We start from the raw sequence: 57,671 nt of genomic DNA, 5'->3' as shown, positions 1-57,671 counted from the left end.
CTCAGAAATGGCTTTGGCATCTATCAATTTGATATCGCTGCACTTATCAAAAAACGATTTATCTTGAAGCCAATCATAAAACTCATTTGCTGAGTGAAGAGTGGTATTGAGGTTGCTTGGACGTACCACATTGGTAGAAGTTGCAGTCAAAATCATCTTTCGCCAATTCACATCCCCTTTTTGCTTCAGGTATTCACGACTCATACGAGTATGCTGTATCAGGAACTCAACTATAGATTTAGAATGATCATTGAGCACTACTTCTTGCTGCGCATTGGTAGGCCCTTTGCGTGATTTGTAACTGACCGCAATGTGTTGATTACCAACTTGCTTATAACCCACCATATTGCCATTTACATCAAACAAGTCCCACTTTGCTAACCAATAAGGTGTTATCTGAGGATGTTCCATAACAAGAAGCGTAAAAAGAACGTTCAGTGTTGATTTAGTTGGTAAATTTAACTCTGTGTTAAGTTTGTTAGCATTACCGTAAAACCCTAAGAAATTCGGGTAGTATTTGCCTTTTGTTGTACCGATGCCGTGTGCGTAAAAGGTTGCTACTGTATTGTCTAACTTATCTGCGCCGACTAAATTATTAAATTGTGTATCGCCTGGCGCGCCGCTCAATGGCTTAACTAACCCTGTGCTCTGAAAAGCTTTATTTCTATCCTCTCTCTCTAAAAGCTCCTCAAATTTCAAGAGACACACATGCTTAATATGCGCCATATCTCTCTCTATACGTTGCTGAATAATTGAAACAGCCTCTTCATCTTTAATTTTAAGTGGGATGTTAGCAAACCATCTGAGGTTTTCTTGCTGCGTAACATTGCCACCAATTGAAAAGGTGGGCGCTGCATCTTTTGGGTCTTTCCAGTCTGGAACGATGAATGGTTTGTGGGGTTCAGAGAAAACACCAGTATTGATAAAGCACTTGGTATAATGGTTAATATTACTTCGCCATTGATTATGAAAAACCTTTGGGCAGTTCTGGGCTGCTTGAGAGCGCACAAATAGCACTTTAAACACCTTGTGGAAAAATAGCTGCACATTATTACGACTTAGAAGGGCTTCTATTGTTAGTCCGTCTCGGCCGTTATAAACAGTGGATATACCCAAAAAAAGCTTTTTAAGTCCTTGTAATATCTGATGCAGAGATGATGATTTTTGTGTAAAAGCATAGTTTTTTAGAGCGAGATGAACCTTGTTTGTAAACGCTTCGCCAAAATTAACATAAAGCGTATCAAGATGAGCCTCATGTTCTTTGCCTTCTTTTGATACCACCTGCCAACCATTAAGATAGTCAGCTTTTGTTCTATCTATATTAAGTTTACGGAACTGAGCTAGACAGTTCGAAGCGTCTTCTGTGATTTTTTTTGCCGAAAGCGTTACTTCATTAAGGGTTAAATGCTTATCTTGCGCAATGTAGCGGAAAAGGTTATTGAGGTAGAGACCATGCACATATCTTAGATTGATAGTGATATCATCATTGCTATAAACAAAACCAATGAGCGACTGGAAGTGTGCATTAAGTGAGATTGAATCATTCAAGATTTCCAATGCGCTGTAATTACCTTGTCCAACCAAGTAGCAGTAAGCCACATAAATATTCAATGTTGACTGTATTTTTTTGGGGGGAACTGAGGATTCAGCAGCAAGTGTTAGGTAGTTAGAGTATTCGACTGACAGTGCAGTTTTTAATAAAGAAAGCTCATTTAGTGTTTTTACATTCACAACCAAACTCCATAGATTGACAACTAATAATCACCTTAGTTGTCACAATGACAATCGTCAATCTGTATTAAAGGCAATTTCTGGGGTTATTAACATTAAAAATCAATTGCTTATATTACCTCTGACAACTTACAGTCATTGAGATTAAATAGATCTCATCGAGAAACAATAATCCGTTATGCGCCAAAGAGATCTCTCCGGGGCGAGGTACGGAACCACCTCCTACCAATGCCGCCATCGAACTGGAATGATGAGGAGATCGAAAAGGCCTTTGCTTCCAGTTGTATTGATTGATCTCTTGCTGCGTTAACGAGGCCACCGATGCAGTTTCCATCGCCTCGTCATCACTCATTTCAGGCAGTAAGTCACGCAATCGAGACGCCAACATAGTCTTACCGGTTCCGGGCGGACCAAGAAAAAGTAAGTTGTGATTGCCAGCTGCGGCGATCTCCAATGCTCGTTTACCTTGCTGTTGACCAATGATGTCCTGCAAATCACGATGTTCGATAACATCGACCTGATGTTGCTCTGTCCGGTATAACCCAAGCTGAGCCTGACCACACATATCCGCACAAACCTCCAACAACGTTTGCGCTGACTTATGCGCCCCCTTGCCAACTAGGGCTGCCTGATCGCCATTGTGATGCGGTACCACCAAGCATCGCTCAACACTATCCGCAGCTAATGTCGCTGGTAGAACTCCTTTGACTGAACGTAATTCTCCCGATAACGCCAACTCACCAATAAACTCATGTTGGGCTATTTTTGATGTGGGTAGTTGATCGGACGCCACCAAAATCCCCAGAGCAATTGGTAAGTCAAAACGCCCTCCTTCTTTGGGTAAATCGGCAGGAGCAAGGTTGACGGTGATTCTTTTTGATGGGAATTCAAAGCGAGAATTGATGATGGCACTCCTCACTCGGTCTTTCGATTCTTTAACCGTAGTCTCAGGTAAACCCACCAGCGTAAAACCGGGCATTCCGTTGCTTATATGCACTTCAACGGTCACTTCTGGCGCCTCTACACCCACACTAGCTCGGCTATGAATTATCGCGAGTCCCATAACTTTCCTTTGTCTTTGATTTAAAAGTATTCACTCTGGATATTCATTGCTCACCAAAGCGATAAGGTTGTTATATAGCGTGGTGGAATGGTGTTTTAATGTGAAAAAAGAATGACATTTTCCTTGTCATGCGGCAGATTTGTGTGATAACACTAGAGATGTAGACAATTACTTAAGACAATAAACGAGAAAACTCGAATTTTATGATGTTTAACGCTCGCATTTACGCACTGATTAACCTGATTATCGTAGTCATTATTGAGACTACGCGGGGGCGAGTGGGAAAAAAGTAACCACGAATTAGAAAAAACCCCCGCACTGAAAAGTCCGGGGGTTTTTTCTAATTTAACGATTCGATTTTTATATTTGAAACATTTTCGGCTTTGCCGATTTACAGGAAGAATGGGAGCACAAGATGTGCATAGACAATGGAAACAGTTACCAAAATATAGGTAATACGGGGAAATTCCGATGAAAGGCGCAGAACTAGTTGTATCCGCACTAAAACAGCAGGGTATTGAAACCGTATTTGGTTACCCAGGTGGTGCCATCATGCCAATCTACGACGCACTTTATGACGGCGGGGTTGAGCATATCCTGTGTCGCCATGAGCAAGGTGCTGCAATGGCAGCTATCGGTATGGCACGTGCAACACAAGACGTCGCTGTTTGTATGGCAACCTCAGGCCCAGGCGCGACTAACCTAGTCACAGGTCTTGCTGATGCCTTTATGGACTCCATCCCACTCGTCGCTATCACTGGTCAAGTTGCTAGCTCCCACATTGGTACCGATGCATTCCAAGAAATGGATGTGATTGGTATGTCTCTGTCATGTACTAAACACAGCTACCTCGTTACCGATATTGAAGATCTTGCTCCAACACTGGCTGAAGCATTTATCGTTGCAAAAGCAGGGCGTCCCGGTCCAGTTATTGTCGATATCGCTAAAGATGTTCAGCTAGCAGAGTCCCCTGTAAAAATTCTTCCTGAATTTACACTACCAGCCATTCCTGTTGTGACAACGGATGCTATTGAACAAGCTCAGTACTTCTTGTCTCAAGCGACTCGTCCTGTTTTATACGTAGGTGGTGGTGTTCAACTGGCGAAAGCAACCGATGCAGTTCGTGAGTTTTTACGCCTAAATCCAATGCCTGCAGTAAGCACACTAAAAGGCTTAGGCACCATTGAACGTGACGACCCACACTACTTGGGTATGCTAGGTATGCACGGCACCAAAGCCGCTAACCTAGTGGTTCAAGAAAGTGACCTGTTGATTGTTGTTGGCGCTCGTTTTGATGACCGAGTTACCGGTAAGCTCGATACCTTTGCACCGCACGCTAAAGTTATCCATATCGATATCGATGCGGCAGAGTTTAGTAAACTGCGTCTGGCCAATGCGCCTATTCGCGGTGACATCAACAAGATCATGCCTCAACTGGAACTAAGCCAAGACATATCTTCTTGGGTTCACCACTCTGAAGGGCTACGCAGCTCATTCAAGTGGCGCTACGACCACCCAGGCGACCTTATCTTCGCACCTTTGTTGTTGAAGCAACTGTCAGACATGATGCCTGCGAGTTCTATGGTTTCAACCGATGTCGGCCAACACCAGATGTGGGCAGCTCAGCATATTCAACCTCGCGATCCACAAAATTTCATCACGTCAGCGGGCTTAGGCACTATGGGCTTTGGCCTACCTGCAGCTATGGGTGCATCGGTTGGTCGTCCTGATGACCAATCTATACTTATCTCAGGTGACGGCTCATTCATGATGAACGTGCAAGAGCTTGGTACGCTGAAGCGTCGCCAAATCCCAGTGAAGATGGTGCTGCTTAACAACTCGCGTTTAGGCATGGTTCGCCAATGGCAATCTCTGTTCTTTGATGGTCGACACAGTGAAACTATCTTGGATGACAACCCAGATTTCGTCATGCTGGCAAAAGCGTTCGATATCCCGGGCAAAACCATCACGCGTAAAGAAGAAGTAGAACCAGCATTGAAAGAGATGCTTGAGAGCAAAACAGCTTACCTACTTCATGTCCTTATCGACGAAGAAGAAAACGTATGGCCACTAGTACCGCCAGGTGCTTCAAACAGCGAAATGTTGGAGAACACATAACATGAAAAGATACTTATTAGACATCAAAGCCGATGATAAACCAGTACTGTTAGAACGTGTTCTTCGTGTTATTCGCCACCGTGGCTTCATCGTTAAGCAAGTGGCTGGCACCCAAAACCACGAAAGTAAAGTCGCGAGCGTTGAGATCATTGTCGACAGTGACCGCCCGATTTCTTTCTTAGTTAATCAGATCGAAAAGCTGTGGGATGTACGTACCGTTGACGTTATTTCTATCAGTCGTAATGAATTGCCAAACAATAACTTACAACAAAAAATAAGTGCATAAGGAACCGCAAACATGACAGCTAAAACAGCAGACTATATTTGGTTTAACGGTGAAATGGTTCCTTGGGCAGAGGCGAACGTCCACGTCCTGACTCACGCAATGCACTACGGTACTTCTGTATTTGAAGGCGTTCGTTGCTACAACACGCCAAAGGGTCCGGTTATCTTCCGTCACCCAGAGCACGCAAGACGCCTAAAAGACTCAGCGAAAATCTACCGCTTCCCAATTCCTTTCACTGAGGAAGAAATTATGGAAGCGACTCGCGAAACGCTACGTCAAAATAAGCTAGAGTCAGCCTACATCCGCCCTCTCGGCTTTGTCGGTAACGTTGGTTTAGGTGTTTGCCCTCCTGAAAACACAGAAATGGATCTGATCATCGCCGCTTTCCCATGGGGTTCTTACCTTGGTGAAGAAGCGCTAGAAAATGGCGTAGATGCGATGATCTCAAGCTGGAACCGTGCAGCGCCAAATACTATCCCAACCTCAGCAAAGGCTGGTGGTAACTACCTATCATCACTGCTCGTTGGTGGTGAAGCTCGTCGTCATGGTTACGATGAAGGCATTGCCCTAAGTGTTGATGGTTACCTTTCAGAAGGTGCGGGCGAGAACATCTTTGTTATTCGTAACGGCATTCTCTCTACGCCACCAGCAACCAGCGCGATTCTGCCAGGTATCACTCGTGACTCAATCATGACGCTAGCAAAAGACATGGGTTATGAAATCCGTGAAGAGAACATTGCTCGTGAAGCGCTATACCTTGCTGACGAAGTCTTCATGACAGGCACAGCAGCAGAAATCGTTCCGGTTCGCAGCGTAGACAAAATTACAGTAGGTGAAGGCAAACGCGGTCCTATCACTGAAAAAGTTCAAGCAGCTTACTTTGGTTTATTCAACGGCACTACTGAAGATAAGTGGGGCTGGTTAGATTACGTTTATCCAGCAGACCACACGTCAGATAACCAAACACAAACAACTAAGTAAGCAACAGCCAAATATTTTATAAGGATTTAAGCAATGCCAATCTATCGTTCAGCAACGACTACCCACGGACGCAACATGGCTGGTGCGCGCGCTTTATGGCGTGCAACTGGCGTTAAAGATGATGACTTCGGTAAGCCAATCATCGCGGTTGTAAACTCTTTCACTCAATTCGTACCAGGCCACGTTCACCTTAAAGATATGGGTCAACTGGTTGCAGGTGAAATCGAAAAAGCGGGCGGTATCGCTAAAGAATTCAACACCATCGCAGTCGATGATGGTATCGCAATGGGCCACGGTGGCATGCTGTACTCACTGCCATCACGTGAGCTTATTGCGGATTCAGTAGAATACATGGTCAATGCTCACTGTGCGGATGCAATGGTGTGTATCTCTAACTGTGACAAAATCACTCCGGGAATGATGATGGCAGCAATGCGTCTTAACATCCCAGTGATCTTTGTCTCTGGTGGCCCAATGGAAGCGGGTAAAACCAAGCTTTCAGATCAAATCATCAAGCTAGACCTTGTTGACGCGATGATTCAAGGTGCCGATCCAACGATTTCTGATGAGCAAAGTGAGCAAGTAGAACGTTCTGCATGTCCGACATGTGGTTCATGTTCAGGTATGTTCACAGCTAACTCAATGAACTGTCTGACAGAAGCGCTTGGCCTATCTCAGCCAGGTAACGGTTCTATGTTAGCAACCCACGCAGACCGTGAAGAGTTATTCATCAATGCCGGTAAACGTATCGTTGACCTAACCAAGCGTTACTACGAGCAAGACGACGAGTCAGCACTGCCACGCAACATCGCAAATCGCGCAGCATTTGATAATGCGATGGCGCTTGATATCGCAATGGGTGGTTCTAGTAACACCGTTCTTCACCTTTTAGCAGCAGCTCAAGAAGGCGACATTGATTTCGATATGGATGATATCGATGCGATGTCTCGCCGTGTTCCACACCTATGTAAAGTGGCACCTTCAACTCCGAAATACCACATGGAAGACGTTCACCGTGCTGGTGGCGTAATGGCTATCCTTGGTGAACTTGACCGTGCAGGTCTATTGAACAACCAAACTCGCACCGTGCTTGGTCTAAGCATGCAAGAGCAACTTGCACAGTACGATATCATGCAGACAGAAGACGAAGCGGTGCTTAAGTTCTTCCGGGCTGGCCCTGCAGGCATCCGAACAACTAAAGCTTTCTCACAAGATTGCCGTTGGGATCGCCTTGATGACGATCGCAAAGAAGGTTGTATTCGTACCAAAGAGAACGCATTCAGCCAAGAAGGTGGCCTAGCGGTACTTTCAGGTAACATCGCGGTTGATGGTTGTATCGTTAAGACTGCGGGTGTTGATGAAGAAAACCTTAAATTCCAAGGTCCAGCAATCGTATTTGAAAGCCAAGATACAGCGGTAGAAGGTATCTTAGCGGGTAAAGTTAAAGCTGGCGAAGTCGTGGTTATTCGCTACGAAGGCCCTAAAGGTGGTCCAGGTATGCAAGAAATGCTGTACCCAACGACTTACTTAAAATCAATGGGCTTAGGCAAGTCATGTGCTCTACTGACTGATGGTCGCTTCTCTGGTGGTACATCGGGTCTGTCTATCGGCCACGCTTCTCCAGAAGCAGCAAGTGGCGGTGTGATTGGTCTGGTTAACACGGGCGATATCATCACTATCGACATCCCTAGCCGTTCAATCACGCTTGATGTACCAGAAGCTGAACTAACAGCACGTCGTGAAAAACAAGATGCATTAGGCTGGAAACCAGAAAACCGTCAGCGTGAAGTGTCATTCGCACTGAAAGCTTACGCGAGCATGGCAACCAGTGCCGACAAAGGCGCTGTACGTGATAAGTCTAAGCTTGAGGGCTAACTATGAGTGATGACACCTCCACTCCCAAAAAACAAAGTGGCGCAGATTATCTGCGCCAGATCCTGAGAGCGCCGGTTTACGAAGCAGCAATTGTGACACCTCTGCAAGATATGCCACGCCTAAGCGCTCGTATCGGTAATCAGGTTCAGCTCAAACGAGAAGACCGCCAGCCGGTACACTCGTTTAAGCTGCGCGGTGCTTACAACATGGTTTCAAGCCTTTCTGAACAACAGAAAGCAGCCGGTGTTATTACAGCATCCGCAGGAAATCACGCACAAGGTATGGCGTTATCTGGCTCTAAGTTGGGTATTCAAACCACAATCGTGATGCCAAAAACGACACCGGATATCAAGGTCGATGCAGTACGCGGATTTGGCGGTAAGGTCGTTTTACACGGCAGTAATTTTGATGAAGCGAAAGCGGAAGCGGAACGTCTGTCGGCTGAACATGGCTTCACCTTTGTTCCTCCTTTCGATCACCCACTGGTGATTGCTGGGCAAGGCACTATGGGCATGGAGATGCTGCAGCAAAACGGTCACATGGATTATATCTTTGTGCCGGTTGGTGGTGGTGGCTTAGCCGCTGGTGTTGCAGTGCTTATCAAACAACTGATGCCAGAGATTAAAGTGATAGCGGTAGAGCCTGAAGACTCGGCTTGCTTGAAAGCAGCACTGGATGCGGGTGAACCCGTGGTACTGGATCAGGTCAGCATGTTTGCTGATGGTGTTGCGGTTAAACGCATTGGTGAAGAAACCTTCCGTCTTTGCCAACAGTACATTGATGGTCATATTACAGTCTCTAGCGATGAAATCTGCTCTGCGGTAAAGGACATCTTTGAAGACACCCGCGCAATTGCTGAGCCTTCAGGAGCGCTTGCTCTGGCAGGCCTTAAGAAGTTTGCAGAACAAAACCAACTGCAAAATAAGCAACTAGCAACGGTACTTTCTGGTGCGAACACCAACTTCCACGGCCTGCGTTATGTCTCTGAGCGTTGTGAATTGGGTGAGAAGCGAGAAGGTCTGCTTGCGGTGACTATTCCAGAACGACAAGGTGCGTTCCTAGAGTTCTGTAACATTATTGGTGGTCGAGCGGTGACTGAGTTTAACTACCGCCACAACGACGAAAGCCTGGCGAATATCTTCGTAGGTGTACGTCTACAAGGTGGACAAGAAGAACTCGAACACATCATCAATGACTTACGTGAGGGTGACTATGCGGTTGTCGACTTGTCTGATGACGAGATGGCAAAGCTTCACATTCGTTACATGATTGGCGGCAAACCATCGAAGCCATTGAAAGAGCGTCTTTACAGCTTTGAGTTCCCTGAATACCCAGGTGCATTGATTAAATTCCTTGATACCTTAGGGACTCACTGGAATATCAGCCTGTTCAACTATCGTAACCATGGTGCTGACTACGGTCGTGTGCTGTGTGGTTTTGAGCTTGGTGATGACGATTTGGCTCAGTTCTCTACGCACTTAGAAGAACTCGGCTACCAATGTAAAGATGAAACCGATAACCCTTCCTACAAGTTCTTCTTGTCTTAAGAGTTCGGCCTAAGCATGAAAAAGAGCGAGTTATGATAACTCGCTATTTTTATTGGGCGGATTCAAACCTAACCCGAATGATCTTCAACGGATCGCATCATTAGATCGCTTTACGATGATCCAACCAATCTTGGTGCAGCTGTTCACTTGATCCTAAATATTTGACCATCCATTCGATCAATTTGTGGTTGTCGTCTTTACGCCACACTAAGCAGCAATGACTCTGCGGGCTTGGCTCAGGTAATATTTTTTCCACCAGCAAGCCTTGCTCAATAATAGGTGCGGCGATATGCCTTGGCATGTAACCCACCCCTACACCATTTTTAAGGCATTCTATTGCGCTGTACCAGTTAGGTAATAGAAGACGTCTCTGACTTGCATAATGGCCAGTGTGACGCTTAGGCAGCACGCTGGAGGTATCATCCAAACAGATCGCTGGATATTGACTGACAAAGGCTTCATTGAGGTTTTGTTCTCGCACACAAGGGTGACTGGGTGACATCACAAATGCCCAATCTAACCGCCCCATATCCTTTACTTCAAAATCACCGCCAACCGGAATCGCCGAAGTGGCGCCAATCACGACATCCGCCCTCCCCTGTGCAATGGCTTCCCAAGAACCATTGAACACCTCCATGTTGATCTGCAGTTCAGCAAACTCAAAGGTTTGATAAAACTCTTCAACCATTGGCTTCATCTTGTCGAGCTTAACCACGTTATCAAGGGTTAGACGTAGGGTTTTCTTCCAACCACGGGCAGCGCGGCGAGTTTGCGCACTGAGTTCTTCCATTTGTCTCAGCAGTTGGCGAGCCTCTTCAATAAACAGCTCCCCAGCAGGCGTCAGCTCTACTTTTCTTGGTAAGCGTCTGAAAAGTAAAACATCAAGCTCTTGCTCTACCTGCCTTACCCCATAGCTGATCGCCGATGGTACTTTGTGCAATTGCTCTGCAGCCGCAGTAAAGCTGCCCAAGCGAGCAACGGTATCAAGCATTTCTAACGAGGATTTAGAGAACATAAGCCTTCAAATTTTTTGATTGATAACTACATATTTTAGCGTTTTATTTTATCAGCTCTGAAAAATAGAATGTCAGCATAAATAAACAGGGACTTTCACTCCTGATTATCTAACAATTTTTTTGATGATAAAAACATCACTACTTTTAGCTTAATGGCATCTTATGAATATTTCTAAATTTCAATTGGTCTACCTTGCAGTACTTTCAATGCTTGGTTTCATCGCGACTGATATGTACCTTCCAGCGTTTAAAGCAATGGAAGTCGACTTTGCAACCGGACCAGAGCAGATCGCTTTGTCTCTTACCGTATTCCTTGGCGGTATGGCACTGGGTCAGCTTCTTTGGGGCCTAGCAAGTGACAAATATGGTCACCGTAATACGCTGGCTGTCGGTCTAGTCATATTCACCGCCGCTTCATTTGGCTTAGCATTCAGTACCGAAGTATGGCACCTACTGACACTGCGCTTCATTCAAGCGATCGGTGTATGTGCGCCAGCGGTAATTTGGCAAGCCATGGTTATCAAGCGTTACTCTCAGAGCAGTAGCCAGCAAATTTTTGCGACTATCATGCCTCTAGTAGCGCTATCTCCAGCATTAGCACCTCAACTGGGTGTGTTGCTAGCAGACAACTTTGGTTGGCACAGTATCTTTATCACATTGACGCTAATGGGCGCATTGTTGATCGCAACGACAATGGCTCAACCAAAAGAAGCGCCAGAAGTAAAACAGACATCGATCAAGACTGATATTAAAACGCTACTTAAGTCTAAGCCATACATGGGTAATGTGTTGATGTTTGCATCGGCGTCAGCAGCGTTCTTCGCTTACCTAACGGGTATGCCTGAAATCATGGCACAGCTAGGTTATGAAGCAAAAGACATTGGCCTGAGCTTCATTCCACAGACAATTGCCTTTATGGCTGGTGGTTACTTCGGTAAGCAAGCAGTGAAAAAATACGGTGATGGTATCGTATTACGAAATCTGATTGGTTTGTTTAGCGTTGCTGCGTTATTGATTTTCATCGCATCACAATGGGAACTGACGTCAATTTGGCCTCTACTGGCACCCTTCTGTCTGATTGCAGTAGCAAACGGCGCGCTTTACCCAATCGTAGTAAACCGTGCCTTATCAAGCGCAAAACAGAGCCCAGCAACGGCTGCAGGCCTACAGAACAGCCTTCAGATCAGTATTAGTAGCTTATCAAGCGCACTCGTTGCTGCAATGGCGAGCCAAGCACTGAGCGCGACAGGTATTGCTGTGGTGATTTGCTTAGGTACTTTGTGGATTGGTTACATCGTTTCGAACAAAGAACTGTCTGACCACTTTGTTACGCCAGATAACTCTCGCGTAGTGGCAGAAGACAAGCAAGACTAGCTTCTAGCTTCTAGCTTCTAGCTTCTAGCTTCTAGCTTAAGAAAACAAAAAAGAGCGAGATTACTCGCTCTTTTTTTATATCTAGATAAATAAGAAAAAGCCAGTAGCGGTACTACTGGCTTTCATTAAAATCATCTTATTGCGAGATTACTTTTTCTTAGTTGGACGCTGCCAGTTCGCAATCTTACGCTCTTTCGCACGGCTAATAACAAGCTCGTTCTCTGAAACATCACGAGTCACCGTTGAGCCCGCACCGACAGTTGCGCCGTTGCCAATCGTAACTGGAGCAATGAGTTGGCTATCTGAACCAACAAATACGTCATCGCCAATGATGGTCTTAAACTTGTTCGCGCCATCGTAGTTACAAGTGATAGCACCCGCACCCACATTTACACGTTGACCGATCTCAGCATCACCTAGGTAAGTAAGGTGATTCGCTTTCGAACCCTCACCCAGACGAGTGTTCTTCACTTCAACAAAGTTACCTACATGCGAATTGTTACGCATATCAGCACCTGGACGTAAGCGAGTGAATGGACCAACCGTACAGTCTTCACCAATTGTCGCACCTTCGATTACGCTATATGGGCGAACGATAGTGTTGTCATCGATCTCACAGTCTTTCAGTACACAACCGGTGCCGATAACCACGTTATCACCAATGCTTACGCTGCCTTCAATGATTACGTTGGTATCAATCTCAACATCCATACCACATTGAAGCTCACCACGTAGGTCAAAGCGGCTTGGGTCGCGCAGCATTACGCCTTGCTTTAATAGTTTGTCAGCTTGCTCAGCTTGGTAAGCGCGCTCTAGACGAGCCAGTTGAGAGCGATCGTTAACGCCTTCAACTTCAATTGGGTTGACAGGATGAACCGCTTCAACCGCACGGCCTTCATCGTGAGCCGCTGCGATAACGTCAGTTAGGTAATATTCACCCTGAGCGTTGTCATTGCTTAAACCTGATAGCCAACGCTTAAGATCGCCACCTGTTGCGACCATAACGCCAGTGTTGATCTCTTTGATAAGCTTCTGCTCATCGGTTGCATCTTTCTGCTCAACGATTGCCACAACAGGGCCATTGCGACGAATGATACGACCGTAACCCATAGGGTTATCTAGAACGACAGTAAGTAGTGCGATACCACCGTTTGGTTGAGCGTCTAATAGGTTTTCAATGGTTTCAGGTGAGATCAGTGGAACATCACCGTATAGCACCAATACTTTTTCATCATCAGCAAAATGCGCTGAAGCCTGATCGACCGCGTGGCCAGTGCCTAGCTGTTCAGCTTGCAGCGCCCAGTTAACCGTCTCGCTCGCTAGCGTAGACTTCATCTGATCACCACCATGGCCGTAGACCAAGTGAATGTTTTGAGCGCCTAAGCCGTTACAGGTGTCAATAACATGCTTCACCATCGGCTTACCCGCAAGCGTATGTAGAACCTTTGGTGTGTTTGAATACATGCGAGTGCCTTTGCCCGCTGCGAGAATTACCGCGCTAAACTTCATTGTAAACCTATCCAACATTATTTTTATTAAGCAGATATTGTAACCGTTTTTGGCCAAAAAATTAAATCGCAATAACCATTTAACCATTAGTGATACGTAAAAGAAGCATTTTTGAGAATCCAAAAATGCAAAAAGGCGACCCTTAGGTCGCCTTTATCTCAGAGTCTATAATCTTATAAAAGATTAGCGACGCTGTTTTGTCAGTTCGATAACTCGTAACTGAGCAATGGCTTTAGCCAGTTCACCGGCCGCTTGTGCGAAGTCTATGTCGCCATGCTGATTTTGGATATTCTCCACAGCCTTGCGCTTAGCTTCTTCCGCCTTTGCTGCGTCTAGTTCTTCACCACGGATAGCCGTATCAGCCAGTACAGTCGCTGTACCAGGTTGAACTTCTACCATACCACCAGAAACATAAATAATTTCTTCGTGGCCGTGCTGCTTAACAATACGCACCATACCAGGCTTGATAGCGGTCAGCAGTGGAGTGTGACCATGGAAAATACCAAGCTCACCCTCACTACCGGTCACCTGAAACGTTTCAACAAGACCAGAGAAAAGTTGTTTCTCTGCGCTTACAACGTCTAGGTGAAAGGTTATTGCTGCCATATCGCCTCCTAGTTAGCCTTATAGCTTCTTAGCATTCTCAATAGCTTCGTCAATTGCACCACAGTACATAAACGCTTGCTCTGGAATGTCATCGTATTCACCAGATAGAAGACCTTGGAAGCCACGTAGAGTCTCTTTAAGAGGTACGTAAACGCCTGGGTCACCTGTAAATACTTCCGCTACGTGGTAAGGCTGAGTTAGGAACTTCTCAATCTTACGAGCACGAGATACGACTTGCTTATCTTCTTCAGATAGCTCATCCATACCTAGGATAGCAATGATATCTTTCAGCTCTTTATAGCGCTGAAGTGTAGACTGAACGCCACGAGCGATGTCGTAGTGTTCTTGTCCAACTACCAATGGATCCAGTTGACGTGAAGTAGAATCTAGCGGGTCGATCGCTGGGTATAGACCCATAGATGCGATATTACGGTTAAGTACTACCGTTGCATCTAAGTGAGCGAACGTTGTTGCTGGAGACGGGTCAGTCAAGTCATCCGCAGGTACGTATACCGCCTGTACAGACGTGATAGAACCAGCTTTAGTTGACGTGATACGCTCTTGTAGAACACCCATTTCTTCAGCTAGTGTAGGTTGGTAACCTACCGCAGAAGGCATACGACCTAGAAGTGCTGATACTTCAGTACCTGCTAGTGTGTAACGGTAGATGTTATCAACGAACAGTAGAACGTCACGACCTTCGTCACGGAAGCGTTCTGCCATTGTTAGACCAGTCAGTGCAACACGTAGACGGTTACCTGGTGGCTCGTTCATCTGACCGTAAACCATCGCTACTTTTGATTCTTCAGGTTTTTCGATGTTTACAACACCAGCTTCCTGCATCTCAAAGTAGAAATCGTTACCTTCACGAGTACGCTCACCTACACCTGCAAATACAGATAGGCCTGAGTGTTGAAGTGCGATGTTGTTGATAAGTTCCATCATGTTAACGGTCTTACCTACACCAGCACCACCGAATAGACCGATTTTACCACCCTTAGCGAATGGACAAATCAAGTCGATTACTTTAACACCAGTTTCTAGAAGAGAAGTCTCATTAGACTGCTCTTCGTAGCTTGGAGCTTCACGGTGAATTGCGTAATGCTCTTCAGCACCAATTTCACCACACTCATCAATTGCGTCACCTAGGACGTTCATGATACGACCAAGTGTCTTAGTACCTACTGGTACCGAGATTGGAGCGCCAGTATTTTCAACTGTCAAACCACGACGTAAACCATCAGAGCTACCCATTACGATTGCGCGTACTACGCCACCGCCAAGTTGTTGCTGAACTTCAAGAACTAGACGCTCTTTCACTTCATTAACATTCAGAGCATCGTATACACGAGGTACTTCGCCCTGTGGGAACTCTACGTCGACTACCGCACCAATGATCTGTACGATCTTACCTGTAGCCATCGTTAATCCTCTAACTATTTAGTTTTACCTAAGCTTAAACCGCAGCTGCGCCTGAAACGATCTCAGAAAGTTCTTGTGTAATCGCCGATTGACGGGCTTTGTTGTACACAAGTTCTAAGTCATCAATAATGTCACCAGCGTTATCTGTTGCTGATTTCATTGCAATCATTCGAGCCGCTTGCTCACAAGCAAGATTCTCTACCACACCTTGATACACTTGAGATTCGACGTATCGAACTAATAGTGCATCTAGTAATGGTTTTGGCTCAGGCTCATAAATGTAGTCCCAAGCATGATCGCGTTTCATGTCTTCGCTGTCTGATTTAGGCAAAGGAAGTAATTGATCGATCGTTGGTTCTTGAACCATAGTGTTTTCAAATCTGTTAAACACTACGAACAGGCGATCCAATTCACCTTCATCATATTTCTTCAGCATAACGCTTACAGAGCCAATCAAGTCTTCAAGGCTTGGACGATCGCCCAGACCAGAAACTTGAGCTGCTACTTTCGCGCCGCTGTTATTGAAAAATGCTGTTGCTTTAGAACCTACAATTGCAAGCTCTACATCAGCACCTTTCTCAGACCAATCTTTCATGTCATTCATAGCTTTCTTGAACAAGTTAATGTTCAAACCACCACAAAGACCACGGTCTGTAGAAACGATGATGTAACCAACACGTTTGGCTTCACGTTCCTCAAGATAAGGATGCTTATACTCGAGGCTACCATTAGCCAAATGACCGATCACTTTACGCATTGTTTCTGCATATGGACGAGTAGCTTCCATTGCGTCTTGAGAACGACGCATTTTTGAAGCTGCTACCATTTCCATTGCTTTCGTAATCTTCTGTGTGCTTTTAACACTACCGATTTTATTACGTATCTCTTTTGCGCCGGCCATCGTTACTCTCCGTTAATGGTATGAGGTGGCCCTAAGACCACCTACCAATTACCAGGTCTGGGTTGCCTTGAAATCGTCAACAAGCTTTTTCAGCTCAGCTTCGATTTCTTTGTTGAAAGCACCCGTTGCGTCGATCTGTGTTGCTAGATCAGCGTATTGACCACGAGCAAACGACAGTAAAGCAGCTTCAAAATCTAGAACTTTAGACAGTTCTACGTCTTGAAGGTATCCACGCTCTGCAGCGAAGATTACTAGAGCTTGGTCAAATACAGACATAGGAGCATATTGTTTCTGCTTCATCAGTTCTGTAACTTTTTGACCGTGGTCTAGTTGCTTTTTGGTCGCTTCATCAAGATCCGATGAGAACTGTGCAAATGCTGCAAGTTCACGGTATTGAGCTAGAGCAGTACGGATACCGCCAGATAGCTTCTTGATGATTTTAGTCTGCGCCGAACCACCTACACGAGAAACTGAGATACCAGGGTCAACAGCTGGACGTACGCCCGCGTTGAATAGTTCAGTTTGTAGGAAGATCTGACCATCAGTAATCGAGATTACGTTCGTTGGTACGAATGCAGATACGTCACCAGCTTGCGTTTCGATGATAGGTAGAGCAGTTAAAGAACCAGTCTTGCCTGTCACTTCACCGTTAGTGAACTTTTCTACGTATGCTTCGCTTACACGAGCAGCACGCTCTAGTAGACGAGAGTGAAGGTAGAAAACATCACCAGGGAACGCTTCACGGCCAGGTGGACGCTTAAGTAGTAGTGAAATTTGACGGTAAGCTACCGCTTGCTTAGATAGATCATCATAAACAATCAGAGCATCTTCGCCGCGATCACGGAAGTATTCACCCATCGCACAACCAGCATACGGTGCAAGGTATTGCAGCGCTGCAGATTCAGAAGCCGATGCAACAACAACAACAGTGTTAGCCAGTGCGCCGTGCTCTTCTAGTTTGCGAACTACGTTAGCAATAGTCGACGCTTTTTGGCCGATAGCTACGTAGATAGAGAAAATACCAGAGTCTTTCTGGTTGATAATCGCATCGATCGCCATTGCTGTTTTACCAGTCTGACGGTCACCGATTACTAGTTCACGTTGACCACGACCGATAGGGATCATTGAGTCAACTGACTTGTAACCAGTTTGAACAGGTTGATCTACCGATTTACGGTCGATTACACCTGGTGCGATAATTTCTACAGGCGAAGTTAGTTTCGCTTCGATAGGACCTTTACCATCAATTGGCTCACCTAGCGTGTTTACAACACGACCAAGCATTTCAGGACCTACTGGTACTTCAAGAATACGACCAGTACCTGTAACTTTCATGCCTTCCTGTAGGTCAGCATACGGGCCCATTACAACAGCACCAACCGAATCACGGTTCAAGTTTAGTGCTAGCGCGTAACGGCCACCCGGTAGTTCGATCATTTCACCTTGCATCACGTCCGCTAGGCCGTGGATGCTAAGGATGCCATCGCTTACAGAAACGATAGTACCTTCATTGCGAGCTTCACTAACAACGTCGAAAGATTCAATACGTTGTTTAATTAGATCGCTAATTTCAGTGGAATTAAGTTGCATGCTCCAATCCCCATTAAGACTGCAATGCATCGCTCAGGCGGTCTAAACGACTGCGCGCTGAGTTATCGATGACTAGGTCTCCGGCTCGAATAATAACTCCACTAAGTAGAGTCTCATCTATACTGCAATTCAGCTGAACTTTGCGCGCTAGGCGCAGTTCCAATTTGCTGATGATGCTTGAACGTTGTTCTTCAGAAAGCTCAACGGCTGAAGTTACTTCAACGTCGATTTCTTTCTCATGCTCTTGTTTAAGCAATAAGAACTGTTTGCAAACATCAGGAAAGGCCATTAAACGACCATTCTCTGCCATCACTTTAATTAAGTTCTGACCGAATTCATCAAATTGTTCGCCACAAATTACAATGAATACTTCAGCTAACTTTTCAGCAGTCATAGAACTGCTTAATAAATTATGAACATCATCATTTTGTGCCACTTCGGCAGCAAAAGTAAGCATTTGACCCCATTGGTCTAGCTCACCTTTATCTACCGCAAAGTCAAACGCTGCTTTAGCATAGGGGCGTGCGATTGTAGTCAAATCAGACATATACAGCCCCTTGCTTTAAAGTTTTGCAGTAATGTTGTTAAGAAGATCATTGTGTACATCTTTATCGATAGTACGCTCAAGGATTTTCTCAGCACCAGCTATAGCCAGAGTTGCGACTTGTTTGCGCAGGTCATCACGGGCACGTGTGCGTTCAGCTTCAATTTCAGCTTCAGCTTGCGTTAAGATCTTCTGGCGTTCTGCCTGAGCCTCTTCGCGCGCTTCATCAATAATCTGAGCTTTACGTTTGTTTGCCTGATCAATAACCTCAGTTGCAGTGCGCTTCGCTTCCTTCATTTGCTCAGAAGCGTTGGCTTGTGCCAGGTTCAAGTCTTTAGCAGCGCGTTCAGCGGCTACAAGACCGTCAGCAATTTTTTTCTGACGTTCTTCAATTGCTTGCATAATTGGTGGCCATACATATTTCATGCAGAACCAAACAAACAGCGAAAAAGCAATTGCTTGACCTAACAGAGTTGCGTTCATATTCACAACAGCTACTCCTCGTTAAGAATCAACTACAAAAATTTAATTAACTATTGAGAGTTAATTAGCCTGCTAGCTGACTTACAAATGGGTTAGCAAACGTGAATAGTAGTGCGATTACGATACCGATCATTGGAACAGCATCCAGTAGACCAGCGATGATGAACATCTTAACTTGTAGCATTGGAGCCATTTCAGGTTGACGCGCAGCGCCTTCTAGGAATTTACCACCAAGAATAGCAAAACCAATTGCAGTACCTACGGCACAAAGACCAACAATGATAGCAACAGCGATTGCTGAAAAACTTAGTACAGTTTCCATTTACGTTCTCCGATTAACATTAATAGTTAGAATAAAGCTTAAAAATTTTTTTAGTGATCACTATCTTCATGGGCCATTGATAGATAAACGATTGTCAACATCATGAAAACAAACGCTTGAATCAAAATAACCAAGATATGGAAGATAGCCCAAGGTAGTGCACCTACCCATTGTAAGTACCACGGTAGCATTGCCGCGATAAGAATAAACACCACCTCACCCGCAAACATATTACCAAATAAACGCATACCTAGAGATAGTGGCTTCGCTAATAACGAAATTACCTCAAGTACCAAGTTAAATGGAATCATGATTGGGTGATTAAATGGATGCAGTGCCAATTCTTTAGCAAATCCGCCTAAGCCTTTCACTTTGATGCTGTAGTAGATCATCAGAGCAAAAACACCTAAAGCCATTGCCATTGTTATATTTACATCAGCTGTAGGAACCACTTTCAAGTAAGGGATACCTAGCCAATGCTCTGCAGGATACGGTAAGAAATCGATAGGCACTAAGTCCATCAAGTTCATTATGATAATCCAGCAGAATATAGTCAGTGCTAATGGAGCTACCAGAGGATTGCGGCCATGGAAAGTTTCTTTAACGTTGTCGCCAACGAATTCCACTACCATTTCAACAAAACACTGAAGCTTACCAGGTACACCTACTGTTGCTTTCTTAGCGACTGAGCGAAAAACCCAAAGGAATAACACCCCTGTCAGCACAGAAAAAAACAGACTGTCTATATGTACGTTCCAGAAACTTGTTTCCTCTACAAGACCAAACTTAGCTAAAGAAAGGTTTTGTAAATGGTGTTCAATGTATCCGGATGCTGTTGGCGCAGCCATAACTCATCCTATTTTTTATTGTTAATGAAAAGCACTGGCGCAAAGATATTAATACCTAGAACCAGTAAATAGGTCAGTTTGAGGGGAATTAATTCCACCTGCATATACATGTAGACAATAGAGAATAGTAAAACTGTGATTAAGATTTTGAGCACTTCACCAGCATAGAACGACGCCGCAACTAACTTAGTTGCGCGAGCTCCACAAAATAGGAAAGCACACACACAAAAAACTACATTCGCGATGACAAAAATACCGCCACCGATTAATGCAGCAAAACCCCAATCAGGATTAACAGCTAAACCTAACCCTATCGCCACTAATATAACCGCGCTAAGCTCGATCAATAACATTTGCTTTGCAAGCACTCGTCCTGGTCTTGCTAACGCCGCTACCATGTATTCGTTCCTCTTTAAGCCCACTTTACCACTCGCTTCAAAGCGTGCTGAGAAATTGGCGAAAATTATACGTTCAGCCAAATTGATTGCAATCACAATGCAGCAATCATTTACATTTTTGCATACAAACCGACAACTTTTGTACGAAATTACTTGTTTATTACATAATTGACCTAAATCAATTATCTCATTTAGTAATCTAGTTTAGCAATAAGTTGCTCTAATTTGTGAGGCTCATCAAGAGTAATTGTCACTTTTGACTTACCGCTAACAGAACGAGTAACTGAAACGTTTGCTTGCAATTTTTCCGTGAGTCTTCGTGAAAGTTCGATGGCTTCTTTGTCCTCGGGCTTCGATTCAGACTCAACCTCTGGTTTTAAGCACTTTTTGACGAGTTGCTCAGTTTGACGCACGGTCATTTGTTTGCTTGCCGCGGTATTAGCCGCTTCTACCTGAACATCGCCTTCAAGTGCTAGTAATGCACGAGCATGGCCCATTTCAAGTTGCTTTGACACGACCAACGCCTTTACCGGCTCAGCCAATTGGTTAAGACGCAGTAGGTTACTCACGGTTGCGCGAGATTTACCTATCACATCAGCCACCTTTTGGTGCGTTAGTTCAAATTCGTTCTGTAAACGTTCAAGAGCCTGCGCTTCCTCGATCACATTCAGGTCTTCGCGCTGAATATTCTCGATCAATGCCATTGCAATGGCGGCCTTATCTGCAACTTTCTTGACCAGACATGGAACCTGCTTAAGACCGGCTTGACGAGCGGCTCTCCAACGACGTTCACCAGCGATAATCTCAAACTGGTCCTGCGTTAAATGGCGTACAACAATCGGCTGAATAATGCCTTGAGATTGGATTGAAGCAGCCAACTCTTCTAGCGCTTCTGGCGCAATATCCTTACGCGGTTGATATACACCTGGCTTTAAACAACCAACAGCAATCTCAATCAGTTCTCCATCAGCAGACAAAGCCTGGCTATGAGAAGCAACTTGTTGTTTTTCACGAGCCAACGAGCTAGTTGCAAGCAATGCATCTAGCCCTTTTCCTAAACCACGCTTAGACATTGAGCGAATTCCTTTGGTTAGACTTATACTGGGACTTCTTCACGACGCAACATTTCGCCTGCCAGAGCAAGGTATGCTTTAGCACCTGCGGAATATTTGTCGTAGTACATTGCTGGCTTGCCATGACTTGGCGCTTCTGCCAGACGCACATTACGAGGGATCACAGTTCGGTAGACTTTATTACCGAAGTGTTTTTTGAGTTGATCAGAGACTTCATTCGATAAGCGGTTACGAGGATCATACATTGTACGTAGAAGACCTTCGATCTTCAGATCCTCGTTTACTACAGCTGCAAGTTTACTGATGGTATCCATCAATGCAGTCAAACCTTCTAGAGCAAAGTATTCACATTGCATAGGAACCAAAACGGAATCGGCCGCAGCCATCGCATTGATTGTAAGAAGATTCAATGACGGTGGACAATCAATAAAGATGAAATCATAGTTACTGCGAATGGATGCCAGCGCGTTCTTTAGGCGAACTTCGCGAGCAAACACTTCCATCAGCTTGATTTCTGCTGCCGTAACGTCACCGTTTGCAGCGATGAGATCGTAATTACCAGATGTACTTCGGCAAACTACCTCATCAAATGGGCTGTCTTCAACTAGCAAATCGTAAGCAGTTGCTTCAACCTGATATTTGTCGACACCACTCGCCATAGTGGCATTACCTTGAGGGTCGAGGTCAACAACCAATATCTTGCGTTTAGTTGCCGCCATTGATGCTGCTAAGTTAACACAAGTTGTTGTTTTTCCTACGCCACCTTTCTGGTTGGCAATTGCTACAATTCTACCCACTATGGCCTCGCTGATTATCCCTGACGCGATAAAGTAACTAAATGACGCTCTCCATCAAGCTCTGGCACTTGCAAAGCTTTGATGTCTGTCACTGAACACCATTCAGGTAACAGGTCGATTTCGTCTCTAGGATGTTGTCCCTTAAGAGCCAAAAATACACCGGATTGCTCTTTAGGTAAATGATGACACCACTCTACCATGTCTGTCATTGAAGCAAACGCACGGCTGAGCACTGCATCAAACTTTTCTTCTGGTTGAAATTCTTCAACACGGCTTTGTACTGGAACAACGTTGTCGATGCCCAATTCATGAATAACTTGTTTAATAAAACGAATACGCTTGCCTAGGCTATCGAGCAAGTAAAACTCGCAGTCAGGGTTCATGATTGAGAGCGGAATCCCAGGAAGACCAGGGCCTGTACCTACATCAATAAAGCGCTTGCCTTGTAAGTGAGTGCTAACAATGATGCTATCTAAGATATGTTTCACCATCATTTCTTGCGGGTCACGAACAGACGTTAAATTATAAGCCTTGTTCCATTTATTGAGTAACTCAACGTAGCCCACTAATTGGCCACGTTGTTTTTCCGATACTTCAAGTTCAGTCTGGCCAATCAGGTGATCCAGTTTTTCGCGTAATACGCTCATTATGCTTCCTCACCTTTTTTCAATAGGCCGTGCTTTTTCAGATAAACCAACAAAATCGAGATTGCAGCAGGCGTAATACCAGAGATACGTGATGCAATACCGATCGAGTCAGGTTTAGCGGTAGTTAGTTTTAGAACCACTTCGTTAGAAAGCCCTTTTACCTTGCTGTAATCGATGTCAGCCGGCAGTTTGGTGTTTTCATGACGCAGTGATTTTTCAATTTCATCTTGTTGACGCTGGATATAACCATCGTACTTAACTTGGATCTCAACTTGCTCTGAGGCTTGTTGATCTTCCAGTGCAGGACCGAAACGATCCAACGACGTTAGCTGTGAATAAGTCATTTCAGGACGACGAAGAAGATCTTCACCACTCGCTTCACGAGACATTGGTGTTTTAAGGATCTGGTTCAATTGATCAATATCTTCAGATTTTGGATTAATCCATGTTTCTTTAAGACGTTGACGCTCTTTCTCCATGTTTTCCATCTTCTCGTTGAATCGCGTCCAACGAGCATCGTCGACCAAGCCAAGTTCACGTGACTTTTCAGTCAAACGGATATCGGCGTTGTCTTCACGTAGCAACAAGCGATATTCGGCGCGAGATGTAAACATGCGGTACGGTTCTTTGGTACCCATTGTCGACAAATCATCGATAAGTACACCCATGTAAGCTTGATCGCGGCGTGGGCTCCAGCCCTCTTTGCCTTGCGTAAACAAACTCGCATTCAAACCGGCCATTAAGCCTTGTGCTGCAGCTTCTTCGTAGCCAGTGGTGCCATTGATTTGCCCCGCAAAGAACAGACCCTTAATAAACTTGGTTTCGTAAGTCAGTTTAAGATCGCGAGGGTCAAAGAAATCGTACTCAATCGCGTAGCCAGGACGAACGATGTGTGCGTTCTCAAAACCTTTCATTGAGTGAACGATTTTTACCTGAACATCAAACGGCAAACTGGTTGAAATACCATTCGGGTATAACTCGTGCGTCGTTAGGCCTTCAGGCTCAATGAAAATTTGGTGACTGTTTTTATCAGCAAAGCGCATCACTTTGTCTTCAATCGACGGACAGTAACGAGGGCCAATACCTTCAATCACACCTGCGTACATCGGGCTGCGATCGAGATTGGCACGAATAACGTCATGCGTATTTTCGTTAGTGTGCGTGATGTAACATGGAATCTGACGCGGCTGCTGAGCTCGGTTACCCATGAATGAGAAAACCGGAGTCGGATTATCGCCGTGTTGAACCTCAAGCTCAGAAAAATCAACGCTGCGTGCATCGATGCGAGGAGGTGTACCCGTTTTCAGGCGATCAACACGAAATGGAAGATCACGAAGACGGTCAGCAAGCGCGATCGATGGTGGATCACCCGCACGTCCACCCGATGAACTTTCCATACCAATATGGATCTTACCGCCTAGGAATGTGCCTACCGTTAAGACCACAGCGTTAGCGCGGAATTTGAGGCCCATTTGCGTAACCACACCCACCACTTGATCTTGTTCAACGATCAAGTCATCAACCGACTGTTGGAACAGAGTTAGGTTTGGTGTGTTTTCAAGAACATTACGGACAAAGGCTTTGTAAAGTGCGCGGTCAGCTTGTGCACGAGTTGCACGTACCGCAGGGCCTTTTGATGCGTTTAATGTTCTGAACTGAATACCTGCATGATCAATAGCTTGCGCCATTAATCCACCCATAGCATCGACCTCTTTTACCAAGTGGCCCTTACCGATCCCGCCAATGGCTGGGTTGCAAGACATCTGTCCCAACGTATCGATATTATGAGTTAGTAATAACGTACTTTGACCAGTACGTGCAGATGCGAGTGCGGCTTCCGTTCCTGCATGGCCACCACCAACAACGATGACGTCAAATTTTTCGTGATAAAGCATGAACCGACCTCAGGTACTCAAACGTTTCTAGATTGATAAAAAGGAGCGATATTCTACCTGTTTTCATAGCTTGAGAAAACGTTTTTGGAATTTTTCGAGAAAGCTGTTTTTAATTAATATAGATAAGATCTTTAAAGAGATCTTTTATTAGATCTATTATTAGGATCGAGGGTATCTGTGGATAAGTCAAAAATGATCAACAAGATCATGGATCTTTTTTGGATCAAAGGATGTGATCTAACTTTGATCATGATGAGGATTAGCTGGGATCAAAATGGCTACTTATACACAAGGGGAAATTACCTAGAAAGTTGTTATTTGGATAACTATAGGTTAATAACCGTATATTTATGATCTTATCCACAGAGAAAATTGAAAAAAATGACATGTATTTCGATTTATTTTCAAAAAAGTTATTCACAATCACGATATTCAGAGACAAAAAAAGCGGCATAAGCCGCTTTTTAGAAGATTGAGGAGTTAAAACTGGTCACTATGATCGTTAAACCAATCCTCTGCAGCATCCTCAGGAACCGGTGTTTCAAGAACATCGATGGTAAAACACGCTGAAATAGGCTGAGCACCAAGCTTTTCTAGAAGCGAATAAGCAGACTGGCCTGCAGAACAGAAGGTGTCGTAGCTTGAGTCACCAAGAGCAACCACAGCAAAGCGAATCGCGCTTAAATCTGGAGATTCTTGATTCAATGACTTGATCAAAGGTTGGATATTATCAGGAAACTCACCCGCACCATGCGTCGATGTCACCACTAACCAAGTACCTTGCTGCGGAATATTGTTGTATTCTGGCTGATTATGAAGCTCGATCTCGTGCCCTTGAGCCTCTAGAAGATCGTTAAGGTGATCGCCAACGTATTCAGCGCCACCTAAGGTGCTGCCAGTAATAATGTGGATCATTAAGCTGTCCTTACAAAAGAAAAGGCCAGCGTAAGCCAGCCTTTATGGTTATTTACCGATACAGAATGAAGAAAATATACGACCTAATAAATCATCTGAACTGAACTCGCCAGTGATCTCATTGAGGTGCTGTTGGGTGATTCTGAGCTCTTCCGCTAATATCTCTCCGGCCATGTAACCTTCAAGCTGTTGCTGCCCAATATCAAGGTGTTCCGATGCGCGTTCTAGGGCATCTAAGTGGCGGCGACGTGCCATAAAGCCACCTTCGTTGCCACCAGCAAAGCCCATGCACTCTTTAAGATGGCTACGTAGGGCATCGACACCTTCACCTGTTTTTGCAGATAGACGGATCAGAGTCGGATCATTTACATGGCAGATCCCGAGTTCTTCACTGGTTTGATCCGCTTTGTTACGGATCACCGTCATACCGATGTTATTGGGTAGACGATCAACGAAATCTGGCCAAATTTCTTTAGGGTCCGTTGCCGTTGTTGTTGTGCCATCCACCATAAATAATACGCGGTCTGCTTGTGCAATTTCTTCCCAAGCGCGTTCAATACCGATTTTTTCTACTTCATCGGAAGCATCACGCAGGCCTGCAGTATCAATAATGTGCAGTGGCATGCCGTCAATATGGATATGTTCACGCAGTACATCACGTGTCGTTCCCGCAATATCGGTCACAATGGCAGATTCTTTACCCGACAGCGCATTCAATAGGCTTGATTTCCCCGCATTTGGGCGGCCTGCAATCACGACCTTCATGCCTTCACGCATAATGGAGCCCTGATTGGCTTCTTGGCGCACAGCTTCTAGGTTATCAATGATAGCTTGTAAGTCAGTACTTACTTTACCGTCAGCCAGAAAATCAATTTCTTCTTCTGGGAAATCAATCGCCGCTTCAACGTAGATTCTTAAGTAAATCAGAGAATCTACCAGTGTATTAATGCGTTTAGAGAATTCACCTTGCAGGGATTGTAGTGCTGATTTCGCTGCTTCTTCTGAGCTTGCGTCAATCAGGTCGGCAATCGCTTCTGCTTGTGTTAAGTCCATCTTGTCGTTCAAGAAGGCACGTTCAGAGAACTCACCAGGACGCGCGGCACGTACACCAGAGATGGATAGGATACGTTTGATCAGCATGTCCATAACCACAGGACCACCGTGGCCTTGCAGCTCTAACACATCTTCGCCTGTGAACGAATGTGGGTTAGGGAAGTAAAGTGCAATACCTTGGTCGAGTTCGGTGCCATTGTGAGATTTAAAAGGCAGGTACTCGGCATAGCGCGGTTTTAGTACTTTGCCTGTTACTTCAAGCGCGACTTGAGCGGCTTGTGGGCCTGAAACGCGGATAATACCGACGCCACCACGCCCTGGCGCAGTCGCTTGAGCAACAATCGTATCTGTAGTCATAGTTGTGCCTGCTAGCATGTGAAGGCCAAAGGGGGCGTTCACGATTAATCAATTAGCTGAATTGTAATCAGCTCAAAACAAAAAGGCGACCTTTTGGTCGCCTTTCTTTTATCTCTTTCTGTTATCGAACTTACTTAGAGTGTAAGCCTTTCTTTTCCAGCGCGCGGTAGATAAGCGTTTGCTGAATCAGAGTTACGATGTTCGATACTAGCCAGTAAAGAACCAGACCTGAAGGGAAGAACAAGAAGAAGAAAGTAAACATAACCGGCATAAAGGTCATGATTTTCTGCTGCATTGGATCCGTTACAGTAGTCGGGCTCATCTTCTGGATTAGGAACATTGAAGCACCCATCAGAAGTGGCAAGATGTAGTATGGGTCTTGTGCTGAAAGGTCAGTAATCCAACCGAAGAACGGTGAGTGACGCAGTTCAACAGACTCCATTAGTGCCCAGTATAGCGAAATGAAGATCGGCATTTGCAAGATGATAGGTAAACAGCCACCAAGTGGGTTTACTTTCTCTTTCTTGTACAGCTCCATCATTTCTTGGCTCATGCGTTGACGGTCGTCGCCAATACGCTCACGCATTGCTGTCAGCTTAGGCTGAAGCATACGCATTTTCGCCATAGACGTGTACTGAGCTTTCGTTAGTGGGTACATCGCACCACGAACGATAAACGTTAGACAGATGATTGCTAGACCCCAGTTCACAACGATGCCTTGAATGAACGAAAGCAGAGTATGAAGTGGTTTAGCAATGAACCATAGCCAACCGTAGTCAACTACTAGGTCTAGGTTTGGTGCAACTGCAGCCATTTGGTCTTGAAGTTTAGGACCAACCCAAAGCGTTGCTTTGAAGCTTGCTTCGTCGCCAGTAGCGATGGTTTTGTTCGGCATGCGAACACCAATGTCGCCAAGGTTACCAATTACACGAGTGTAAAGGTTGCTGCCTGCTTCGTCGCGTGGGATCCAAGCACTTGCAAAGTAGTGCTGAATCATCGCTGCCCAACCTTGACCATTTGCTAGGTTAAGAGACAGGTTGCGATCTTGCATGTCGTCGAAGCTGTATTTTTTGTAACGCGTATCTTCCGTAGAGTAAGCACCACCACGGTAAGTTGGCATTGTTAAGCTACCGCCGTCATCCATAACGTTTTGACGTAGGTGAGCGTACATGCCGAATGTCGCGTTGTTACCAGAGTTGTTGACTACATCGTATTCAACATCCATTGCGTAGCTGCCACGCTTAAGAATGAATGTTTTCGTGTAATCAAGGCCGTTCGCTTGGTAAGTCATCGGGATGCGTAGTTCATCCTGACCATCAGCAAGCGTGAAGCTGTCTGCTGAAACTGTGTAGCTTGGGCGGTTTGTGCTGCTTAGGTCGATACCTTGAGGACCCACTAGACCGCTTTGTGCGATAAATTGGTGACCTGGTTCGTTCTTAAGAAGAACAAACGTATCTTCAGAATCAAACTCAGCAGAGTAATCATTTAGATTTGCTTTAACGACATCACCACCAACCGTATCAATTGACAGAGTCAGTACATCAGTTGTTACTGTGATAGTTTTTGCAGAAGCAACTTGGCCCGGAGTTGGGTCTAGATCATCTGCATAAGATGGCGCTGGTAGGGTGCTGCCAGATTGTGCCTGCTCAACCGCTTGTGGTGCTGGGTTCTGAGCTACGTTCCATTGTTGGAACAGTAGAAAAGAAACCAATGCCAGTGCGATTAACAGGATATTACGTTGAGAATCCATCGTTATTTATCTCTGTCTTGTTTTTGGACCGGTGGAACGGGGTCGAAGCCCCCTTCGTTCAAAGGATGGCATTTTAATAGACGTTTGCCTGATAACCAACACCCTTTTACAAAACCGTGAGCTTTCAACGCTTCTATCGCATATAAAGAGCAGGTTGGAGTAAATCGGCAGCGTGGGCCGATGAGTGGACTAATAAACCATCTATAAAAATAGATGGGTATTAGCGCTATCCACGCGAAGGGCGAGACAGGCGAAGCCATAATTTGTCGAGTAGCTTGAACATTTCTTCATTGCTTAAATCTTGCGCGCTCTTTTTAGCGATTACAACAAAATCTTTGTTAGGAAGTTTGTGTTGAGTGTTACGAAAGCTTTCACGAGTAAGACGCTTGAATCGGTTACGACCCACGGCGGTTTTAATCTGCTTTTTCGGAACAGCTAATCCAAGGCGAGGATTTGAAAGAGAGTTATTTCGGGCAATGATGGTGAAATGAGGGGAGCCGGCTCGATGAGCTTGCTTGAAGACATTCTGATAATGTTCGGGAGTTAACAAGCGTAACTCCCGACCGAAGGCTAGCTTATTCAAAATAATCAAAGATTACTTAGAAAGACGCTTACGGCCTTTTGCACGACGTGCATTGATTGTTGCGCGACCGTTCTTAGTAGCCATGCGAGCACGGAAACCGTGTGTACGCTTACGCTTTAGAACTGTAGGTTGAAAAGTGCGTTTCATTGTAATTACCTTACTGATCAGTAGTTTTAGGTTTTTGTTAAACCCGGCGTGGGCATTTTTTCTCTTCTTTATATAAGAAAGGAAAACCGACGCCTCTCAACAAAGAGGCGGAATTGTAATCACTGTCACAAAAAGTGTCAATGATTGGGTTAACTAAAATTCCGGTCGGGGGATTATACGTAGAATAACTAAAATCACAAGGATCCTTAGTCGATCCCGACCTTATTTAAGAATTTTTGTAATTTAGGATCCTGTGGATTACCAAAAATATCCTGTGGAGATCCCTGTTCGACAATATGGCCATCAGCCATGAAGATCACTCGGTCTGCAACCTCTTTAGCAAATTGCATTTCATGGGTGACCACCAGCATGGTTTGATGCTGATTTGCCAATTTTTTCATTAGGTTAAGTACTTCACCAACCCACTCAGGATCGAGCGCTGAAGTCGGCTCATCGAACAATAAAAGCTCTGGTTGAAGGGCCATTGCTCGGCCAATGCCAACACGTTGTTGCTGCCCACCAGAAAGCGCTGCTGGGTAGCTATCTGCTCTGTCACCTAAACCGATATCATCTAATATTTGTTGTGCTTTTTCATGAGCTTGCTGCTTTTTCCAACCACGAACGGTAATCAAACCTTCTGCAATATTCTGCTTTGCCGTTTGGTGAGCAAATAGCGCGTAGTTTTGGAACACAAAACCGGTCTTACGACGCAGTGCGAGTACCTCGGCTTTGGTGTGTTTTTTTACATCAACGTTAATATCATCGATGGAAATCTTGCCTTGATCGGCTTGCTCGAGAAAGTTAACGCAGCGCAGCAGTGTAGACTTACCCGTACCACTTGAACCTATGATGACAATTATCTCACCTTGATTGATTTCTAGGTCGATCCCTTTAAGAACTTCGGTGTCACCAAACTGCTTGTGGATATTTTCTAATTTGATCATCGTACATATGCCTTATTCAGTTTCACTTCGGCCCAGATTTGAATACGAGTGAGGATAACCACCACGCCCCAATAAATCAGCGCAACCGCTAGGAAAGCCTCAAAGAAGCGGAAACTTGAAGATGCTTCCATTTGAGCTTTGGCCATGATTTCAGCCACACCTAAGGTGAAGGCAAGGGAAGTTGACTTGATCATGTCGATGAAATAGTTCATCAAAGACGGCAGTGCCACACGGGTAGCCTGCGGCAAGATCACTCGACGCATAGCTTGGCTGGTTGTCATACCGACTGAGAGGCTGGCTTCCATTTGGCTACGATCGATACCGATTATGGCAGCACGAATACTTTCAGCCATGTAGGCTGCAAAGTGCAAGGTTAAGCCGATAACCGCGGCGCCGAACGCATCGAGTCCAACCATCCATGGAAATACCTGGGGTAGGCCGTAGTATAGAAGGAACAGTTGTACCAACAGTGGCGTGCCTCGGAAGAAGCTAATATACAACTGGCTCAGTTGGTCGAGTACTGGGATTTTGAATACACGAATGTTCGCCAGTATCAAAGATAGAATCAGAGCGAAAAATAAGCCCCAGATTGCCATCTCCATAGTGGTGCCTAAATACTTCAGCAGTATTGGCAACAGACCTAGCATGTAGTTAAAGTCAAATCCCATAATCTATCTCATATTTTTATTGGAAGTATTGTTTGGAAATACTGTTATATCAGGCTTTTTAATCAGTACACATAAGCAAAAAGCCCACCGCTGTATAAGCAGTGGGCTCTGAATGCGTTGAGTGAGTAATTACTTCTTAGTAATGTCCGCACCGAACCATTTTTGAGAGATGCTCTCTAGCGTACCATCTTCACGCATTGCTGCGAGTGCTTGGTTTACTTCAGCTTGCAGTTTTTTGCCGTTGTCGTTGTTTACGAAAGGCCATGCATTCTCGATAGTCTCGAATGGTTGTCCTGCTAGCTGTAATGGTAGACCAGTCTTCTTAATAAGCTCTAGTGCTGATAGGCGATCCATAACGAATGCATCGGCACGACCCAGTGCAACATCATGCTCAATACCCGTATCGTAGGTTTTCACATTGATTTTGCCATCTTTATCGTAGCTGCGTAATAGTTGCTCAAAGTTTGAACCAAGGTTTACTGCAACCGTCTTGCCATCAAGGTCTTCGATGCCTTGAATGCTGTCATTACCTTTACGAACGGTAATTTGTGCGCCGTCTACTACGTATGGGTCTGCGAATAGGTATTTCGCTTTACGTGCATCCGTGATTGTAATTTGGTTTGAAATCGTATCGATTCGACCCGTTTCAAGAAGACCGAACAGACCAGAGAAGTTTGCAGTCACGTATTCAACGCTATAGTCATTACGTTTACCGATCTCATCCCATAAATCCACTTCAAAACCTTGTAGTTGGTCTTGTTTAACGAAAGTGAATGGGAAGTAGCGACCAGACATGCCGACTTTAACTTCAGTCGCAGCTTGAACAGTAGCAGCAGAGAGTGCGATAGCCGCAATTGCAGCCTTAATCCAGTTATTCATTTGGTAACTCCTTATATTTATAGGGTTGGATGTTACTGGGAAATTGCTCAATAGAATAAATAACCAGATGTTATTAACCATAACCAGATCGCATTCTCGATTTGGGGATAACTAGCAAGGATCCGGGCATAAGTGGATCGTTGTGTGAGTAAAGTAGGGGCAAGATGTGTGGATCCAGCCAATTTTGCCCTATTTATTGTGAATAACTTGGATCTTATTCACTGGATCTGTGATCAATTGCTGGTGATCTGACTTATCAACAGGTAAAATTAGCGGTCATTTCATATAACTTAAATAGAGTGGGGCACCGTGTCATCTTCGCTTTGGTTGCAATGCTTGCAACAGCTTCAAGAAGAATTACCAGCTACAGAATTCAGTATGTGGGTACGTCCGTTACAAGCGGAGCTCAATGGTAATACTCTAACTCTATTTGCACCAAACCGATTTGTACTCGATTGGGTGCGCGATAAGTACTTAAATAGCATCAACCGTTTGCTACAAGAATATTGTGGTAATGATATTCCGCATCTTCATTTTGAGATCGGAAGCAAACGAGTGACTGCTCCAAAATCTGAGACTATCGCCCCAGCTCGTACACGTACAGCCGCTGATGTGGCCGCTGAATCGTCAGCACCTGCGCAGTTACAAGCTCGTAAGCCTGTTCACAATATATGGCGTGATGAAGAGCCCGTAGCGGTTGACCTTAACCACCGTTCAAACGTAAACCCAAAACATAAGTTCAATAACTTTGTTGAGGGTAAATCAAACCAATTGGGTTTGGCGGCGGCACGTCAGGTTTCTGATAATCCAGGAACAGCCTATAACCCGTTGTTTTTATACGGTGGAACTGGTTTAGGTAAGACGCACTTGTTGCATGCGGTGGGTAACGCCATTGTTGACAACAAACCGAATGCGAAAGTGGTTTACATGCATTCTGAGCGTTTTGTTCAGGATATGGTGAAGGCGCTACAAAATAACGCGATTGAAGAATTTAAGCGCTACTACCGTAGTGTTGATGCCTTGCTTATCGATGATATCCAATTCTTCGCGAATAAAGAGCGTTCTCAAGAAGAGTTCTTCCATACCTTTAACGCGCTGCTTGAAGGCAACCAACAGATCATCCTAACGTCTGACCGTTATCCAAAAGAGATCAACGGGGTAGAGGATCGTCTTAAATCTCGCTTCGGTTGGGGTTTGACGGTTGCGATTGAGCCACCAGAGCTTGAGACTCGTGTTGCGATCTTAATGAAGAAAGCAGAAGACCACCAAATTCATCTTGCGGATGAAGTGGCATTCTTTATTGCTAAGCGTTTACGCTCTAACGTTCGTGAGCTTGAGGGCGCATTGAACCGTGTTATTGCGAATGCAAACTTCACTGGCCGTCCGATCACGATCGATTTCGTGCGTGAAGCACTGCGTGACTTACTTGCCCTGCAAGAAAAACTGGTCACTATTGATAATATTCAAAAGACAGTCGCTGAATACTACAAAATCAAAGTTGCTGATCTATTATCTAAACGTCGTTCTCGTTCTGTTGCTCGTCCACGCCAACTGGCGATGGCACTGGCTAAAGAGTTAACTAACCACAGCTTGCCTGAGATTGGCGATGCATTCGGTGGCCGTGACCACACGACCGTACTGCACGCTTGTCGTAAGATTGCTCAGCTGCGTGAAGAGAGCCACGACATTAAAGAAGATTATTCGAACTTGATTCGTACCCTTTCTTCTTAATACACAGTATTCTTAACCTTAATAAGCAGAATCTTGGCCACGTACTATTACGCAGTGCCATTTAGACCGTAAGAGCAAGATATGAAATTTACCATTGAACGTAGTCACCTGATTAAGCCATTACAACAAGTATCTGGCGCACTCGGTGGCAGGCCAACGCTTCCAATTCTAGGAAACCTACTGATTAAAGTAGAAGATAACGTGTTGTCGATGACAGCAACGGATCTAGAAGTTGAACTGATCAGCCGTGTAACGCTTGAAGGTGATTTCGAAGCGGGCAGCATTACCGTACCTTCACGTAAGTTCCTAGATATCTGTCGTGGCTTGCCAGACAGCTCAGTGATCACCGTGGTATTGGATGGTGACCGTGTTCAGGTTCGCTCTGGTCGTAGCCGCTTCTCATTGGCAACATTACCTGCGGCAGATTTTCCAAACATTGAAGACTGGAGCAGTGAAGTTGAAGTGTCAGTGACACAAACTGAGCTACGCGGTCTTATCGAGAAAACCCAATTCTCAATGGCGAACCAAGATGTTCGTTATTACCTCAACGGTATGTTGTTTGAGATTGAAGGTTCAATCCTACGAAGTGTCGCAACTGATGGTCACCGTATGGCGGTATCTCAAGCACAATTGGGTGCCGATTTTGCTCAGAAGCAGATCATTGTTCCTCGTAAAGGTGTGCAAGAGTTAGTGAAGCTACTGGATGCACCAGAGCAACCGGTAACGCTGCAGATTGGTAACTCTAATGTGCGTGCTGAAGTGAACAACTATGTCTTCACTTCTAAGCTGGTTGATGGTCGTTTCCCTGATTATCGCCGCGTAATGCCGCAAAATACTACTAAGACACTTGAAGCTGGTTGTGATGAATTACGTTCAGCATTTTCTCGTGCTGCGATTCTGTCGAATGAAAAATTCCGTGGTGTTCGCGTTAATCTTGTAGATAGCGAGATGCGCATTACCGCGAACAACCCAGAACAAGAAGAAGCGGAAGAAGTGTTAGATGTTAACTTCGACGGTGACGCGCTAGAGATTGGCTTCAATGTAAGCTACGTGTTGGATGTTCTGAACACACTACGTTGTGAGCAAGTTCGCATCTCCATGTCAGACGCGAATGCGAGTGCCTTGATTGAGAATGCACAAGACGACAGCGCGATGTACGTTGTTATGCCTATTCGCTTATAAGCGTTGTTTGTGATGTTTACTGATCAACAACGTTTACCTATCGAGTCGTGATTGAAGATTAATATGAAGACGTTATGCCTTTATCGCGCTTAATCGTTAAGCAGTTTAGAAATATAGAAGCCTGTGACATTCAACCGTCATCAGGCTTTAACTTTCTTATAGGGGCTAACGGGAGCGGAAAAACCAGTGTCCTTGAAGCGGTATATCTGCTCGGACATGGTCGCTCATTTAAGAGTTCACTCACCGGCCGTATCATACAAAACGAGTGCAGTGAGCTGTTTGTCCATGGCCGTTTTATGACCTCGGATCAATTTGAGCTGCCAATTGGCATTAATAAGCAGCGCGATGGCACCACAGAGGTTAAAATAAGCGGTCAAACTGGGCAAAAATTGGCTCAGTTAGCTCAGGTTTTACCTTTGCAGTTGATTCACCCGGAAGGGTTTGATTTACTAACCGATGGACCTAAGCATCGCCGCGCATTCATTGATTGGGGAGTCTTCCACAGTGAGTCGGGTTTTTATGATGCATGGGGCAGGGTAAAGCGCCTCAATAAACAGCGTAATGCATTATTGAAAACGGCGACGAACTATCGAGAGCTGAGCTATTGGGATCAAGAATTGGCCCGTTTAGCGGAAAGCATCAGCCAGTGGCGTGCCACTTACGTTGAACAGCTAAAAGAAGTCGCTGAAGAAATCTGCGCGACCTTCTTACCTGAGTTTGAGATAAAGATTAACTATTATCGTGGCTGGGATAAAGACACCCCATATGCCGAGATTTTAGAAAAGAATTTTGAAAGGGATCAGCAGCTTGGTTACACCTTTAGTGGGCCAAACAAAGCGGATCTAAAGATAAAAGTGAACGGCACTCCAGTGGAAGATGTCTTGTCACGAGGTCAGTTGAAGTTGATGGTGTGCGCGTTGCGAGTAGCACAAGGGCAACACCTCACTCAAATGACAGGTAAGCAGTGCATCTATTTGATAGATGACTTCGCTTCCGAATTAGATAGCCAACGCCGAGCACGTCTTGCTGAGTGTTTAAAGGCGACCCAGGCTCAAGTTTTTGTAAGCTCTATTACCGCTGATCAGATTGCAGATATGCATGACGAAAATAGCAGGATGTTTCATGTGGAACATGGCAAAATAGAGCAAGGATAATTAGTCAGAGAGTAACTATGTCAGATAATTACGATTCATCGAGTATTAAAGTACTGAAGGGTCTGGATGCGGTACGTAAGCGTCCTGGAATGTACATTGGCGACACGGATGATGGTACCGGTCTGCACCACATGGTTTTTGAGGTGGTAGATAACTCTATTGATGAAGCACTCGCTGGTCACTGTAATGACATCATTGTAACTATCCATGAAGATAGTTCTGTGTCAGTAAGCGATGACGGCCGTGGTATTCCAACTGAATTGCACCCAGAAGAAAAAGTATCAGCAGCAGAAGTAATCATGACGGTTCTTCACGCTGGTGGTAAGTTCGATGATAACTCGTACAAAGTATCTGGTGGTTTGCACGGTGTTGGTGTTTCAGTAGTTAACGCACTTTCTAAGCAAGTTACTCTTACTATCCACCGCGGTGGCAAAATCCACACTCAAACATACTGCCACGGTGAGCCTCAAGCGCCACTAGCGGTTGTGGGTGATACGGACAAAACAGGTACAGAGATTCGTTTCTGGCCGAGTGAAGAAACCTTCACTAACATTGAGTTCCATTACGATATTTTAGCTAAGCGTCTACGCGAGCTATCATTCTTGAACTCAGGTGTATCAATTAAGCTAATTGATAAGCGCGAAGAAGACAAAATGGATCACTTCGAATACGAAGGCGGCATCCAAGCGTTTGTTGAACATCTTAATACCAACAAAACACCAATCATCCAAAAGATTTTCCACTTTGATTCAGAGCGTGATGACGGCATTACCGTTGAAGTTGCAATGCAGTGGAACGATGGTTACCAAGAAAACATCTACTGTTTCACCAACAACATCCCTCAACGCGATGGTGGTGCTCACTTAGCGGGTTTCCGTGCTGCACTAACGCGTACTCTGAACAGCTTCATGGATAAAGAAGGCTTCTCGAAGAAAGCGAAGACTTCAACATCAGGTGATGATGCTCGTGAAGGTTTGACGGCGATTGTTTCAGTGAAAGTGCCAGATCCTAAGTTCTCAAGCCAAACTAAAGACAAGCTGGTTTCTTCAGAAGTGAAGTCTGCCGTTGAGTCTACGATGGGTGAGAAGCTATCTGAGTTCCTAATTGAGAACCCAGGTGAAGCGAAAATCGTTTGTTCTAAAATTATCGATGCAGCGCGTGCTCGTGATGCAGCGCGTAAAGCTCGTGAGATGACTCGTCGTAAAGGCGCATTAGATTTAGCGGGTCTTCCAGGTAAACTAGCCGACTGTCAGGAAAAAGATCCTGCTCAGTCTGAACTATACATTGTGGAAGGAGACTCTGCTGGCGGATCAGCTAAGCAGGGGCGTAACCGTAAGAACCAAGCAATCCTACCGCTTAAAGGTAAAATCCTTAACGTAGAGAAAGCGCGTTTCGATAAAATGCTGTCTTCTCAAGAAGTAGCAACGCTAATCACAGCCCTTGGTTGTGGTATTGGCCGTGATGAATACAACCCAGATAAACTGCGTTACCACAACATCATCATCATGACCGATGCCGATGTCGATGGTTCTCATATCCGTACTCTGCTACTGACGTTCTTCTACCGTCAAATGCCAGAGTTGATTGAACGTGGTTACATCTACATTGCTCAACCGCCACTTTACAAAGTGAAGAAGGGTAAGCAAGAGCAGTACATCAAAGATGAAGATGCGATGAACCAGTATCAAGTATCTTTGGCTTTAGACAATGCAGAACTGCACGTAAATCCTGAAGCACCTGCGTTTGCCGGTGAAGGCTTAGAGAAGCTTGTTCAGCAATACAATGCAGGCATCAAGCTCGTTGATCGTATGAGCCGCCGCTACCCACGCGCATTGGTTCACGAACTGATTTACGTTCCTCGCCTAACCGCTGAGCAGTGTCATGATGACGCGGTGGTTGAAGCTTGGGGTAAGCAGCTAGTAGAGCAGCTAAACGGTAAAGAAGCGGGTGCAAGCCAATACAGCCTTGAAGTTGAAAAACACGAAGAGCTAGGTTTAAGCGTTCCTAAGATTGTGGTTCGTACTCATGGTGTAACTCATGAGCACGTACTGAGCATTGACCTTATCAACTCGAAAGAGTTTGGCAAGCTAGCGGATCTTTCTGAAGCACTTGATGGCCTGATTGAAGAAGGTGCTTACATTAAGCGTGGTGAGCGTACTCAAGAAGTTTCTAGCTTCGTTGAAGCTCTGAACTGGTTAGTGAAAGAGTCTCGTCGTGGCCTGAGCCTACAACGATACAAAGGTCTAGGTGAGATGAACCCTGATCAGCTTTGGGAAACAACTATGGATCCTGAAACTCGTCGTATGATGCAAGTAACGATTGAAGATGCTGTTGGTGCTGACCTGTTGTTTACAACGTTGATGGGCGACCAAGTTGAACCTCGTCGTAACTTCATCGAAGAAAACGCACTTAAAGTAGCTAACCTAGACGTTTAGATTGCTTTCTCTTTGCTGGATTGACCGATTTCTGCGTCGAAGGTGCTCATTTATACTTATAAATTGCGCGCCTTCTTCTTGAACTCAGCCAATCCATCTTCGATAAAGAAACCTAAATTATTTAAAAGCACTATCCAAAGGGTAGTGCTTTTTTGTGTCTATAAGGTATTGAAAAATATTGGATTGGAAAAATAATTGAAAATAAACGCTTGAAACTGATTTGCTCAATCCACATATCTAGTTGTGAAGAGGATGACTGTCTTGCTCTACAAGAGAAGAAACAGAACCTTCATAACCGTTGCTAGAGTATCGCTCAATAGAGGATAACTTTGGCAGCACACAACTTAAAAATTGATTCATTGTCATGTCCCAGAGTTGTCACCAAACGAGGTGAAACCCGTGGAATGCGAATTGAATCCCTTAGCTGTTTACTGAATCATTCACAGGTTCGATCTCAGTAAAAATTACAGCTAAGACTATTGCTTACTAAAAGGATAGCATTATGAGAACTGTAGATTTCACTCCACTTTACCGCAACGCAATCGGCTTCGATCGTCTATTCAACATGATGGAATCGAACACGTCGAAAAATACTTCTGGCGGTTACCCTCCTTACAACATCGAGCAAAAAGACGAGAATAACTACCGTATTACTATGGCAGTGGCTGGTTTTGCAGATGATCAATTAGACCTTACTCAAAAAGAGAATATGCTAATTGTTAAAGGTGAGCGTAAAGCCGAAGCCGAGAAAACTTTCGTATACCAAGGTATTGCAGAGCGCGATTTCGAGCGCAAATTCCAACTGGCTGACTATGTAAAAGTGGTGGGCGCAAGCATGGAAAATGGTCTTCTTCATATCGACCTAGAACGCGAAATTCCAGAAGCGATGCAACCACGTAAGATTGCTATTAATGGTAATGGTCTAATCGAAGGCTAATACCCGTCATACTTGAAGCTACAGCGTTGTTGACGTCGTAAATTCCCCCTAATCACATAGGTTCCCTATGCTCATAGGGTTGAATTTTCTAGTCGCCTAGCTGAACCCCCAATTATTTAGGGTATTCAAGTGACAAAAACTATCGGGAAGTAAAAGTGAAAGAGCACCAGTACCTTGAAGAAGGTCGGTGCTCTTTATTGTATTTGGCCTACAGTAACCTAAAAGGTTTTATTACTGTTTTGAGTAAGCCTTTTTCACTTCTTCAGCAATGATTGAAATGCCTTTCTGCATCGCCTCATCATCTTGCACGTAGTTCATACGTAGACACTGATGAGCATGATCCCACTCGTCTTCTTGGCCGATAAAGAAGTATTCACCCGGAACAATCAATACGCCACGAGCTTTGAGGCGGTCGTACAGTTCCATGGTGGTAATCGGCAGCTCATCAAACCATAGCCATAAGAAAATAGCACCTTCAGGCTTGTGGATACGGAAACGAGGGTCATCGATCGCTTCTTGTAAAAGCTCAACCGCACGTAGAGATTTGTCTTTATAGAAAGGTTTAATTATCTCGCTGCTTAAGCGCAGTAAATCGCCTTTTTCAATCATGTGATTGGCAATCGCAGGGCCGACACTATTGGGTGCTAGGCTGATAATGCCATTCATGTTGGTCAGAGCTTGTGTCACTTCTTCGTTCGCAATTACGATACCGCAACGTACACCCGGCAAACCAAGCTTAGAAAGGCTCATGCACAGAATGGTATTTTCATTCCAGAACGGTTCCACATCTTCAAAGATGATGTTTGGAAACGGCAGGCCGTAAGCATTATCGATCAGTAGCGGGATGTTGTTTTCACGCGCCAGTTTATCCAGTTTACGCACTTCTTCGTCGGTCAGTACGTTACCGGTTGGGTTGGTTGGGCGAGAGGCACAGATAGCGGCAACCGAATCATCAACCTTGAGCTGTTCAAAATCGACGTGGTATTTGAACTGGCGGTTTTCTAGCAGTTCGATCTCTGGGTGGTAAGAGATAAAAATATCATCATCAATGCCAGCATCGCCGTAGCCGATGTATTCTGGTGCGATCGGTAGCAAGATTTTCTTGTGTGATCCGTCTGGCTGTTGGCCTGCTAATAGGTTGAATAGGTAAAAGAAGCCACTTTGGCTGCCGTTGGTCAGGCTGATGTTCTTCTCGCTGATGTCCCAGCCATAGGTCTCTTTCAGCATTGCCGCTAACGATTTGATGAAGCTGTCTTTGCCCTGCGGACCATCGTAGTTGGCGAGGGCGGCGATGAGTTCTCCACTGGCGAGCATGTCGGCACTGGCTTGGTTAAAGTAATCGAGCATGGCAGGGATAGCGGCTGGGTTACCACCACCGAGCATGATAGCGCCAGGAGTGCGCAGGCCATCATTCAAATCATCCATTAAACGAGTGATTCCAGAGTATCGATTAAACTTTTCGCCAAACTTAGAGAACTGCATTACTAATTTTACCTAATTCATTGTGATTGCTTGTTATGTGTGATTAAGGCAGACCTTATGTCTGCCATCAGTGTATTCCTTGAACATACCGCAATGTTTTTGCGACGCATAGCGCCAAATGCTCTAACACGTAAAAAACTTCTATAAAGTTTGGTTAATGAGTAACAGCTTGCTTATTGAGCGTACCTTTAGTGATAAAAAAGGAGAAGCCTAAGCTTCTCCTCTAGTTTCTGGTATGTATGTTAATGAAGGTTTACTTTGAACCTGTATAAACGACTAATACCTTGTCATCTTGGTATTGGCGTTCGAACGCATAGTAGCCGTTGCTGTTGCGGATGATGTGCTTACCTTGAGCAACGGCTGGATGGCGCAGCCGGAATTGGCCAAGTGCTTGCCAGTGTTCTAGCAACTCTGCACGTTCGCCGGTGATTTGATCCCAAGGCATGTCAGAGCGAGTGCCTTGCATCGGATCGGAACCCGTAGGACCAAAGTCTCGTGCAATTTCATCCCCGTAATAGATCTGCACTGCTCCCGGAGCTAGCATCAACGCGTTTGCTGCTTTGGTCTGTTTCGCAAAGTCGTTGCCGTGTTGTGTCCAAAATAGTGAGGTGTCGTGAGACGATAGATAGCTCAACACTTTGAATTCGCTGTCGTTGTTGATCTTCTCAGCATAACGAAGGTAGTCAGCATCGAGATCAGATAGGCATTTAAGCGCTTTTGGTGCGATATCACTCTGGAATTCAAAGTTGATGATCGAATCAAACCCGTTAGCGAAATAGTCTGATTTCACTACGCTGTGCGCCCACACTTCACCTGTCATCCAGAATGGTAGGTCATCCAACGCTTTGTCTGGGTTGTTTTGCTTCCATTCTGCAAGCGCTTGGTTAGTGCTATCTTTAAGCTCTGCCCACGCATCTAACTCAACGTGCTTGGCGGTATCGACCCTAAAACCATCAACGCCATATTCGCGCACCCAATCTGATAGCCAAGTGATTAAATGGTCACGAGGTGTTTTGAGTTCATCGGTCGCGCTGGTGGACTTATTGCGATAGAAGTTAGGCAGCCCGGTTGTCTCTGTCGACTCTGTTTTGAAATCGGGCAGGTGTGCCAGAGACATGGTGAGGTTGTTGTAACCCGGAGAGTCATAAGCACCAATGTCGCTGCGTAACCAAGCTTTACCCCACCATTTCTCCCACGCTTCTTTGTCACTGTAAGAGATGTAGTTATTGAAGTAGTGCCAGTTCTGGCCTGCTTCTGGTTGCCAACCTGTCCAGTTTTCGCCGAGGGTTTGTTTAGCTTGTTCATCGGTAAGGTTGAGTTTGCCGAAGTCGAACTCTTGCATGTCGGCAAGCGTGGCGTAGCCAGTGTGGTTCATCACCACATCCCAAACAACGCGAATGCCTTTGCTGTGCGCGGTATCGATGAAGGTTTTCAGTTCGTCTTCGGTGCCCATGTTGTCATCGAGCTTGGTCCAGTCTTGGTGGTAGTAGCCATGGTAGCCATAATGTTTGAAGTCGCCGCGATCGCCACCGCCAACCCAGCCGTGGATCTGCTCTAGTGGAGAGGTAATCCAGATAGCATTGGCACCGAGCGATTCTATATAGTCGAGTTTTTCGGTTAAGCCTGCCAAGTCACCACCGTGGAAGGTGCCGATTTCATCTTGTCCGTCTTGGCTGCGACCATAGCTGTTGTCGTTATCAGGATTACCATTATGGAAACGGTCGGTCATTACGAAGTAAACCGTGGCGTTGTCCCAACTAAAATCGGCCTTGGTTTCTGGTTCTACTTTCTCAAGCAGCAGAACACCTTGGCTATTTTCTGCTGGCTGCATGGAGACGCTGCCGTTGGTTACAGTCGCTTGTGTGCCTGTAAGAGCATCTCTAACTAAGGTGCCATCGTCAAAGGTCTGAGCAACATTGATAGTGGTTGGCTGATCACTAGGAACCGGACAAGCAAAGCTTTGAACTTGTTGTTGCTTGGGCTTTATCTGAACCGTGAGTTCATTGGTTTGTGGGTTGAGCGTAAATTGGTAGGTGTTAGCACGAAAGATCTTAATCTCTATTTCAGATTTATCGGCGCAGTCGTTTAGGCGAAGGGGCTTATTGAATTTGATGCGGCTCTCTTCAGCCAGCGCAAAGTTGGTACCACAGGTATTTTGAGTATCGCCGATAGAGAAGGTATAGCTACCTTTAGCGAGTTCCTGTTCTGCAATAACAGTGCCTTTTCCTGTTGATTCAAATACGACAGTGTCGTTATCAATCGTTAGCAATAAGCTGTCATCACTGGTTTGGCTGCATGCGCTGAGTGCGAGTATTGAAAGCGCGAGTACTGTTTTTTTCATTGTTCCCTTCCCCTGAATAAACAGGTCAGTTATAGCAAACAATGCCCTCTACAGTCTGAGTGCTGATTCATTCAGTTAATCAATAACACCTCTACAAACAAATACTTGGTTCACAAAAACAAAAAGGGAAGCTTTCGCTTCCCTTTGGGTGTTTATCTGTTGTTGCTCAGAACATGAATTAGAGCAACAGTCTCACTCGTGCTTATTTTTGCAGTAGAGAGATGTCAGCAATCTGTAGGAACAGGTTACGTAGGTTGTTCAGTAGCGTTAGACGGTTCTTCTTAAGCGCTTCATCATCAGCCATAACCATTACGTTATCGAAGAATGCATCAACAGGTTCACGTAGATCAGCAAGCTTGCTTAGGGCTTCTTGGTAGTTGCCTGTTGCGAATGCTGGTTCTAGTGCTTCTGTCATTACTTCAACGTTTTCAGCCAGTGCTTTCTCTGCGTCTTCTTGAAGAAGAGTTAGGTCGATTTCTGCTGGTAGTTCGCCATCGAATTTCGCAAGGATGTTACCTACACGTTTGTTCGCTGCTGCTAGAGCTTCTGCTGCTTCCAGTTCACGGAAGTGAGAAACCGCTTTAACACGTTGGTCAAAGTCAGCTGGCTTAGTTGGACGACGTGCTAGTACCGCTTGGATGATATCAACGCTGAAACCAGCATCTTGGTACCATGCGCGGAAACGACCTAGCATGAAGTCGATAACGTCAGCTTCAACATTGTCGTTAGTTAGCTTGTCGCCTAGTAGCTCTTTCGCTTTACCGATCAGATCGGTTAGGTCTAGGTTGTAGCCGTTTTCAACGATGATACGTAGCACACCTAGTGATGCACGACGCAGAGCGAATGGGTCAGAACCTTTTGGTGCTTGGCCAATACCGAAGATACCTACGATGGTGTCTAGCTTGTCTGCCATTGCTACTGCAGATGAAATACCAGTGCTTGGTAGTGTGTCACCCGCGAAACGAGGCATGTACTGCTCGTAAAGTGCCAGTGCTACTTGCTCGTCTTCACCATCGTGCGTTGCGTAGTGCATGCCCATCACACCTTGAGTATCCGTAAACTCGAATACCATAGATGTCATTAGGTCACACTTAGCCAGTAGGCCAGCACGCTTAGATTTCTCAACGTCAGCATCGATTTGCTCAGCAATGTAGCCAGCAAGTTCTGTGATGCGGTCTGTCTTGTCTTTGATCGTGCCCAGTTGCTTCTGGAAGATAGCTTGGTCTAGTTCAGCAAGACGGTCGATCAGCGGGCGCTTACGGTCTGTGTTGAAGAAGAACTCAGCATCAGCAAGACGTGGACGTACAACTTTCTCGTTACCTTCGATTACGTGACGAGGCTCTTTAGACTCGATGTTCGAAACGAAGATGAAGTTTGGCAGAAGGTTCTTATCAGCGTCATACACTGGGAAGTACTTCTGGTCGCCTTTCATGGTGTAAACCAATGCTTCAGAAGGCACTTTTAGGAACTCTTGCTCAAACTTAGCAGTAAGCACCACTGGCCATTCAACCAAAGAGGTAACTTCTTCAACAAGGTCATCTTCTAGGTCAGCAATACCGCCAACCGCGTCTGCTGCTTTTTTAGCATCAGCAAGAATGATCGCTTTACGCGCATCGTAATCTGCCATTACTTTACCGCGCTCTTCTAAGATCGCAGGGTATTGGTCAGCAGAGTCGATGGTGAACTCTTGTTCGCCCATGAAACGGTGGCCACGGATGGTACGAGCAGAAGCTACGCCTAGGATTTTGCCTTCAACAAGCTCATCACCTAGTAGTACTGTCAGTGTTTTCACTGGACGGATAAATTGAATGTCTGAGTTACCCCAGCGCATTGCTTTAGGAATGGGTAGGCCAGCGAGAGCTTTCGCAGCGATGTCCATCACCAATTCTTGAACAGGTTTGCCAGCTACTTCTTGTTTGAAAAGAAGCCACTCGCCTTTGTCTGTTTTCAGGCGGTCAGCTTGCTCAACAGTAATACCGTTACCACGAGCCCAACCTTGTGCAGCTTTAGTCGCGTTGCCTTCAGCATCGAATGCTACAGAAATTGCAGGACCGCGCTTCTCAACTACTTTGTCTGCTTGGCCTTCAGCCAGTGCCGTCACTTTAAGTGCTAGACGACGAGGTGCTGCGTACCACTTGATGCCTTCGTGAGAAAGTTCAGCCGTTTTAAGACCTGCTTCAAAGTTAGAAGCAAAGGCTTCTGCTAGAGAACGAAGTGCCGTTGGTGGAAGCTCTTCCGTACCCAGTTCAATTAGAAAATTCTTCGCCATGATTATTTATCCTTCTTACACATTGGGAAGCCAAGCGCTTCACGTGACGCGTAGTACGCCTCTGCAACAGCTTTAGTCAGGTTGCGGATACGAAGGATGTAACGTTGACGCTCTGTTACAGAGATAGCTTTGCGCGCATCAAGGATGTTGAATGCGTGACCTGCTTTTAGAATGCGCTCGTAAGCTGGAAGCGGAAGTGGCTTCTCAAGCTCAAGTAGCTCTTTACACTCTTTTTCGCACTGGTCGAAGAAAGTGAATAGGAAATCTACGTCTGCGTGCTCGAAGTTGTATGTTGATTGCTCAACTTCGTTTTGGTGGAAGATGTCACCGTAAGTCACGTTAGAACCGTCTGGTGCTACGTTCCATACAAGGTCGTAAACAGAGTCTACTTCTTGGATGTACATTGCTAGACGCTCGATACCGTAAGTGATCTCACCCGTTACTGGCTTACACTCAAGACCGCCAACTTGTTGGAAGTAAGTGAATTGAGTCACTTCCATACCGTTTAGCCATACTTCCCAACCAAGACCCCATGCGCCTAGCGTTGGGTTTTCCCAGTTGTCTTCTACGAAACGAATATCGTGAACAAGTGGGTCGACACCAAGAACTTCAAGCGAGCCTAAGTACAACTCCTGGATGTTATCTGGAGAAGGTTTTAGAGCTACTTGGAATTGATAGTAGTGCTGCAGGCGGTTCGGGTTTTCACCGTAACGACCATCGGTCGGACGACGAGAAGGTTGAACGTATGCCGTAGACATTGGCTCTGGGCCAAGTGCACGTAGACATGTCATTGGGTGAGAGGTGCCAGCACCTACTTCCATATCTAGTGGTTGAACAATGGTACAACCGTTTTGTGCCCAGTAATCCTGCAGCGCGAGGATCATTCCCTGGAAGGTTTTGATATCGTATTTTTGCATAGTCAGGTTCGCGCGATTCTTTTAAATGAATGATAAAAATAACCTCTGAGTATACCGAGATATTGGTAAAGCGAGTAGGGGTAATCTTGTTTAATTAGTGGTCTAAAATGTCGTTTAGTGGATTTTTTTGCCTTTAATGTTTGTTTTTCGGTACAAGTAGATATTTTGATAACTTTGACACTTGTGTTTGAAAGCGCGGGTGATTAAAATCTCGCGGTCTTTGGGGAGTAGCTTGCTTATTCATATCCTATTGAATGAGTTCGTTCGTCAACATAATTGATGCAAAATCATCATGGCGTTCGAGGCAACCACCACCTTGGTGGCGCTTAGCAAGACCTTAGACAAGCATCGTGAACCGGGATGGGGCGCGAGGTTTGTCTTTGGTTAAATATAATAATCCTCATCCCAAATGAGCATGTCGTGAGCGTTTTAGCAATTTCAATTACAACTGTCGCCTTAGCCGAGATCGGTGATAAGACTCAGTTGCTATCCCTTTTATTAGCCAGTCGATATCGAAAACCGTTACCTATCATTGCGGCTATTTTCTTTGCCACCATTGCCAATCATGCCCTTGCTGCGTGGCTCGGGGTTGTGGTCGCCGATTATTTATCTCCCGAAGTGCTTAAGTGGGTGCTGGTGGTCAGCTTCATTGCGATGGCGGGTTGGATTCTCATTCCTGATAAATTAGACGATGATGAGCAGATCTCGAACCGAGGGCCGTTTGTCGCCAGTTTTATCGCTTTCTTCATTGCTGAAATTGGTGATAAGACCCAGATAGCGACCTCCATTCTAGGGGCTCAATATTCGGATGCATTAACGTGGGTCATTCTCGGTACTACCATTGGTATGTTGCTGGCGAATGTGCCTGTAGTGATCATTGGTAAGTTATCGGCAGACAAGATGCCTCTTGATCTGATTCGCAAGATCACGGCCCTGTTATTCGTGGGTTTGGCTATCGCAGCGGCTTTCTATTAAGCGGTAGTATTGAGTCTTATTATACTCAACCAGTAGAGTAATGTGTTGTAGGTCATACTCTTACAGTATTGTGGGGTTTATCGAGCAAATGGGCATATAACTGTCATACTTGTCATGATATTTTAACCTTGTGAGTTAAGAACACGAGGGCATGATTATGTTGACGCGTTATATGGGTATTACTCCACAAAGCCAAAGTTATCTATTTACCTTTGGTCTTGCACTTACACTATTAGGCATGGTGTTGACGGACATGTGGCTACCAATGGTGGCTGGTTCGATGATCATGACCGGGCTTGCGGTAGAAGCTTGGATTCGGGTCGCGCATATTATTCCTATGCGAAAAGATATCCGAGACATTCAGCATCAGCTTGAGCATCTGCAAAATAAATCTAGAAACGAATAAACAAAAAGCCGCTCGTACTCTGAGTTCTGTTGAAGAACATAAGGTACGAGCGGCTTTTTTGATGCTTGATATTTAGGTGAGGCTTATGCCTCCAACCCTTTTCTTATCAAATATTGGTAAGGCAAAGCTTCAGTCGCTTGGCCGACTAACTGATGATCCATAAAACGACAAAAGCTCGGAATATCACGAGTTGTCGAAGGGTCGTCAGCTTTTACCAGTAACACATCGCCATCCTGCATGTTTCTAATTGTCTTCCTGACCATCATTACTGGCTCTGGGCAACGCAGGCCTTCAGCTTCTAAAGTGTGGGTTGCCAGTTCAGGTTTGAATGTCATGGTTTGTATCTCTATATCTATCTAACGAGTGAATAATACGTCTGCAGAAAAAATATGCAATAAGTGCTTGGCAAACAGAATCATTTCCTATAACTTAGTTAACAAGTTGATAACAACTTGTAACAAAGGCAACTAGCTAAGGAGTGGCGATGTTGACAGGATTAGATAGATTAACAATTTATTCAGTTCTCTGTTTTATTTCTTTTTGCGCGTTAGTACTACGCTCATCGACAGAGACCTCTCTAATGCCAATTTTTGGCATAGTAGCAACGATTATTGGTATTTGGGTAGAGATGCGCCGTTGGCAAGGCATAGCCGAGGAGCAAGAGCACTAACCCGAATACAACAAGCAAATTCCGATACGACAACATTCCGACACTATCCCCAGATTTTCTTGGGCTTCCCCGCGTAATTGCGGGATTTTTTTTATCTAAAGCATGCTATAAACAACTTAGTGACCAATGATAATTGTATACAGCTAGGTAAGTGGCGTGGAATTAGAAGACATCTATCGTAGAGACCTGAATTTATTGGTCGCCTTAAAGGTATTGATTGAAGAAGGAAGTGTAAGCCAGGCTGCGCTTCGTCTTAACCTAAGTCAATCGGCAACTAGCCGAGTATTAGGGCGCTTAAGAGAACTACTCAACGATCCCCTGTTTACACGCCAAGGTCAGCACCTTATTCCCACCAAAAAAGCACTCGAGATCAGCCAGCGCATTGATCAGCCTTTAGAATCATTCCGTCAGTTGCTTAGTCCGAGTGATTTCGATCCTTACTATTGCAGTGAGCGTTTTTTAATTGCGACCACTGACTACGCGATGCAAACCATCTTGCCTTATGCGTTGCCTAAGATTTATGAACAAGCTCCTAATATCTCTTTGGAGTTTGCTCCGTTGCAGCATGAACATTTGTTTAAACAGCTCAGTACCGAACGTGTGGATATGGCGATTTGTCGCCCGAGTGGCAGCATTGCACCACTTCATCAAGAGGTATTGGGGCCGGTGGGCGTATCTTGCTTGCTATCTAAAAATCACCCATTGGCGGATCAGCCTTTAAGCCTTGAAGACTATGTATCACTCCCACACGCGATGATTGCGATCAGTGATGGCGTTAAGGCTTTATTAGACAATGCCTTAGCCAATCAAAATCCACGTAAAATGGTGCTGCGTGCTTATCATCTTGAAGCGGCATTGGCGATTGTCGATAGAATGCCGTTGGTGATCACTGTGCCTGCTGATTTAGCTTACTTGGTGGCTGAGCGTTATGACTTAGTCGTTAAACCGCTGCCATTCGAGTTTATGCCGTTTGATTACTCATTGATCTGGCACTCGCGCTGCGATTCTTCTGCCTCGCAACAATGGTTAAGAAGAGTGGTAAAAGAGGAGTGTGGTGAGTTGATTCAGAAGCGTATTGCGGATGTTGGCTTGGGTTAACGGAGGTCTCGCTTTGGTTTACTCTATCCTAATGACAAAAATGCAAAAGGGCTGATTAGTATCAGCCCTTCGTTATTCTGGGGTACGGAAGTTTAATTCACAATTACAGTTTAATAACTACGCGACCAGTGATTTGACCGTTAGTGATGTCTTCTGCAGCTTGAATAGCACCATCTAAAGATACTTCTTTAGTCGCTTGGCCGTAGAAAGACTCAGGTAGCAACTCAGCAAGTTGTTCCCACGCTTTAATACGCTTCTCACGAGGGCACATTACTGAATCCACACCTTGTAGGCGAACGTTACGCAGAATGAATGGCATTACTGTAGTTGGTAAATCAAAACCACCTGCTAGGCCACACATTGCAACCGCGCCGTTGTAATCAATTTGTGCCAATACTTTCGCAAGTACTTTGCTACCTACTGTATCGATAGCACCAGCCCACAGTTGTTTCTCAAGTGGTTTCGCCGGTTCTTCTAGTTCAGTACGCTCTACAATGCGTGTTGCACCTAGTGATTTTAGAAGCTCGCCATTTTCTGAAGCTCGGCCAGTAACCGCTGCTACTTTGTAGCCTAGTTGGTTTAGTAGCGTAATAGACACGCTGCCTACGCCGCCACTTGCACCCGTTACTAGGATTTCACCGTCTTCAGGTTTGATGCCTGCATCTACGATAGCTTGCACACAAAGCATTGCTGTGAAACCAGCTGTACCAATCGCCATGACTTTCTTCGCGTCTAGACCTGCAGGCATTGGCACTAACCAGTCACCATTTAGGCTAGCTTTCTCAGCCATACCGCCCCAGTGGCCTTCACCAACACCCCAACCCGTCAGAACAACTTCGTCGCCTGCTTTGTAGCGCGGGTCATCAGATTGTGAAACCACACCAGAAAGGTCGATACCAGGAACCATAGGGAAGTTGCGAACAATGCGCCCTTTACCTGTTATCGCCAAACCATCTTTGTAGTTCAAAGAAGAGTAGCTCACATCAACCTTCACGTTACCTTCTGGTAATTGAGACTCATCAATTTGAGAAACTGATGCGATAGTTTTTTTGTCTTCTTGGTTTAGTACAAGTGCTTTAAACATGATCTGCTCCGTAGGAGGAATATTAGGAAACTGAAGTAACTTTAGTTGAATCATCCGAGAAAAAATAATGAAACATCAACATTGAATATATGCGTTTTGTGCATAGATGTCAGTGTTGGTTTTTCTCTCGCTGAGTTCGCTGAACGCATCGATGCATTGTTGGATGCCAAGTAATAAAAAGTGCAGCTATATAAATATAGCTGCACAAAAGATTACCCTACAAGTATTACAACCAATGATCGCTATGGGCGTTCAAATACCGTTGCAATACCTTGGCCTAAACCAATACACATGGTCGCTAAGCCGTATTTCACGTCTTGTGCTTCCATTAGGTTGATTAGCGTCGTCGAGATACGAGAACCAGAACAGCCTAGTGGGTGACCAAGAGCAATCGCACCGCCGTTAAGGTTAACTTTCTCGTCAACCACATCCAATAGACCTAGGTCTTTAGCACATGGAAGAGATTGAGCAGCGAACGCTTCGTTAAGCTCAATTACACCCATATCTTCAATGGTTAGGCCTGCACGCTTAAGAGCTTTTTGCGTAGCAGGTACTGGGCCGTAACCCATGATTGAAGGATCGCAGCCTGCGATAGCCATCGACTTCACGCGAGCACGAATCTTAAGGCCAAGTGCGTTGGCTTTCTCTTCGCTCATGATAAGCATTGCAGAGGCACCATCAGATAGTGCAGATGAAGTACCTGCTGTTACTGTCCCGTTTGCTGGGTCAAATACTGGGCGAAGCTGAGATAGACCTTCAACTGTTGTTTCTGGGCGAATAACTTCATCGTAATCCAGAGTGAACAGCGAGCCGTCTGCCGCGTGAGCTTCTGTTGGTAGGATTTCGTTTTTGAAGCGACCTTCTACTGTTGCAGCTTGTGCTCTAGCGTGTGAACGAGCGGCGAAGGCATCTTGGTCTTCACGGCTAATACCGTGCATTTTGCCTAGCATCTCAGCCGTTAGGCCCATCATACCCGCCGCTTTCGCTACGTGTTTAGACATGCCAGGGTGAAAATCAACACCGTGGTTCATTGGTACATGACCCATGTGTTCGACACCACCAATTAGGCAGATTTCAGCATCACCAACCATGATAGAGCGGGTTGCATCATGCAGAGCTTGCATAGATGAACCACATAAACGGTTCACCGTTACTGCACCAATCTCAATCGGTAGGCCAGCAAGTAAAGCGGCGTTACGAGCCACGTTGAAGCCTTGCTCTAGTGTTTGTTGCACACAACCCCAGTAAATGTCTTCAATCTCGACAGGGTTTACTTCTGGGTTGCGCTCTAAAATGCCTTTCATCAAATGTGCCGAAAGATCTTCAGCACGAGTGTGACGGAAAGCTCCACCTTTGGAACGTCCCATTGGGGTACGAAGGCAATCAACAACAACTACATTATTCATTTTGCTATTCCTTTTCCAAATGTGGGTTACAGAGAACTGGCTTGTTGACCGTCGTAAAAGCTTTCGCCTTTCGCTGCCATATCAAGCAATAGTTGAGGAACTTGGTACATTGCACCTAAGTCTTGGTAGTTCTTCGCCATTTCAACGAAGTTACCAATACCCACACTGTCTAAGTAGCGGAATACGCCGCCTCTGAATGGAGGGAAGCCTAAACCGTAAACCAGTGCCATATCCGCTTCTTGCGGTGTCGCGATGATGCCTTCTTCTAAACAAAGCACTACTTCGTTGATCATTGGAATCATCACACGTTGGATAATTGTCTGGTCATCAAAGTCTTGTGGCTGTTGGCATACGTCAGCCAAGATAGGAAGAATGTCTTCAGAGAAGGTTTTCTTCGGGCGACCACGTTTGTCTACGCTGTACGTGTAGAAACCGCTGCCGTTCTTCTGGCCGTATTTTTCAGCGACGTAAAGTGCATCAATCGCATCACGGCCTTCTTTACCCATACGCTCAGGGAAACCTTGCGCCATCACTGCTTGTGCATGGTGTGCTGTGTCTAAACCTACAACGTCTAGCAAGTATGCAGGGCCCATTGGCCAACCGAATTTGCGTTCCATCACTTTATCGATCTTAGTGAAATCAGCACCGTCGCGTAGCAACATGCTGAAACCGCCAAAGTAAGGGAAAAGTACACGGTTAACGAAGAAGCCTGGGCAGTCGTTAACAACGATAGGGGATTTACCCATCTTCGCTGCGTAAGCAACCACGCGATTAATGGTTTCTTCTGAAGTATGCTCGCCACGGATGATCTCAACCAAAGGCATGCGGTGTACTGGGTTAAAGAAGTGCATGCCACAGAAGTTCTCTGGGCGCTTCAAAGATTTCGCTAATAGGTTAATCGGAATCGTTGAGGTATTTGATGTAAGAACCGTGTCTTCACCAACCAAACCTTCCACTTCGCTCAAAACTGCCGCTTTTACTTTCGGGTTTTCTACAACTGCTTCCACAATCACATCCGATTGCTCAACACCTGCATAATGTAGACTTGGAGTAATCGAAGACAGAATGCCTGCCATCTTGAATCCATCTAGACGACCGCGTGATAAGCGTTTATTCAACAGCTTAGAAGCTTCGTTCATACCAAGATCAAGAGACGCTTGTGCGATGTCTTTCATCATCACTGGCACGCCTTTCAATGCTGACTGGTAAGCAATACCGCCACCCATGATGCCAGCACCAAGAACCGCTGCTCGTTCAGTCGCTTTGTTGGCAGACTTACCAGCTTGTTTCGCTAGGCCTTTGATGTATTGGTCATTCAAGAATAAGCCGACCAATGCTTTTGCTTCTTCAGATTTCGCTAGCTTAACGAAGTGTTTACGCTCGATATCCAATGCAGCATCACGATCGCTACGTGCTGCTTCTTCGATAGCGATAACCGAAGTGATGGGTGCTGGGTAATGAGGCCCTGCTTTTTGAGCCACTAAGCCCTTCGCCATGGTAAAGCTCATCATCGCTTCTAGTTTGCTTAGTGAAAGCGCTGATGTTTTTTGTTTACGACGTAGCTGCCAATCGAGTTTCTCATTGGCTGCTAGAGAAACAGAATTAATCGCTGATTCTAATAATTGGTCTGTTTCAACAATCGCATCTAACAAGCCAACTTTAAGTGCTTCATCTGCACGGCATGCTTTGCCTTGCGTGATAATTTCCATTGCACTGTCAGCACCGATAACACGAGGTAGGCGCACACAACCGCCAAAACCAGGCATGATGCCAAGTTTGGTTTCTGGTAGACCTATGCTGGTGGTCTTGTCACCGATACGGAAATCGGTAGCGAGTACACATTCACAGCCGCCGCCAAGGGCATGGCCACGCATCATTGAAAGAGTTGGGACAGGAAGGTCTTCTAGCTTGCTGAAGATTGAATTAGCGAATCTTAACCATTCATCAAGTTCTGCTTCTGGCTTAGCAAATAGGCCAAGAAATTCAGTGATGTCTGCGCCTACGATGAACGCGTCTTTGTTTGAAGTTAAGATTAAACCACGTAATCCAGCGTGAGCATTAAGAGCATCTAACGCTTTATCTAGCGATTCTAAAGTAGCAAGGTCGAGTTTGTTTACAGAGGCCGGAGCACAGAAGCTAAGTTCTGCAATACCATCTTGTAATTCCTTTACCTGTAAGGTGTTAGCTTGGTAAATCATTGTCTATCTCCATGACATACAATCCACGATTGTTTGAGAGAATCTTGTTATCTTTCTATTATTGTAGAATACCTGGTAAGACCAGTTGTTCTAGTCTGTACCTCTGCTTGGTGAATTTCAATACATTTTTTAAACAATTGTTTAACATTGTGCGATGGCACAGATCCTCTAACCCTTATTATTCACGCGTGATACACTTCGCCGCTCTTATTAATTAAGTTAACGATATGAATGAACAGCCCTATTTAATACCGTCAGCGTCGGCTCGGTTTGAAGAAGAGATCAAGAAGAGCGTCTTCATTACTCATCTTGCTCATACTCCAAGTGTAGAAGCTGCTAAACAGTTCGTAGAACAGGTAAAAAAAGAGCATTCATCAGCGCGACATAATTGTTGGGGCTTTGCTGCAGGGCGACCTGAAGACTCAATGAAATGGGGCTTTAGTGACGATGGAGAGCCATCTGGTACTGCGGGTAAACCTATCTTGGCGCAACTGTCTGGTTCTGGTGTCGGTGAACTGACGGCTGTTGTTACTCGTTATTCTGGCGGAATCAAGCTTGGAACGGGTGGCCTAGTAAAGGCTTACGGTGGTGGAGTACAACAAGCTCTCAAGCTGCTTCAAACTATCGAGAAAAAAATAACCACAAAATTACGGCTAGAGTTAGACTATGGCTTTGTGCCAATTGCGCAATCCATTATGGCTCAGCATCAGGCTGTTGAAGTCCAAGCGGATTATGGTGTGCAAGTTGAGCTTATTATTGAAATAGAGCTCCTTCAGGTAGATTCGTTTACCCAAACCATGATCAATAAAAGCGGTGCTAAGGCACTGGTAACGAAAGTCAAAGACAACTAGGAAGTGTGAAGCATTTCGCTTCGTTCAATAGCTCATGCAATTTCGCTCAATTATTCGAATCGTCGGATTATTATTAGCACTTTTTAGTGTATCAATGCTCGCACCTGCGCTCGTCGCACTGATCTATAGAGATGGTGCGGGTGTGCCATTTGTGACGACTTTCTTTGTTCTATTATTTTGTGGAGCAACTTGCTGGTTTCCAAACCGACGCTATAAACATGAATTGAAGGCGCGAGATGGCTTTCTCATTGTGGTGTTGTTCTGGACGGTAATCGGCAGTGCTGGTGCGCTGCCGTTTTTGATCGCGGATAATCCGAGCGTTTCCGTTACTGATGCCTTTTTCGAATCGTTTTCTGCATTAACAACGACAGGTGCAACGGTAATTGTTGGCCTCGATGACTTACCTAAAGCAATTCTATTTTACCGCCAATTCCTACAATGGTTTGGTGGTATGGGTATCATCGTATTGGCGGTAGCCATCCTTCCTGTTCTGGGTATCGGTGGTATGCAGCTATATCGTGCTGAAATCCCGGGTCCAGTAAAAGATAGCAAGATGACTCCGCGTATTGCAGAAACGGCAAAAGCGCTTTGGTACATCTATCTGAGTCTAACGATTGCTTGTGCGGTGGCGTTTTGGCTTGCTGGCATGAGTTTCTTTGATGCAATCAGCCATAGTTTCTCAACCATTGCTATTGGTGGCTTCTCGACTCACGATGCGAGTATGGGTTATTTCAATAGCTCTGCTATCAATATGATTACGGTCGTGTTCCTTCTTATATCTGCGTGTAACTATTCTCTGCACTTTGCAGCATTTGCTTCAGGTGGTGTGCATCCTAAGTATTACTGGAAAGATCCTGAGTTCCGCGCTTTTATCTTTATTCAAGTCGTCCTGTTCTTAGTTTGTTTCTTGTTACTACTGAATCATCACTCTTACGATTCGTATTATGATGCTTTCGATCAGGCGTTGTTCCAGACAGTATCAATTTCAACAACCGCAGGCTTCACCACCACCGGTTTTTCTGAATGGCCGTTATTCTTACCTGTACTGCTTCTGTTCTCTTCTTTTATAGGTGGGTGTGCAGGTTCAACGGGTGGCGGTATGAAAGTCATTCGAATATTACTGCTTACTTTACAAGGTGCTCGTGAAATGAAGCGTCTTGTCCACCCGCGTGCTGTCTATACCATCAAGGTTGGTGGTTCGGCTCTACCACAACGTGTCGTTGATGCGGTTTGGGGCTTCTTCTCTGCATACGCATTGGTTTTTGTGGTTTGTATGTTGGCTCTTATTGCTACGGGGATGGATGAGCTGAGTGCTTTCTCTGCTGTCGCGGCAACATTGAATAACCTTGGTCCTGGCTTAGGTGAAGTGGCAATGCACTTCGGCGATGTGAATGACAAGGCTAAATGGGTGTTGATCGTATCCATGCTGTTTGGCCGTTTAGAGATATTCACCTTATTAATTTTATTGACCCCTACGTTTTGGCGTAGCTAAGGACATATTGTGGCAAAAGCTCTATTTTTGTATTCAAGCCGTGAAGGGCAGACCAAGAAAATCTTGAACTATATAAAAGAAGAAATGAATGAGTTCGAATGTGAGCTTCAAGATCTGCACACTGTTAGTAATGTCGACTTTGCTCAGTACGACAGAGTGTTGATTGGTGCATCTATTCGTTACGGCCACCTTAATAAGAAGCTATACCAGTTTATTGATGCCAATCTTGCTCAGCTGCAATCAAACAAGGTCGCTTTCTTTTGCGTTAACTTAACCGCTCGTAAAGAAGACCAAGGCAAAGATACTCCTGAAGGTAGCGCATATATTAAGAAGTTCCTTCTTAAGTCCCCGTGGCAACCTACTTTGATCGGTGTTTTTGCTGGCGCCCTCTATTACCCTCGTTATAACTGGTTCGATCAAACCATGATTCGCTTCATTATGAATATGACAGGTGGAGAAACGGATACAACCAAGGAAGTTGAGTACACGAACTGGGAAAAAGTCTCTTTATTCTCTAAGAAACTGCAAGAGATGTAAGAGAAAAGCCTACTTTTGAGGCGTTTTGTGCTCTTTTTAATCGAACGAATAAAAAAACGAGAAAAACTTCAAAAAGGGCTTGCCAGTGTGATCGAAATCTCTATAATGCGACCTCGTTGAAACGGTAAGGCTTCGTAAGAAACCAAAACGAATCAGCAGGTCAAATTAGCCAAGCTAAGCGCTT

General features: G+C 45.2%; 52 protein-coding genes (1 of these 52 running past the window's edge). 18 read left to right on the top strand and 34 right to left on the bottom strand.

The window, feature by feature from the left end; genetic code table 11:
• Together ED652_RS13175 and ED652_RS13170 are read right to left on the bottom strand one after the other, a co-directional pair.
• Window positions 1-1,731 carry the 5' portion of a hypothetical protein gene (locus tag ED652_RS13175; RefSeq protein ID WP_122055110.1) on the bottom strand. It extends 615 nt beyond the left edge of the window, so 1,731 of the gene's 2,346 nt are visible here — the first part of the coding sequence; it begins with the start codon at window positions 1,729-1,731; its stop codon lies off the left edge, out of view.
• 115 nt (window positions 1,732-1,846) lie between these two features.
• A complete protein-coding gene (locus ED652_RS13170; protein WP_122055109.1) occupies window positions 1,847-2,794 on the bottom strand; it encodes a YifB family Mg chelatase-like AAA ATPase in 948 nt (315 codons plus the stop codon).
• 471 nt (window positions 2,795-3,265) lie between these two features.
• Here ED652_RS13170 and ilvG point away from each other — a divergent pair, with 471 nt between their 5' ends.
• The 5 genes from ilvG to ilvA are packed head-to-tail and all read left to right on the top strand — an operon-like array spanning window position 3,266 to window position 9,601.
• Entirely contained in the window at window positions 3,266-4,912 is a 1,647-nt protein-coding gene (gene ilvG / locus ED652_RS13165) for an acetolactate synthase 2 catalytic subunit (protein WP_122055108.1), read from the top strand.
• Between the two features lies 1 nt (window position 4,913).
• Window positions 4,914-5,198: an acetolactate synthase 2 small subunit gene (ilvM, locus tag ED652_RS13160; RefSeq protein ID WP_017111739.1), complete on the top strand. Its 285-nt coding sequence runs from the start codon at window positions 4,914-4,916 to the stop codon at window positions 5,196-5,198.
• 12 nt (window positions 5,199-5,210) lie between these two features.
• Entirely contained in the window at window positions 5,211-6,179 is a 969-nt protein-coding gene (locus ED652_RS13155) for a branched-chain amino acid transaminase (protein WP_017107538.1), read from the top strand.
• Between the two features lie 33 nt (window positions 6,180-6,212).
• The gene (gene ilvD, locus ED652_RS13150; RefSeq protein WP_017107537.1) at window positions 6,213-8,054 is read left to right on the top strand and encodes a dihydroxy-acid dehydratase; all 1,842 of its coding nucleotides are present in this window, start codon (window positions 6,213-6,215) and stop codon (window positions 8,052-8,054) included.
• A gap of 2 nt (window positions 8,055-8,056) precedes the next feature.
• Window positions 8,057-9,601 carry a threonine ammonia-lyase, biosynthetic gene (gene ilvA / locus ED652_RS13145; RefSeq protein WP_122055107.1) on the top strand — a complete coding sequence of 515 codons (1,545 nt, stop codon included), beginning with the start codon at window positions 8,057-8,059 and terminating at the stop codon, window positions 9,599-9,601.
• Between the two features lie 100 nt (window positions 9,602-9,701).
• Here ilvA and punR read toward each other — a convergent pair whose 3' ends face one another.
• Window positions 9,702-10,616, bottom strand: a complete 915-nt coding sequence (punR, locus tag ED652_RS13140) for a DNA-binding transcriptional activator PunR (protein WP_122055106.1) — start codon at window positions 10,614-10,616, stop codon at window positions 9,702-9,704.
• A gap of 163 nt (window positions 10,617-10,779) precedes the next feature.
• Between punR and punC the strand changes: the two genes are divergently transcribed.
• A complete protein-coding gene (punC, locus tag ED652_RS13135) occupies window positions 10,780-11,991 on the top strand; it encodes a purine nucleoside transporter PunC (protein WP_122055105.1) in 1,212 nt (403 codons plus the stop codon).
• A gap of 147 nt (window positions 11,992-12,138) precedes the next feature.
• On the opposite strand, the gene glmU is transcribed toward punC, so the two are convergent.
• The 23 genes from glmU to ED652_RS13015 form a co-directional block, all read right to left on the bottom strand.
• A complete protein-coding gene (gene glmU, locus ED652_RS13130; RefSeq protein WP_102327167.1) occupies window positions 12,139-13,500 on the bottom strand; it encodes a bifunctional UDP-N-acetylglucosamine diphosphorylase/glucosamine-1-phosphate N-acetyltransferase GlmU in 1,362 nt (453 codons plus the stop codon).
• A 183-nt stretch (window positions 13,501-13,683) separates the two neighbouring features.
• The gene (locus ED652_RS13125) at window positions 13,684-14,106 is read right to left on the bottom strand and encodes a F0F1 ATP synthase subunit epsilon (RefSeq protein ID WP_017107532.1); all 423 of its coding nucleotides are present in this window, start codon (window positions 14,104-14,106) and stop codon (window positions 13,684-13,686) included.
• An 18-nt stretch (window positions 14,107-14,124) separates the two neighbouring features.
• Window positions 14,125-15,528 (bottom strand): F0F1 ATP synthase subunit beta, encoded by a 1,404-nt coding sequence (gene atpD, locus ED652_RS13120; protein ID WP_017107531.1) that lies wholly within the window; start codon window positions 15,526-15,528, stop codon window positions 14,125-14,127.
• Window positions 15,529-15,562: 34 nt separating this feature from the next.
• On the bottom strand, window positions 15,563-16,429 hold the full coding sequence (gene atpG / locus ED652_RS13115) for a F0F1 ATP synthase subunit gamma (RefSeq protein ID WP_017107530.1): 867 nt from the start codon (window positions 16,427-16,429) through the stop codon (window positions 15,563-15,565).
• Window positions 16,430-16,477: 48 nt separating this feature from the next.
• Window positions 16,478-18,019 carry a F0F1 ATP synthase subunit alpha gene (atpA, locus tag ED652_RS13110; RefSeq protein ID WP_004735737.1) on the bottom strand — a complete coding sequence of 514 codons (1,542 nt, stop codon included), beginning with the start codon at window positions 18,017-18,019 and terminating at the stop codon, window positions 16,478-16,480.
• 13 nt (window positions 18,020-18,032) lie between these two features.
• Entirely contained in the window at window positions 18,033-18,566 is a 534-nt protein-coding gene (atpH, locus tag ED652_RS13105; protein WP_017107529.1) for a F0F1 ATP synthase subunit delta, read from the bottom strand.
• 15 nt (window positions 18,567-18,581) lie between these two features.
• Window positions 18,582-19,052 carry a F0F1 ATP synthase subunit B gene (gene atpF, locus ED652_RS13100; protein ID WP_017077303.1) on the bottom strand — a complete coding sequence of 157 codons (471 nt, stop codon included), beginning with the start codon at window positions 19,050-19,052 and terminating at the stop codon, window positions 18,582-18,584.
• A gap of 58 nt (window positions 19,053-19,110) precedes the next feature.
• Window positions 19,111-19,368: a F0F1 ATP synthase subunit C gene (atpE, locus tag ED652_RS13095; RefSeq protein WP_004735734.1), complete on the bottom strand. Its 258-nt coding sequence runs from the start codon at window positions 19,366-19,368 to the stop codon at window positions 19,111-19,113.
• A gap of 50 nt (window positions 19,369-19,418) precedes the next feature.
• The gene (atpB, locus tag ED652_RS13090) at window positions 19,419-20,216 is read right to left on the bottom strand and encodes a F0F1 ATP synthase subunit A (RefSeq protein WP_004735733.1); all 798 of its coding nucleotides are present in this window, start codon (window positions 20,214-20,216) and stop codon (window positions 19,419-19,421) included.
• Window positions 20,217-20,224: 8 nt separating this feature from the next.
• A complete protein-coding gene (locus ED652_RS13085) occupies window positions 20,225-20,614 on the bottom strand; it encodes a F0F1 ATP synthase subunit I (RefSeq protein ID WP_004735732.1) in 390 nt (129 codons plus the stop codon).
• 191 nt (window positions 20,615-20,805) lie between these two features.
• Window positions 20,806-21,687, bottom strand: a complete 882-nt coding sequence (locus ED652_RS13080) for a ParB/RepB/Spo0J family partition protein (protein WP_122055104.1) — start codon at window positions 21,685-21,687, stop codon at window positions 20,806-20,808.
• 23 nt (window positions 21,688-21,710) lie between these two features.
• Window positions 21,711-22,484: a ParA family protein gene (locus ED652_RS13075; RefSeq protein WP_017111746.1), complete on the bottom strand. Its 774-nt coding sequence runs from the start codon at window positions 22,482-22,484 to the stop codon at window positions 21,711-21,713.
• Between the two features lie 14 nt (window positions 22,485-22,498).
• A complete protein-coding gene (gene rsmG / locus ED652_RS13070; protein WP_017107525.1) occupies window positions 22,499-23,131 on the bottom strand; it encodes a 16S rRNA (guanine(527)-N(7))-methyltransferase RsmG in 633 nt (210 codons plus the stop codon).
• Window positions 23,131-25,026, bottom strand: a complete 1,896-nt coding sequence (gene mnmG, locus ED652_RS13065; protein ID WP_012605106.1) for a tRNA uridine-5-carboxymethylaminomethyl(34) synthesis enzyme MnmG — start codon at window positions 25,024-25,026, stop codon at window positions 23,131-23,133. Before mnmG ends, rsmG begins: the two co-directional genes overlap by 1 nt.
• A gap of 480 nt (window positions 25,027-25,506) precedes the next feature.
• A complete protein-coding gene (gene mioC, locus ED652_RS13055) occupies window positions 25,507-25,941 on the bottom strand; it encodes an FMN-binding protein MioC (RefSeq protein ID WP_122055103.1) in 435 nt (144 codons plus the stop codon).
• A 48-nt stretch (window positions 25,942-25,989) separates the two neighbouring features.
• A complete protein-coding gene (gene mnmE / locus ED652_RS13050; protein ID WP_029223656.1) occupies window positions 25,990-27,351 on the bottom strand; it encodes a tRNA uridine-5-carboxymethylaminomethyl(34) synthesis GTPase MnmE in 1,362 nt (453 codons plus the stop codon).
• 130 nt (window positions 27,352-27,481) lie between these two features.
• Window positions 27,482-29,101 carry a membrane protein insertase YidC gene (gene yidC / locus ED652_RS13045; RefSeq protein WP_122055102.1) on the bottom strand — a complete coding sequence of 540 codons (1,620 nt, stop codon included), beginning with the start codon at window positions 29,099-29,101 and terminating at the stop codon, window positions 27,482-27,484.
• Between the two features lie 2 nt (window positions 29,102-29,103).
• Window positions 29,104-29,361 (bottom strand): membrane protein insertion efficiency factor YidD, encoded by a 258-nt coding sequence (yidD, locus tag ED652_RS13040; RefSeq protein WP_004735802.1) that lies wholly within the window; start codon window positions 29,359-29,361, stop codon window positions 29,104-29,106.
• The gene (gene rnpA / locus ED652_RS13035; protein WP_017055478.1) at window positions 29,328-29,651 is read right to left on the bottom strand and encodes a ribonuclease P protein component; all 324 of its coding nucleotides are present in this window, start codon (window positions 29,649-29,651) and stop codon (window positions 29,328-29,330) included. The genes yidD and rnpA overlap by 34 nt, the downstream gene beginning before the upstream one ends.
• 45 nt (window positions 29,652-29,696) lie before the next feature.
• Window positions 29,697-29,831: a 50S ribosomal protein L34 gene (gene rpmH / locus ED652_RS13030; RefSeq protein WP_004735800.1), complete on the bottom strand. Its 135-nt coding sequence runs from the start codon at window positions 29,829-29,831 to the stop codon at window positions 29,697-29,699.
• Between the two features lie 206 nt (window positions 29,832-30,037).
• Window positions 30,038-30,775: an amino acid ABC transporter ATP-binding protein gene (locus tag ED652_RS13025; RefSeq protein WP_017111750.1), complete on the bottom strand. Its 738-nt coding sequence runs from the start codon at window positions 30,773-30,775 to the stop codon at window positions 30,038-30,040.
• Window positions 30,772-31,443 (bottom strand): amino acid ABC transporter permease, encoded by a 672-nt coding sequence (locus ED652_RS13020; protein WP_004735796.1) that lies wholly within the window; start codon window positions 31,441-31,443, stop codon window positions 30,772-30,774. Before ED652_RS13020 ends, ED652_RS13025 begins: the two co-directional genes overlap by 4 nt.
• A gap of 129 nt (window positions 31,444-31,572) precedes the next feature.
• Entirely contained in the window at window positions 31,573-32,322 is a 750-nt protein-coding gene (locus ED652_RS13015) for an amino acid ABC transporter substrate-binding protein (protein WP_065104230.1), read from the bottom strand.
• Window positions 32,323-32,631: 309 nt separating this feature from the next.
• Between ED652_RS13015 and dnaA the strand changes: the two genes are divergently transcribed.
• The 5 genes from dnaA (at window position 32,632) to ED652_RS12990 (ending at window position 39,761) form a co-directional block, all read left to right on the top strand.
• Complete coding sequence (gene dnaA / locus ED652_RS13010; protein WP_065111976.1) at window positions 32,632-34,053, top strand: chromosomal replication initiator protein DnaA; 1,422 nt, start codon at window positions 32,632-32,634, stop codon at window positions 34,051-34,053.
• Window positions 34,054-34,134: 81 nt separating this feature from the next.
• Window positions 34,135-35,235 carry a DNA polymerase III subunit beta gene (dnaN, locus tag ED652_RS13005; protein ID WP_122055101.1) on the top strand — a complete coding sequence of 367 codons (1,101 nt, stop codon included), beginning with the start codon at window positions 34,135-34,137 and terminating at the stop codon, window positions 35,233-35,235.
• A gap of 74 nt (window positions 35,236-35,309) precedes the next feature.
• Window positions 35,310-36,389 carry a DNA replication/repair protein RecF gene (recF, locus tag ED652_RS13000; RefSeq protein WP_017080844.1) on the top strand — a complete coding sequence of 360 codons (1,080 nt, stop codon included), beginning with the start codon at window positions 35,310-35,312 and terminating at the stop codon, window positions 36,387-36,389.
• Window positions 36,390-36,406: 17 nt separating this feature from the next.
• A complete protein-coding gene (gene gyrB, locus ED652_RS12995; protein ID WP_017081727.1) occupies window positions 36,407-38,824 on the top strand; it encodes a DNA topoisomerase (ATP-hydrolyzing) subunit B in 2,418 nt (805 codons plus the stop codon).
• 502 nt (window positions 38,825-39,326) lie between these two features.
• Window positions 39,327-39,761, top strand: a complete 435-nt coding sequence (locus tag ED652_RS12990; protein WP_054548327.1) for an Hsp20 family protein — start codon at window positions 39,327-39,329, stop codon at window positions 39,759-39,761.
• A gap of 231 nt (window positions 39,762-39,992) precedes the next feature.
• On the opposite strand, the gene ED652_RS12985 is transcribed toward ED652_RS12990, so the two are convergent.
• The 4 genes from ED652_RS12985 to glyQ form a co-directional block, all read right to left on the bottom strand.
• A complete protein-coding gene (locus ED652_RS12985; RefSeq protein ID WP_122055100.1) occupies window positions 39,993-41,243 on the bottom strand; it encodes a valine--pyruvate transaminase in 1,251 nt (416 codons plus the stop codon).
• A gap of 253 nt (window positions 41,244-41,496) precedes the next feature.
• Window positions 41,497-43,584, bottom strand: coding sequence for an alpha-amylase (locus ED652_RS12980; protein ID WP_122055099.1), 2,088 nt, complete (start codon window positions 43,582-43,584; stop codon window positions 41,497-41,499).
• 202 nt (window positions 43,585-43,786) lie between these two features.
• Window positions 43,787-45,853, bottom strand: a complete 2,067-nt coding sequence (glyS, locus tag ED652_RS12975) for a glycine--tRNA ligase subunit beta (protein WP_017111755.1) — start codon at window positions 45,851-45,853, stop codon at window positions 43,787-43,789.
• A 2-nt stretch (window positions 45,854-45,855) separates the two neighbouring features.
• Window positions 45,856-46,770 carry a glycine--tRNA ligase subunit alpha gene (gene glyQ, locus ED652_RS12970; protein ID WP_009848159.1) on the bottom strand — a complete coding sequence of 305 codons (915 nt, stop codon included), beginning with the start codon at window positions 46,768-46,770 and terminating at the stop codon, window positions 45,856-45,858.
• A gap of 420 nt (window positions 46,771-47,190) precedes the next feature.
• Here glyQ and ED652_RS12965 point away from each other — a divergent pair, with 420 nt between their 5' ends.
• Window positions 47,191-47,745, top strand: a complete 555-nt coding sequence (locus ED652_RS12965; RefSeq protein WP_009848160.1) for a TMEM165/GDT1 family protein — start codon at window positions 47,191-47,193, stop codon at window positions 47,743-47,745.
• A 151-nt stretch (window positions 47,746-47,896) separates the two neighbouring features.
• Entirely contained in the window at window positions 47,897-48,151 is a 255-nt protein-coding gene (locus tag ED652_RS12960; RefSeq protein WP_162929941.1) for a hypothetical protein, read from the top strand.
• An 83-nt stretch (window positions 48,152-48,234) separates the two neighbouring features.
• On the opposite strand, the gene tusA is transcribed toward ED652_RS12960, so the two are convergent.
• On the bottom strand, window positions 48,235-48,486 hold the full coding sequence (gene tusA / locus ED652_RS12955) for a sulfurtransferase TusA (protein WP_017055492.1): 252 nt from the start codon (window positions 48,484-48,486) through the stop codon (window positions 48,235-48,237).
• A gap of 149 nt (window positions 48,487-48,635) precedes the next feature.
• Between tusA and ED652_RS12950 the strand changes: the two genes are divergently transcribed.
• A complete protein-coding gene (locus tag ED652_RS12950; protein ID WP_004736674.1) occupies window positions 48,636-48,821 on the top strand; it encodes a hypothetical protein in 186 nt (61 codons plus the stop codon).
• A 156-nt stretch (window positions 48,822-48,977) separates the two neighbouring features.
• On the top strand, window positions 48,978-49,919 hold the full coding sequence (locus ED652_RS12945; RefSeq protein ID WP_102485368.1) for a LysR family transcriptional regulator: 942 nt from the start codon (window positions 48,978-48,980) through the stop codon (window positions 49,917-49,919).
• Window positions 49,920-50,022: 103 nt separating this feature from the next.
• On the opposite strand, the gene ED652_RS12940 is transcribed toward ED652_RS12945, so the two are convergent.
• The 3 genes from ED652_RS12940 to fadB form a co-directional block, all read right to left on the bottom strand.
• Window positions 50,023-51,003, bottom strand: a complete 981-nt coding sequence (locus ED652_RS12940) for an MDR family oxidoreductase (RefSeq protein WP_122055098.1) — start codon at window positions 51,001-51,003, stop codon at window positions 50,023-50,025.
• Window positions 51,004-51,245: 242 nt separating this feature from the next.
• The gene (gene fadA, locus ED652_RS12935) at window positions 51,246-52,409 is read right to left on the bottom strand and encodes an acetyl-CoA C-acyltransferase FadA (RefSeq protein WP_009848166.1); all 1,164 of its coding nucleotides are present in this window, start codon (window positions 52,407-52,409) and stop codon (window positions 51,246-51,248) included.
• Window positions 52,410-52,435: 26 nt separating this feature from the next.
• On the bottom strand, window positions 52,436-54,607 hold the full coding sequence (gene fadB / locus ED652_RS12930) for a fatty acid oxidation complex subunit alpha FadB (RefSeq protein WP_122055097.1): 2,172 nt from the start codon (window positions 54,605-54,607) through the stop codon (window positions 52,436-52,438).
• 227 nt (window positions 54,608-54,834) lie between these two features.
• Between fadB and ED652_RS12925 the strand changes: the two genes are divergently transcribed.
• The 3 genes from ED652_RS12925 to hemG are packed head-to-tail and all read left to right on the top strand — an operon-like array spanning window position 54,835 to window position 57,487.
• On the top strand, window positions 54,835-55,458 hold the full coding sequence (locus ED652_RS12925) for a YigZ family protein (RefSeq protein WP_017111758.1): 624 nt from the start codon (window positions 54,835-54,837) through the stop codon (window positions 55,456-55,458).
• Between the two features lie 34 nt (window positions 55,459-55,492).
• Entirely contained in the window at window positions 55,493-56,950 is a 1,458-nt protein-coding gene (locus ED652_RS12920) for a TrkH family potassium uptake protein (protein WP_122055096.1), read from the top strand.
• A 9-nt stretch (window positions 56,951-56,959) separates the two neighbouring features.
• Window positions 56,960-57,487 (top strand): menaquinone-dependent protoporphyrinogen IX dehydrogenase, encoded by a 528-nt coding sequence (gene hemG / locus ED652_RS12915; protein ID WP_122055095.1) that lies wholly within the window; start codon window positions 56,960-56,962, stop codon window positions 57,485-57,487.
• Window positions 57,488-57,671: the final 184 nt, after the last annotated feature.

Origin of the sequence: Vibrio sp. Evd11, assembly GCF_900382755.1 — a bacterium.
GTDB lineage: Bacteria > Pseudomonadota > Gammaproteobacteria > Enterobacterales > Vibrionaceae > Vibrio > Vibrio lentus.
The sequence above is the reverse complement of the archived record's forward strand: the minus strand, read 5'-3'. Positions and strand labels throughout refer to the sequence as shown.

Coding starts and splice junctions, on each gene's coding strand:
- recF (WP_017080844.1), top strand. CDS start 35,310: ATGCCTTTATCGCGCTTAATCGTTAAGCAGTTTAGAAATATAGAAGCC.
- atpB (WP_004735733.1), bottom strand. CDS start 20,216: ATGGCTGCGCCAACAGCATCCGGATACATTGAACACCATTTACAAAAC.
- yidC (WP_122055102.1), bottom strand. CDS start 29,101: ATGGATTCTCAACGTAATATCCTGTTAATCGCACTGGCATTGGTTTCT.
- ED652_RS13025 (WP_017111750.1), bottom strand. CDS start 30,775: ATGATCAAATTAGAAAATATCCACAAGCAGTTTGGTGACACCGAAGTT.
- ED652_RS12990 (WP_054548327.1), top strand. CDS start 39,327: ATGAGAACTGTAGATTTCACTCCACTTTACCGCAACGCAATCGGCTTC.
- fadA (WP_009848166.1), bottom strand. CDS start 52,409: ATGAATAATGTAGTTGTTGTTGATTGCCTTCGTACCCCAATGGGACGT.
- glmU (WP_102327167.1), bottom strand. CDS start 13,500: ATGAAGTTTAGCGCGGTAATTCTCGCAGCGGGCAAAGGCACTCGCATG.
- atpE (WP_004735734.1), bottom strand. CDS start 19,368: ATGGAAACTGTACTAAGTTTTTCAGCAATCGCTGTTGCTATCATTGTT.
- glyS (WP_017111755.1), bottom strand. CDS start 45,853: ATGGCGAAGAATTTTCTAATTGAACTGGGTACGGAAGAGCTTCCACCA.
- ED652_RS12980 (WP_122055099.1), bottom strand. CDS start 43,584: ATGAAAAAAACAGTACTCGCGCTTTCAATACTCGCACTCAGCGCATGC.
- rpmH (WP_004735800.1), bottom strand. CDS start 29,831: ATGAAACGCACTTTTCAACCTACAGTTCTAAAGCGTAAGCGTACACAC.
- ED652_RS12925 (WP_017111758.1), top strand. CDS start 54,835: ATGAATGAACAGCCCTATTTAATACCGTCAGCGTCGGCTCGGTTTGAA.
- atpD (WP_017107531.1), bottom strand. CDS start 15,528: ATGGCTACAGGTAAGATCGTACAGATCATTGGTGCGGTAGTCGACGTA.
- ilvM (WP_017111739.1), top strand. CDS start 4,914: ATGAAAAGATACTTATTAGACATCAAAGCCGATGATAAACCAGTACTG.
- ED652_RS13015 (WP_065104230.1), bottom strand. CDS start 32,322: ATGAATAACTGGATTAAGGCTGCAATTGCGGCTATCGCACTCTCTGCT.
- ilvG (WP_122055108.1), top strand. CDS start 3,266: ATGAAAGGCGCAGAACTAGTTGTATCCGCACTAAAACAGCAGGGTATT.
- ED652_RS13020 (WP_004735796.1), bottom strand. CDS start 31,443: ATGGGATTTGACTTTAACTACATGCTAGGTCTGTTGCCAATACTGCTG.
- atpG (WP_017107530.1), bottom strand. CDS start 16,429: ATGGCCGGCGCAAAAGAGATACGTAATAAAATCGGTAGTGTTAAAAGC.
- ED652_RS12940 (WP_122055098.1), bottom strand. CDS start 51,003: ATGTTTAAAGCACTTGTACTAAACCAAGAAGACAAAAAAACTATCGCA.
- atpH (WP_017107529.1), bottom strand. CDS start 18,566: ATGTCTGATTTGACTACAATCGCACGCCCCTATGCTAAAGCAGCGTTT.
- ilvD (WP_017107537.1), top strand. CDS start 6,213: ATGCCAATCTATCGTTCAGCAACGACTACCCACGGACGCAACATGGCT.
- ED652_RS12920 (WP_122055096.1), top strand. CDS start 55,493: ATGCAATTTCGCTCAATTATTCGAATCGTCGGATTATTATTAGCACTT.
- tusA (WP_017055492.1), bottom strand. CDS start 48,486: ATGACATTCAAACCTGAACTGGCAACCCACACTTTAGAAGCTGAAGGC.
- punR (WP_122055106.1), bottom strand. CDS start 10,616: ATGTTCTCTAAATCCTCGTTAGAAATGCTTGATACCGTTGCTCGCTTG.
- fadB (WP_122055097.1), bottom strand. CDS start 54,607: ATGATTTACCAAGCTAACACCTTACAGGTAAAGGAATTACAAGATGGT.
- atpA (WP_004735737.1), bottom strand. CDS start 18,019: ATGCAACTTAATTCCACTGAAATTAGCGATCTAATTAAACAACGTATT.
- yidD (WP_004735802.1), bottom strand. CDS start 29,361: ATGGCTTCGCCTGTCTCGCCCTTCGCGTGGATAGCGCTAATACCCATC.
- mnmG (WP_012605106.1), bottom strand. CDS start 25,026: ATGCTTTATCACGAAAAATTTGACGTCATCGTTGTTGGTGGTGGCCAT.
- punC (WP_122055105.1), top strand. CDS start 10,780: ATGAATATTTCTAAATTTCAATTGGTCTACCTTGCAGTACTTTCAATG.
- ED652_RS12960 (WP_162929941.1), top strand. CDS start 47,897: ATGATTATGTTGACGCGTTATATGGGTATTACTCCACAAAGCCAAAGT.
- gyrB (WP_017081727.1), top strand. CDS start 36,407: ATGTCAGATAATTACGATTCATCGAGTATTAAAGTACTGAAGGGTCTG.
- ED652_RS13080 (WP_122055104.1), bottom strand. CDS start 21,687: ATGTCTAAGCGTGGTTTAGGAAAAGGGCTAGATGCATTGCTTGCAACT.
- ED652_RS13155 (WP_017107538.1), top strand. CDS start 5,211: ATGACAGCTAAAACAGCAGACTATATTTGGTTTAACGGTGAAATGGTT.
- ED652_RS13085 (WP_004735732.1), bottom strand. CDS start 20,614: ATGGTAGCGGCGTTAGCAAGACCAGGACGAGTGCTTGCAAAGCAAATG.
- mioC (WP_122055103.1), bottom strand. CDS start 25,941: ATGATCCACATTATTACTGGCAGCACCTTAGGTGGCGCTGAATACGTT.
- ED652_RS12985 (WP_122055100.1), bottom strand. CDS start 41,243: ATGCAGTTCTCTAAGTTTGGCGAAAAGTTTAATCGATACTCTGGAATC.
- glyQ (WP_009848159.1), bottom strand. CDS start 46,770: ATGCAAAAATACGATATCAAAACCTTCCAGGGAATGATCCTCGCGCTG.
- rsmG (WP_017107525.1), bottom strand. CDS start 23,131: ATGAGCGTATTACGCGAAAAACTGGATCACCTGATTGGCCAGACTGAA.
- ED652_RS13170 (WP_122055109.1), bottom strand. CDS start 2,794: ATGGGACTCGCGATAATTCATAGCCGAGCTAGTGTGGGTGTAGAGGCG.
- ilvA (WP_122055107.1), top strand. CDS start 8,057: ATGAGTGATGACACCTCCACTCCCAAAAAACAAAGTGGCGCAGATTAT.
- ED652_RS13125 (WP_017107532.1), bottom strand. CDS start 14,106: ATGGCAGCAATAACCTTTCACCTAGACGTTGTAAGCGCAGAGAAACAA.
- dnaN (WP_122055101.1), top strand. CDS start 34,135: ATGAAATTTACCATTGAACGTAGTCACCTGATTAAGCCATTACAACAA.
- ED652_RS12950 (WP_004736674.1), top strand. CDS start 48,636: ATGTTGACAGGATTAGATAGATTAACAATTTATTCAGTTCTCTGTTTT.
- mnmE (WP_029223656.1), bottom strand. CDS start 27,351: ATGACTACAGATACGATTGTTGCTCAAGCGACTGCGCCAGGGCGTGGT.